50 protein-coding genes and 3 pseudogenes are annotated in these 57,309 nt (G+C 60.7%); 38 read left to right on the top strand and 15 right to left on the bottom strand.

Annotation, left to right across the window (positions count from 1 at the left end; all coding sequences use genetic code 11):
• The first annotated feature begins 19 nt into the window (after positions 1-19).
• From VKR55_RS28630 to VKR55_RS28615, 4 genes are all read left to right on the top strand, one after another.
• Positions 20-1,024, top strand: a complete 1,005-nt coding sequence (locus VKR55_RS28630) for a formate dehydrogenase subunit gamma (protein WP_324408749.1) — start codon at positions 20-22, stop codon at positions 1,022-1,024.
• Between the two features lie 373 nt (positions 1,025-1,397).
• A complete protein-coding gene (locus VKR55_RS28625; protein ID WP_324408748.1) occupies positions 1,398-2,372 on the top strand; it encodes an extracellular solute-binding protein in 975 nt (324 codons plus the stop codon).
• Between the two features lie 7 nt (positions 2,373-2,379).
• A complete protein-coding gene (locus VKR55_RS28620; protein WP_324408747.1) occupies positions 2,380-3,216 on the top strand; it encodes an ABC transporter permease in 837 nt (278 codons plus the stop codon).
• A complete protein-coding gene (locus VKR55_RS28615; RefSeq protein WP_324408746.1) occupies positions 3,213-4,319 on the top strand; it encodes an ABC transporter ATP-binding protein in 1,107 nt (368 codons plus the stop codon). The genes VKR55_RS28620 and VKR55_RS28615 overlap by 4 nt, the downstream gene beginning before the upstream one ends.
• Positions 4,320-4,426: 107 nt before the next feature.
• Here the strand turns inward: VKR55_RS28615 and VKR55_RS28610 are convergent, their stop codons facing one another.
• Both VKR55_RS28610 and VKR55_RS28605 read right to left on the bottom strand, forming a co-directional pair.
• Positions 4,427-5,461, bottom strand: a complete 1,035-nt coding sequence (locus tag VKR55_RS28610) for an aldo/keto reductase (protein WP_324408745.1) — start codon at positions 5,459-5,461, stop codon at positions 4,427-4,429.
• 83 nt (positions 5,462-5,544) lie between these two features.
• On the bottom strand, positions 5,545-6,219 hold the full coding sequence (locus VKR55_RS28605; protein ID WP_324408744.1) for a GntR family transcriptional regulator: 675 nt from the start codon (positions 6,217-6,219) through the stop codon (positions 5,545-5,547).
• A gap of 398 nt (positions 6,220-6,617) precedes the next feature.
• Between VKR55_RS28605 and VKR55_RS28600 the strand changes: the two genes are divergently transcribed.
• The 7 genes from VKR55_RS28600 to VKR55_RS28570 all read left to right on the top strand — a co-directional run bounded on the left by VKR55_RS28600 (position 6,618) and on the right by VKR55_RS28570 (position 13,659).
• Positions 6,618-7,970 (top strand): extracellular solute-binding protein, encoded by a 1,353-nt coding sequence (locus tag VKR55_RS28600; protein WP_324408742.1) that lies wholly within the window; start codon positions 6,618-6,620, stop codon positions 7,968-7,970.
• A gap of 7 nt (positions 7,971-7,977) precedes the next feature.
• Positions 7,978-8,934 (top strand): carbohydrate ABC transporter permease, encoded by a 957-nt coding sequence (locus VKR55_RS28595; RefSeq protein ID WP_324408741.1) that lies wholly within the window; start codon positions 7,978-7,980, stop codon positions 8,932-8,934.
• The gene (locus tag VKR55_RS28590; RefSeq protein ID WP_324408739.1) at positions 8,934-9,800 is read left to right on the top strand and encodes a carbohydrate ABC transporter permease; all 867 of its coding nucleotides are present in this window, start codon (positions 8,934-8,936) and stop codon (positions 9,798-9,800) included. The genes VKR55_RS28595 and VKR55_RS28590 overlap by 1 nt, the downstream gene beginning before the upstream one ends.
• Positions 9,801-9,846: 46 nt before the next feature.
• A complete protein-coding gene (locus tag VKR55_RS28585) occupies positions 9,847-10,797 on the top strand; it encodes an ABC transporter substrate-binding protein (RefSeq protein WP_324408737.1) in 951 nt (316 codons plus the stop codon).
• Positions 10,798-10,923: 126 nt separating this feature from the next.
• The gene (locus tag VKR55_RS28580; RefSeq protein ID WP_324408735.1) at positions 10,924-11,811 is read left to right on the top strand and encodes an NAD(P)-dependent oxidoreductase; all 888 of its coding nucleotides are present in this window, start codon (positions 10,924-10,926) and stop codon (positions 11,809-11,811) included.
• Positions 11,812-11,832: 21 nt separating this feature from the next.
• Positions 11,833-12,735, top strand: a complete 903-nt coding sequence (locus VKR55_RS28575; protein ID WP_324408733.1) for an NAD(P)-dependent oxidoreductase — start codon at positions 11,833-11,835, stop codon at positions 12,733-12,735.
• 27 nt (positions 12,736-12,762) lie between these two features.
• Positions 12,763-13,659, top strand: coding sequence for an amidohydrolase family protein (locus VKR55_RS28570; protein ID WP_324408731.1), 897 nt, complete (start codon positions 12,763-12,765; stop codon positions 13,657-13,659).
• Between the two features lie 119 nt (positions 13,660-13,778).
• Here VKR55_RS28570 and VKR55_RS28565 read toward each other — a convergent pair whose 3' ends face one another.
• Positions 13,779-14,102: a carboxymuconolactone decarboxylase family protein gene (locus VKR55_RS28565; protein WP_324408729.1), complete on the bottom strand. Its 324-nt coding sequence runs from the start codon at positions 14,100-14,102 to the stop codon at positions 13,779-13,781.
• A 183-nt stretch (positions 14,103-14,285) separates the two neighbouring features.
• Here VKR55_RS28565 and VKR55_RS28560 point away from each other — a divergent pair, with 183 nt between their 5' ends.
• A complete protein-coding gene (locus VKR55_RS28560; protein WP_324408727.1) occupies positions 14,286-15,257 on the top strand; it encodes a Gfo/Idh/MocA family protein in 972 nt (323 codons plus the stop codon).
• A gap of 297 nt (positions 15,258-15,554) precedes the next feature.
• Here VKR55_RS28560 and VKR55_RS28555 read toward each other — a convergent pair whose 3' ends face one another.
• The gene (locus VKR55_RS28555; RefSeq protein WP_324408725.1) at positions 15,555-19,562 is read right to left on the bottom strand and encodes a hypothetical protein; all 4,008 of its coding nucleotides are present in this window, start codon (positions 19,560-19,562) and stop codon (positions 15,555-15,557) included.
• On the opposite strand from VKR55_RS28555, the gene VKR55_RS28550 reads away from it, so the two are divergent.
• The 14 genes and pseudogenes from VKR55_RS28550 to VKR55_RS28485 form a co-directional block, all read left to right on the top strand.
• Positions 19,561-19,887 carry a hypothetical protein gene (locus tag VKR55_RS28550; protein ID WP_324408723.1) on the top strand — a complete coding sequence of 109 codons (327 nt, stop codon included), beginning with the start codon at positions 19,561-19,563 and terminating at the stop codon, positions 19,885-19,887. The genes VKR55_RS28555 and VKR55_RS28550 overlap by 2 nt on opposite strands.
• Before the next feature lie 952 nt (positions 19,888-20,839).
• A complete protein-coding gene (trbB, locus tag VKR55_RS28545; RefSeq protein WP_324408822.1) occupies positions 20,840-21,760 on the top strand; it encodes a P-type conjugative transfer ATPase TrbB in 921 nt (306 codons plus the stop codon).
• Positions 21,757-22,083 (top strand): TrbC/VirB2 family type IV secretion system protein, encoded by a 327-nt coding sequence (locus tag VKR55_RS28540; protein ID WP_324408721.1) that lies wholly within the window; start codon positions 21,757-21,759, stop codon positions 22,081-22,083. Before trbB ends, VKR55_RS28540 begins: the two co-directional genes overlap by 4 nt.
• Entirely contained in the window at positions 22,083-22,346 is a 264-nt protein-coding gene (locus VKR55_RS28535) for a VirB3 family type IV secretion system protein (protein WP_324408719.1), read from the top strand. Before VKR55_RS28540 ends, VKR55_RS28535 begins: the two co-directional genes overlap by 1 nt.
• Before the next feature lie 8 nt (positions 22,347-22,354).
• Complete coding sequence (gene trbE, locus VKR55_RS28530; RefSeq protein WP_324408717.1) at positions 22,355-24,796, top strand: conjugal transfer protein TrbE; 2,442 nt, start codon at positions 22,355-22,357, stop codon at positions 24,794-24,796.
• Complete coding sequence (gene trbJ / locus VKR55_RS28525; RefSeq protein ID WP_324408715.1) at positions 24,793-25,527, top strand: P-type conjugative transfer protein TrbJ; 735 nt, start codon at positions 24,793-24,795, stop codon at positions 25,525-25,527. The genes trbE and trbJ overlap by 4 nt, the downstream gene beginning before the upstream one ends.
• Positions 25,527-25,904: a putative entry exclusion protein TrbK-alt gene (trbK-alt, locus tag VKR55_RS28520; RefSeq protein WP_324408713.1), complete on the top strand. Its 378-nt coding sequence runs from the start codon at positions 25,527-25,529 to the stop codon at positions 25,902-25,904. The genes trbJ and trbK-alt overlap by 1 nt, the downstream gene beginning before the upstream one ends.
• 3 nt (positions 25,905-25,907) lie before the next feature.
• Positions 25,908-27,113 (top strand): P-type conjugative transfer protein TrbL, encoded by a 1,206-nt coding sequence (gene trbL / locus VKR55_RS28515; protein WP_324408711.1) that lies wholly within the window; start codon positions 25,908-25,910, stop codon positions 27,111-27,113.
• Positions 27,113-27,793, top strand: coding sequence for a conjugal transfer protein TrbF (trbF, locus tag VKR55_RS28510; RefSeq protein ID WP_324408709.1), 681 nt, complete (start codon positions 27,113-27,115; stop codon positions 27,791-27,793). Before trbL ends, trbF begins: the two co-directional genes overlap by 1 nt.
• Positions 27,794-27,844: 51 nt before the next feature.
• Positions 27,845-28,777: a P-type conjugative transfer protein TrbG gene (gene trbG / locus VKR55_RS28505; RefSeq protein ID WP_324408707.1), complete on the top strand. Its 933-nt coding sequence runs from the start codon at positions 27,845-27,847 to the stop codon at positions 28,775-28,777.
• Positions 28,774-29,970, top strand: coding sequence for a TraB/TrbI/VirB10 family type IV secretion system protein (locus tag VKR55_RS28500; protein WP_324408705.1), 1,197 nt, complete (start codon positions 28,774-28,776; stop codon positions 29,968-29,970). The genes trbG and VKR55_RS28500 overlap by 4 nt, the downstream gene beginning before the upstream one ends.
• Before the next feature lie 8 nt (positions 29,971-29,978).
• Positions 29,979-30,095: pseudogene (locus tag VKR55_RS28495) on the top strand (DUF2274 domain-containing protein); the annotation flags it as partial.
• Between the two features lie 35 nt (positions 30,096-30,130).
• Entirely contained in the window at positions 30,131-30,427 is a 297-nt protein-coding gene (locus VKR55_RS28490) for a DUF2274 domain-containing protein (protein WP_324408703.1), read from the top strand.
• Between the two features lie 320 nt (positions 30,428-30,747).
• Positions 30,748-30,885: pseudogene (locus VKR55_RS28485) on the top strand (DUF2274 domain-containing protein); the annotation flags it as partial.
• Here VKR55_RS28485 and VKR55_RS28480 read toward each other — a convergent pair.
• The 4 genes from VKR55_RS28480 to VKR55_RS28465 all read right to left on the bottom strand — a co-directional run bounded on the left by VKR55_RS28480 (position 30,861) and on the right by VKR55_RS28465 (position 34,472).
• Positions 30,861-31,817 (bottom strand): LysR family transcriptional regulator, encoded by a 957-nt coding sequence (locus tag VKR55_RS28480; RefSeq protein ID WP_324408701.1) that lies wholly within the window; start codon positions 31,815-31,817, stop codon positions 30,861-30,863. The pseudogene VKR55_RS28485 and the gene VKR55_RS28480 overlap by 25 nt on opposite strands.
• Positions 31,818-31,923: 106 nt before the next feature.
• Positions 31,924-32,409 carry an Lrp/AsnC family transcriptional regulator gene (locus tag VKR55_RS28475; protein WP_324408821.1) on the bottom strand — a complete coding sequence of 162 codons (486 nt, stop codon included), beginning with the start codon at positions 32,407-32,409 and terminating at the stop codon, positions 31,924-31,926.
• A 231-nt stretch (positions 32,410-32,640) separates the two neighbouring features.
• The gene (gene gabT / locus VKR55_RS28470) at positions 32,641-33,945 is read right to left on the bottom strand and encodes a 4-aminobutyrate--2-oxoglutarate transaminase (RefSeq protein WP_324408820.1); all 1,305 of its coding nucleotides are present in this window, start codon (positions 33,943-33,945) and stop codon (positions 32,641-32,643) included.
• Positions 33,946-34,127: 182 nt separating this feature from the next.
• Positions 34,128-34,472, bottom strand: coding sequence for a tRNA-binding protein (locus VKR55_RS28465; RefSeq protein WP_324408699.1), 345 nt, complete (start codon positions 34,470-34,472; stop codon positions 34,128-34,130).
• 177 nt (positions 34,473-34,649) lie between these two features.
• Between VKR55_RS28465 and VKR55_RS28460 the strand changes: the two genes are divergently transcribed.
• Positions 34,650-36,119 (top strand): NAD-dependent succinate-semialdehyde dehydrogenase, encoded by a 1,470-nt coding sequence (locus VKR55_RS28460; protein WP_324408697.1) that lies wholly within the window; start codon positions 34,650-34,652, stop codon positions 36,117-36,119.
• Between the two features lie 553 nt (positions 36,120-36,672).
• Here the strand turns inward: VKR55_RS28460 and VKR55_RS28455 are convergent.
• The gene (locus VKR55_RS28455; RefSeq protein WP_324408695.1) at positions 36,673-38,673 is read right to left on the bottom strand and encodes a methyl-accepting chemotaxis protein; all 2,001 of its coding nucleotides are present in this window, start codon (positions 38,671-38,673) and stop codon (positions 36,673-36,675) included.
• Between the two features lie 625 nt (positions 38,674-39,298).
• Between VKR55_RS28455 and VKR55_RS28450 the strand changes: the two genes are divergently transcribed.
• Entirely contained in the window at positions 39,299-39,805 is a 507-nt protein-coding gene (locus VKR55_RS28450) for a GAF domain-containing protein (RefSeq protein ID WP_324408694.1), read from the top strand.
• Here VKR55_RS28450 and VKR55_RS28445 read toward each other — a convergent pair.
• A complete protein-coding gene (locus tag VKR55_RS28445) occupies positions 39,784-40,389 on the bottom strand; it encodes a PAS and helix-turn-helix domain-containing protein (protein WP_324408692.1) in 606 nt (201 codons plus the stop codon). The genes VKR55_RS28450 and VKR55_RS28445 overlap by 22 nt on opposite strands.
• Before the next feature lie 169 nt (positions 40,390-40,558).
• Between VKR55_RS28445 and VKR55_RS28440 the strand changes: the two genes are divergently transcribed.
• The 7 genes from VKR55_RS28440 to VKR55_RS28410 are packed head-to-tail and all read left to right on the top strand — an operon-like array spanning position 40,559 to position 47,760.
• Entirely contained in the window at positions 40,559-41,335 is a 777-nt protein-coding gene (locus tag VKR55_RS28440) for an ABC transporter ATP-binding protein (protein WP_324408690.1), read from the top strand.
• Positions 41,332-42,066 (top strand): ABC transporter ATP-binding protein, encoded by a 735-nt coding sequence (locus tag VKR55_RS28435; protein WP_324408688.1) that lies wholly within the window; start codon positions 41,332-41,334, stop codon positions 42,064-42,066. Before VKR55_RS28440 ends, VKR55_RS28435 begins: the two co-directional genes overlap by 4 nt.
• 10 nt (positions 42,067-42,076) lie before the next feature.
• Entirely contained in the window at positions 42,077-43,315 is a 1,239-nt protein-coding gene (locus VKR55_RS28430) for an ABC transporter substrate-binding protein (RefSeq protein WP_324408686.1), read from the top strand.
• Positions 43,316-43,342: 27 nt separating this feature from the next.
• The gene (locus VKR55_RS28425; protein WP_324408685.1) at positions 43,343-44,230 is read left to right on the top strand and encodes a branched-chain amino acid ABC transporter permease; all 888 of its coding nucleotides are present in this window, start codon (positions 43,343-43,345) and stop codon (positions 44,228-44,230) included.
• Positions 44,227-45,183 (top strand): branched-chain amino acid ABC transporter permease, encoded by a 957-nt coding sequence (locus VKR55_RS28420; protein WP_324408684.1) that lies wholly within the window; start codon positions 44,227-44,229, stop codon positions 45,181-45,183. Before VKR55_RS28425 ends, VKR55_RS28420 begins: the two co-directional genes overlap by 4 nt.
• Positions 45,173-46,750 (top strand): amidohydrolase family protein, encoded by a 1,578-nt coding sequence (locus tag VKR55_RS28415; protein ID WP_414642477.1) that lies wholly within the window; start codon positions 45,173-45,175, stop codon positions 46,748-46,750. Before VKR55_RS28420 ends, VKR55_RS28415 begins: the two co-directional genes overlap by 11 nt.
• A complete protein-coding gene (locus tag VKR55_RS28410) occupies positions 46,747-47,760 on the top strand; it encodes a CobW family GTP-binding protein (RefSeq protein WP_324408682.1) in 1,014 nt (337 codons plus the stop codon). The genes VKR55_RS28415 and VKR55_RS28410 overlap by 4 nt, the downstream gene beginning before the upstream one ends.
• A 79-nt stretch (positions 47,761-47,839) precedes the next feature.
• Here VKR55_RS28410 and VKR55_RS28405 read toward each other — a convergent pair whose 3' ends face one another.
• Positions 47,840-49,279 (bottom strand): FAD-binding oxidoreductase, encoded by a 1,440-nt coding sequence (locus VKR55_RS28405; protein ID WP_324408680.1) that lies wholly within the window; start codon positions 49,277-49,279, stop codon positions 47,840-47,842.
• A 181-nt stretch (positions 49,280-49,460) separates the two neighbouring features.
• Between VKR55_RS28405 and VKR55_RS28400 the strand changes: the two genes are divergently transcribed.
• Positions 49,461-50,726, top strand: coding sequence for a Glu/Leu/Phe/Val family dehydrogenase (locus tag VKR55_RS28400; protein ID WP_324408818.1), 1,266 nt, complete (start codon positions 49,461-49,463; stop codon positions 50,724-50,726).
• 167 nt (positions 50,727-50,893) lie between these two features.
• Entirely contained in the window at positions 50,894-51,622 is a 729-nt protein-coding gene (locus VKR55_RS28395; protein ID WP_324408678.1) for a haloacid dehalogenase type II, read from the top strand.
• Between the two features lie 337 nt (positions 51,623-51,959).
• Here the strand turns inward: VKR55_RS28395 and VKR55_RS28390 are convergent, their stop codons facing one another.
• Complete coding sequence (locus VKR55_RS28390) at positions 51,960-53,054, bottom strand: tyrosine-type recombinase/integrase (protein ID WP_324408677.1); 1,095 nt, start codon at positions 53,052-53,054, stop codon at positions 51,960-51,962.
• 187 nt (positions 53,055-53,241) lie between these two features.
• Here VKR55_RS28390 and dusA point away from each other — a divergent pair, with 187 nt between their 5' ends.
• Positions 53,242-54,201: a tRNA dihydrouridine(20/20a) synthase DusA gene (gene dusA / locus VKR55_RS28385; RefSeq protein ID WP_324408675.1), complete on the top strand. Its 960-nt coding sequence runs from the start codon at positions 53,242-53,244 to the stop codon at positions 54,199-54,201.
• Here dusA and VKR55_RS28380 read toward each other — a convergent pair.
• The 3 genes and pseudogenes from VKR55_RS28380 to VKR55_RS28370 all read right to left on the bottom strand — a co-directional run bounded on the left by VKR55_RS28380 (position 54,163) and on the right by VKR55_RS28370 (position 56,820).
• Positions 54,163-54,720 carry a TIGR02281 family clan AA aspartic protease gene (locus tag VKR55_RS28380; RefSeq protein ID WP_324408674.1) on the bottom strand — a complete coding sequence of 186 codons (558 nt, stop codon included), beginning with the start codon at positions 54,718-54,720 and terminating at the stop codon, positions 54,163-54,165. The two genes, dusA and VKR55_RS28380, sit on opposite strands and share 39 nt — an antisense overlap.
• 259 nt (positions 54,721-54,979) lie before the next feature.
• Positions 54,980-55,171 (bottom strand): annotated as a pseudogene (locus VKR55_RS28375) (DUF1289 domain-containing protein); the annotation flags it as partial.
• A gap of 47 nt (positions 55,172-55,218) precedes the next feature.
• Positions 55,219-56,820, bottom strand: a complete 1,602-nt coding sequence (locus tag VKR55_RS28370) for a sensor histidine kinase (RefSeq protein ID WP_324408672.1) — start codon at positions 56,818-56,820, stop codon at positions 55,219-55,221.
• Positions 56,821-57,309 lie beyond the last annotated feature (489 nt).

Below are 57,309 nucleotides of genomic sequence, written 5' to 3'. Positions count from 1 at the left end.
TCAATATCGGGAGGAACTTATGGCGTGTTTTGCACGACTTATTCGCCTCGCCATTGGCGCAGCCGCGCTATTGCTGTTCGTCTCGGCGGCTTCACCGTCCATCGCCCAGCAGGTCAATCCGACCGCCAGCTCGGTCAAGGAACAACAGCTGCTGCGGCAACTGAACCGGATCCAGGGACGCGTCAGTATTCCCGACCAGCGCTCGGGCGTCCTCGAACAGCCGGCAGGGCGTGAATGGCGAGAGTTCCGGAACGTGACGCTGCGCTGGATTGGCGGCATCGCCATTCTTGGCATGCTCGCGGTGTTGATCATCTTCTATCTCAGCCGCGGCATGGTGCGACTGGAGAGCGGTCGTGCCGGCCGAACCGTCGTGCGCTTTACGTCATTCGAGCGCTTCGTTCATTGGATGACGGCAAGCTGCTTTGTCGTTCTGGCCATTTCGGGATTGAACATCACCTTCGGCCGTCCGTTGCTCTTGCCGTTGATCGGCCTGGAAGCATTCTCCGAGTGGTCGCAATGGGCGAAGTACGCGCATAATTATCTGAGTTTTCCGTTCACTATCGGAGTCGTGCTGATCTTCCTGATGTGGATTGCCGGGAACATCCCAGGCAGGGCTGATGTCGAATGGATCAAGCGGGGTGGCGGCATCGTCGGCCGTGATCATCCGCCGGCCTACCGCTTTAACGCGGGCCAGAAGGCCATCTATTGGATCGTGGTTATCGGCGGCGGCCTTGTCGCAGCCACCGGATACACGCTGATGTTCCCCTTCTACCTATCGAATATCGAAGGGATGCAGCTTGCGCAGATGGTTCACGCCACCGTAGCGGTCTTGTTCGTGGCCGCAATGCTGGCGCACATCTACATCGGCACGATCGGCATGGAAGGGGCATTTGAGGCCATGGGCACCGGCACCGTGGACGTCAACTGGGCGAAAGAGCACCATAGCCTTTGGCTTGAAGAACAGAATGCGCGCGTTGGTGTCAACGACGCGCGGCCTCAGCCGGCAGCCAGACCCGCGGAGTAGGCTGCGATCTCTTTATGGAAGGACTGCCATGAAAGCTTTCTTGTTATCCTGTGTGGCTGCCATCATCGTCGCAGTGATTGGCGCTGCCGTTCTTAACAGCGTGCAGAAACCCGTCGCACAAGCCTTTTCGACGACGGCTGTGCGGCTCTAAGCCTCCGACCCGCCGTCCCCTTGAGAATACGATTCCCGCAACATGCCGCTCGTCGGCGCAGGCTGTCCTGATCGAAAGTGCAGGACGAGAGCTGTCGCTCGGTCACATTATCCGATGCCAAATCGGCTGCATAAAGCTGCATATATCTGCGCATATTGTCAAAATTGCCTAGCAGTGGATTTCTGTGCATGAATACCAAGTTCGCCAAAGCGGAAATGTATAATGCAATCCACGGCAAGGTTTTCGCCCCTGGTCCTCGGCCTCCTTTGCGCGCTGCTGCCCGGGAGCTTTGCCGCACGGGCGGCCGAGTCGACCACGTTGACGGTTTTCGCCGCTGGCACGCTTGCAGTGCCGTTCAAGGAGATCGATGAACGTTTCCACGAGCAATATCCGAACGTAACCGTGCAGCCGCAGTTCGGCGGCAGCGTCAAGATGGCCAAGCAGATCACCGATCTGCACAGGGACGCCGACCTGCTGGCTGTCGCCGACTACAGTGTCATTCCAAAATACATGTTTGGCGGAAACGGAAAGCAGGCTTACGCCAAGTGGTATGTCGGCATATGTCGCAACGCGATCACATTCGTCTATACCGACAAGAGCAAGGGTGCCGGCGAGATCAATTCAAAGAACTGGTACAAGGTGCTCGCACGCAAGGGCGTCGAGATCGGGCGTTCCAATCCTGACACCGACCCTTCGGGTTATCAGACTGTCCAGATGCTCAACCTGGCGAACAAATACTACGACGATCCGAACATCGAGACGAGCGTGCTGGCCAACGCACCGCTTGCCAACATGCGCGATACGGAGACTTCACTGATCTCGGCGCTTCAGCTTGGTCAGATCGATTACCTCGCGATCTACCGCTCGGACGCCTTGCAGCACCATCTCAAGTTCGTCGACCTTCCGAACAAGATCAACCTCAGCGATGCAACCGAGTCCTCGTACTATGCGCAAGGCACCGTGCAAACGAAGAATGGCACGTTGACGGGCAAGCCGATCGTCTACGCCATTACCATTGTCGAGGGCAGTAAGAACGCGGCCATCGCGGAAAAATACGTGGCCTTCCTGCTCGGCCCGGAAGGCCAGGCCATCATGAAGAAAAACGGCTTCGGCGAATTCAAGCCGGCCTATGCGGTCAATCCTGACGCGATGCCACAGGGCTTGAAATCGCAGGTGAAGCCGTGGCCTGGCTCCTGAGACGGCGATGGCTATCGAGACGCAAGGCGGCTGGAGGTGGCGCACTGCACCGAGCCATCCGCACAGCGTGTTTCTGCTGTGCTGGTTTCTCGGCGGCGTGCTGCTTGCCTTCATTGCCATCCCGCTGATTGCGCTGGCCGGGTATTCGGCCGCGAATCTGGCTGAAGTCGCGCGCATGGCGGACGTTCGCGCTGCCATCCTGCTGAGCCTCGAGGCGGCGTTTCTTTCCGCCACCTTCGCCGCGCTGATCGGCGTGCCGCTTGCCTATGTGCTGGCGCGCTCTTCATTCCCCGGCAAAGGCGCAGTTGCCGCCCTGATAGACCTGCCGCTGGCGGTCCCGCACACCGTCGCCGGCATCGGCTTGCTGATGGTGTTCGGCCGCCACGGTCCGCTGGGCGAGCCCTTGCATGCGCTGGTGGGGATCAAATTTTGGGGCACGATCGCCGGCATTGTCGTGGCCATGATGTTCGTATCGGCGCCCTACACGGTCAATGCCGCCCGAATGGGGTTCGAGGCCGTCGATCCGCGGCTGGAAAAAATCGCGCGCACGCTTGGGCTGGGGCCATGGCGGACTTTTATGCGCATCAGCCTGCCCTTGGCGTGGCGCGGCATTATGACCGGGATCACGCTCACCTATGCCCGCTCGATCAGCGAATTCGGCGCCGTGGTCATCCTGGTCTACTACCCGATGACGGCACCGGTGAAGATCTACGAGCTGTTCCTGCGCATCGGACTGGACCAGGCCGCCGGTGCCGCGGTGCTTCTGCTGATCGTCTCGCTCTCTCTGTTCGTGCTGTTGCGCTATCTTGCGCACCAGCGCGAGACGATCAGAGAGAATCGATGACGTCGCCGGAGACGACGGCCCGGGCCATCACCGTCGAAGGGCTGTCGCTTTCGATCCGTGATTTTCACTTAAGTGGAATCGATTTCGCCCTTTCCGGCGGCGAGATCCTCGTCATCCTGGGACCCAACGGTTCCGGGAAATCGCTGACGCTGGAAACCATCGCCGGCTTCCATCGGCCAGCAGCCGGGCGTGTGCTGATCGGTGGGCGCGATGTGACGCAGCTTGCGCCGGAGAGGCGCAATGTCGCCTTTATGGTGCAGAATTTCGGTCTGTTCCCCCATCTTACCGTGCGGCAGAACGTGGCCGTCGGGCTGCGCAAGCGGCGTGCGAGCCCGGAGCGCCATGCGGCCGCGCTGCCTCACGGCGACGTCGCCGGGCTGCTCGACTACTTCGACATTACCCAACTCGCACAACGCGCCCCGCACAGTTTGAGCGCGGGCGAAAAGCAACGCGTAGCACTTGCGCGTGCTCTGGCAGCCGAACCCGACTTATTCCTGTTCGACGAGCCATTTTCAGCGCTCGATGCGCACACTCGCGACCAACTGCGCGAGGAACTCGCGTCGTTTTTGAGACGCCTATCAATTCCGGCGATCTTCGTCACGCACGACCATACCGACGCAATGGTGCTGGCCGACAGGATCATCGTCCTTCGTGGGGGCATAACCGTGCAGGCTGGCTCGGTGCAAGAGGTCTTTTACAAACCGGCCAATGTTTTCGTCGCTCGCTTCATCGGCGTCGAGAACATCCTTGCCGGCCGCATCGCCGGCAGCTGCGAGGCATTATCAACTGTTGCGATCGGCGAACGGATGCTCCGTGCCGCCGGACCTCAAGTTGCCTCGGGAGCCTATGTGCAGGTGGGCGTCCGGGCAGAAGCAGTCTCGATTCACTCAGTCGGCAGCGCATCGGCGCCCGGCGTCAACCGCTTTGTTGCGCGCGTCACAGAGGTGCGCATCCTGGGACCACTGGCGACTGTTCAGATCGATTGCGGATTTCCGCTCAAGGCCTACGTGCTGGCCCAGCAAGCGCGCGACCTGGAGCTGATACCTGGGCGTACTGTCGAGGCCGAGATTGCGCCGGCATCGGTCCGCTTGATGTTTGACTAGCCTACCGGGGCTCAAGCATCAGTGCGTCCAGGCAGCAGAGGCCCCGTCGCCGCTGCCCAACTGTCCATCTCGCCGCCACGTCGGGCTTCACCCGGCGAAGGCTGACGTTATCGCGACGTCGCCGGAAGGCGATCGCCGTGCTGGCGCGCCAGCATCCATTGCGGATATTCCAGTGGTCGCGCGCTGGCCTCGTCGAGCACCGCCAGCTCCTCGGCCGAAAGCTGCGTCTCGACCGCGGCAAGATTATCATCGAGCTGCTCGATCGACTTGGCGCCGATGATGACGCTGGTCACGGGTTTCTGGTGCAACAGCCAGGCGAGCGCGATGCGGGCCACCGACACACCGCGTGCCTTGGCGATCGGCTGGATCGCCTCGATGACGTCGTAGGCGTGCTCCTTGTCGACCGGCGGGAAATCGAACGACAGGCGCCGCGCATCGTTGGAGGCTGCAGCACCTTCGCGGGTGAATTTTCCCGACAGGAAGCCGCCCGCAAGCGGCGACCAGATCATCAATCCCATCTGCTGGTCGGTCGCCATCGGAATGATCTCGCGCTCGAGATCGCGACCGGCGATGGTGTAGTAGCACTGCGCCGTCTCGAAACGGGCATAATTATATTGGCGGGCCAGCCCCTGTGCCTTCATGATCTGCCACGCCGACATGTTCGACGCGCCGATGTAGCGGACGAGGCCTCGCGTGACGAGATTGTCGAGTGCCTTCATGGTCTCTTCGATCGGGGTCACGAGGTCTGCGCCATGGACCTGGTAGAGGTCGATGTAGTCGAGCCCGAGGCGCTTCAGGCTCGCTTCGACCGCATCCATGATGTGGCCGCGCGAGAGGCCGACGTCGTTGGGGCCGGGGCCGGTGCGCCCGCGCACCTTGGTTGCTATGATGACGTCCTCGCGCTTGACCTTCAGGTCGCGCAGCGCCTGGCCGAGGATTTTCTCGGAATGGCCCTCGGCGTAGACGTCGGCGGTATCGATGAAGTTCACGCCGGCCGCAAGCGCCCGTTCGACAAGCTGATTGGCGCTGGCCTGATCGACTTCGCCCCAGACCTTCCACCAGCCCTGGCCGCCGAAGGTGGCGGTGCCGAGGCAGAGTTCAGTGACATAGAGGCCGGTGCGGCCGAGCGCGCGATGCTTCATTGTTTTCACTCCCTGGGAAGTCTGTCAGCCCGTTCTGTGGCGGGCATTGAAGGACGTAGCGTTGTGACGTGGCTTGGCGGATGTCACCATCGGTTCTTGAGCAGCTCATCGACCATGCGGGCGGTCAGCTCGAAATGCTCACGCAAGAGTTTCGTCGCAGTGGGGGCGTCGCGGCGGATTGTGGCTTCGAAGATCAGCCGGTGCTCGGTCTTGATGTCGCGCGGCGGCGCCGAGATCGACAGGCGGCGATAGCGGTTGGCGCGCCCCGAAAGCTGGCTGCAGAAGCCGAGCAGGACTTTTGATTGGCACGCCGCGATCAGCGCCTCGTGGAAAGCCTCGTGGCGCTGCTCCCATCGCTCATCGACCGCTGTCGGCAGGTCGGGGCGCTCGCGATCCATCCGCGAGAGCAGATGATGGGCAGAGACGAGCTGCGCTTCCCAATGCTCGTCGCCGAGCTCGATCGATAGCCGCAACGCCTCGGATTCGAGCTGCTGGCGGTTCTTCACGACGTCCCAGAGGTCCGCTGACGAGACCGGCGCCACCCGATAGCCGCGGTGCCCCTCGAGCTCGGTGAAGCCTTCGGCCGTGAGGCGCGCCAGTGCCTCGCGAACCGGCGTGACGCTGGTGTCCGCTAACGCCTGCAATTCGCTGAAACGCAGCTTTTGTCCGGGCTTGAGCTGGCCGGAATGCATCGCGGCACGAATGCGCGAATACACCTCGTCCGCCAATGTGCGGGAAACATCACCAATCGCGATCATTGGGGTATCTTCACAACTTTTTGCCTCGAAGGCAAGATTTTCGAAAATACTTGACGCGCGATCTTCCAACCCACTAGGCTTTGGGAAAATAGGGAAATTGGAGGACGCGTTTGGGGAAGGTCGCGCGCAACCAGGTCCGGTGGGAAGTCGCAGTGCCGGCATGTGCCCCCGGTCGCGCCAGTTCCGGCGCACCGCAAGACCCTTGCCCCCAACCCGTCCGCACAACTTTTCAGAATGCCTCAGCGAGGGACGGTCACGTCCGTCTCTATCGCCAGCGACGCGATCCTTCGCACATGCGAGACACGTCGCATTCCTTTCGGAGGCGCCGCACCATCAATTAATTCGAGCAATGAGCAGACGGCCTGACAGAGCATCAGGCGTCAATTTGGGAGAGAGCGATGACCAAAGCGAGGAATTGGAATCCGACGCGACGTGATGTCGTTCGCGGGATCGGTGCTACTGGCCTTGGCGCGGCTGCCACCGCGTCGTTTGCTCCACGCGCATTCGCGCAGACCAAAAAGCCGGTGAACCTCTCGTTCTGGACCTTCGACAATCCGCAGCAGCGCCCTTGGGTGAACAAGCGGATCAAGCTGTTCATGCAGCAGAACCCGAACGTCAAGGTTGACTTCCAGTGGTTCCCGTTCGGCGACCTTGGCAAGAAGCTCAGTGTCGGCTTTGCGACAGGCACAGCGCCGGACGGTTTTGTGAGCCAGGACTGGTTCATGCCAGTGTGGCTTGACAAGGGGCTGCTTGCGCCGCTGGACGTGAAAAAGCTCGGCTATACCTCCTACGACACCTTTGTCGCCGACTACGCCAAGGCCTTCGTCGACGGCGCGACCAAGGACGGCAAGGTCTATGGCTACCCGATGTGGTTCTACGGCTACTGCAATTACTTGAACACCAAGCAGTTCAAGGAGGTCGGTCTCGACCCCGCCAAGGACTGGCCGCAGAACTGGGAGCAGCTCGGCGAGGTCGCCAAACGGCTCACCGTCAAGGACGGCGACAAGTTCACGCGCCAGGGCTTCAAATTCGCGATGCACGCTGCGCAATGGACCATGATCCAGTTCAACCCGATCCTGATCGGCGCCGGCGGCAAGTGGTTCGACGATGCCGGAAAGTGCATCGTCAACAACGAAGCCGGCGTTCGCGCCATGACGATCCGCGCCTCGATCGCGCAGAAATACGGCGCCGAGGATCCCGCGGATTCGATCGCGACGAATCCGATTCCGGGCCTCGACTTCCTGAAAGAGCGTTGCTCCATGTTCTTCTGCCATCCGCTGCCGATCTCGCTTGTGAAGGCGGAGAACCCGGCGATGGCCGAGCAGAATTACTTCCGCCCCGTCCAATATCCGGGCTTCGTGACCGGCAAGGGCATCTCCACGACATACGGCTTCAATCTCGTCATCAATGCCAAAGTGTCCGACGAGAAGAAGGAAACGCTGCACGACCTCTACAAGTTCATGATGAGCGATCTGGTCGACGCCTGGCGCGACGCGGCGCCCTTCACCTTCGCCAAGAAGACCGGTTGGGCGGATAATCCCGAGGTGCAGAAATTTCCTTACGTCAACGAGATCATCAAAGCCAAGGACGAAGGCGTGTTCCTGCCGCGCTCCCTGGTGTTCAACGAGCTCGCAGACGCCATGCATCGCGGCGTGCAGAAGATCATGCTGACCAAGGCCGACATCAAGACCACCCTGGACGAGGTTGCGGCGGAAGCCGATCGCGCCGCCGCGGCCTACAAGAAGGCGTGATCCTCAAATGGCTGAGCTCGCCTCGATCGGCTCATACGAGCGCGGCAAGGGAACGGGTGCGGCCCCATCCGCGCGCCCGTTCTGGCGGATCGGCTATCACACGCGCGTCAACCTGTGGGGCTTTGCGTTCGTGCTGCCGACGCTGATCTTCTTTGCCGTCTTCAAATATGGTCCGATGCTGTGGGCGATCGCGCTCAGCTTCACCTCGTACGACATGGTGTCCGCGCCGCAATTCGTGGGGCTCGAGAATTACCGGACGCTGCTCGGCGACCCGATCTTCCGCGACACACTCGTCAACACATTCGTCTATATCGCGGGCTCCACGATCCTGCTGACGGCATCGGGGCTGGGGCTCGCACTCGCGATCAACACTGGAATCCCCGGCGCGCGCCATTGCATGATGGTGATGTTCCTGACCAATCTGATGCCGATCATCGCGGTCTGCCTGGTCTGGCGCCTGCTGCTCCATCCCTTTGGCGTGGTCAACCAGATCCTGCAACACTTTGGCTTCGGCCGCATCGACTGGCTGACCGATTCGGCGACCGCCATGCCCGCGATCATCATGGTCACGGTCTGGCGTTTCGCGCCCTATTTCATGGTGGTGTTTCTGGCGGCGCTGCTGGCGCTGCCGGACGACTATTACGAGGCGGCCGAGCTCGATGGCGCCGGTCCCTTCCGGCGGTTCTTCCATATCACGCTGCCGCTGTTGATGCCGACGATCTTCTTTGTCGTCGTGGTGTCGGCGCTACTGTGTGCGCGCATCTTCCTGATGCCGTTTCTGATCACCGGCGGCGGACCCGGCAATGCGACGCGGGTGCTGTCGATGCTGATCTACGAGACCGGATTTTCCTATCTGAAGATGGGGGAGGCGGCGGCGATCTCGGTCGTGCTGTTTGCGATCATGCTGGTCTTCACAAGCTTGCAGATGGGGCTGTTCTCCCGAAGCGAACGGATTTACGTCTGATGGCATCCCTCGACATCAGCACGCCGCGGCGAGTTGCCGTCCATCGCTATTGGCCGGGGTTACGCAAGGCAATTGGCCTCGCGCTGCTCGCCGCATTGGCATTCGGCTTCATCATCCCGATCCTGTGGATGACCGTGATGTCGTTCCAGGCCGGCGAGAAGATGTTCCAGCTCAGGACCGAGTGGATTCCCTCGGTCTGGCATTTCGAGAATTATCCGAACGCGCTGTCACGCGCAGCGTTCGCCCAATATTTCCTCAACAGCGGCATCGTTTCGCTGTCGGTAATGGTGGGCAATGTCGTGTTCTGTACGCTGGCGGGATATGGCCTCGCCAAATTCCGCTTTCCCGGTTCCGGCCTCGTGCTGCTCCTGATCCTGTCGACCCTCATGCTGCCGCTCGAGGTGACGCTGGTGCCGACGTTCCTGGTGATCCACAAATTCGGGTGGATCAACACCTATCAGGGCATCGTGTCGCCGCTCTTGATCGATGCCTTCGGCGTGTTCCTGATGCGACAATCGATGATCGCCATTCCGAAGGACTATATCGAAGCGGCGCGGATTGACGGCGCCGGCGAGCTGCGCATCCTGTTGCAGATCATCGTGCCGCAGTGTTGGCCGGCTTTATCGGTGCTTGCGATCTTCGCCTTCCGCGACAGTTGGGATCAATATCTCTGGCCGCTCACCGTCGTCTCGAACGATGCCTTGCGGACCTTTCCGCTCGGGCTCGTGCAATTCGGCGAGGACTACGGCAATCCGCCGACCGAGCAGATGGCGATCGCGGTGCTGGCCACGATTCCGGTGTTCCTGCTGTTTGCAATCCTGCAGAGGTGGATCAATCGCGGCTTCGGCCTGAGCGGCCTGAAATGACGACGCGTCACATCACGCTCTCAAGCTAACGTCGAGGAAGATGAAAGTGGACAAGATCAAGATTGCCATGGCGCATCGCGGAGCCGGCGTGGCGCCGGTCTTCGCCGCGTTGGAGGGCGGTTATTTGCGCGAGAACGGCCTCGAGCCTGAGCTCGTCTTCTATCACGGCCATCCCAATTCGCTGAAGGCGGTGATCGCGGGCGAGGCGCAATTCACCAACGCCGTCGGCGCGGAATTGTTGCTCGCCAATCATCGCCATGGCGGCGATGCCGTGGTGCTCGCCTCCGCCATCTCGCGCAGCGCCCAGCAGGTTGCTGCACTGCCGGGCATCAAGACGCGCGAGGACCTTCGCGGCAAGCGCTGGGGTGTCACGTTCCGCAATGACGCCGACGAATGCGCGATGATCATGGCGTTCGATCGCTGGGGATGGAGCATCGAGAAGGATGTCGAAATCGTTGTCGTCGGCAATGCCGGCGCGCGGCTCGATCTTCTGCTCGACCCAGGCAAGGTGGACGTGGCGATCATGCATGCGCCCGAAACCTTCCAGGCGCCGAAGCGCGGCTACCATATCGCCGAGGATTTCGGACGGCTCGACGTGTCGTTCCAGAATAGCTGTGCGGCTTCGACCCGCAGCTTCGTGAAGAGCCATCCGGATATCGGCCTGCGTTACGTCAAATCCTTTTGCCAGGGCGTGCATCGCTTCCGCAGCGATGCTGATTTCGGCATCCATGTGCTGCGCAAATACTCCGGCGAGACCGACATCGACGTGTTGCGTCCGACCTGGGTGCTGTTCGCGCGCTACATGGGCGACATGATGTTTCCGAGCCTGGAAGGCGTGCGTAACGCATCCGCGATCCTGCATCGCGTCGGCGCGCTGCCAAGGCAGGTGGCGCCGGAGGAAGCGGTCGACCTCGAACCGGTGGCAACGCTTGAAGCTCAAGGCTTCTTCGAGATGTTGATGGAGGCCCGCCATGTCGCGGGCCAGAGCGCGGCCTGACCCCGGCTGGCCGCCAACATCGCGCATATGCATCTGACCGATCCCGACAGCGGTGCGGTCGTCTGATTTCGGGCAAAAGCGAGATAACAAGCGGCACCCCAGCGGCCGCGCGAATGGGAGCGAGACATGAAGGTAGGCGTCGCCGGATTGGGCCGCATGGGAGCGGCGATCGCGAAACGGCTGATCGAGGTCGGCCATCAGGTCACGGTCTGGAACCGGAATGCAGACAAAGCCGAGCCGCTGGTGAAAGCGGGGGCGATCCGGGCGGCGAGCCCGACCGAGCTTGCCTCCCGCGTTGATGTGGTCATCACGATTCTCACCGACGCAAGGGCCATGGCCGACGTCTATGAAGGCGCCTCCGGCCTGCTCGCGGGCAATACTCCCGGCAAGCTCTTCATCGAGATGAGCACCGTGCAGCCCGAGACCGAGGTTGCATTGGCAAAGGCAATCGCGGCCAAGGGCGCGATCATGGTGGAATGTCCGGTCGGCGGCACGGTTGGTCCGGCGCTGCAGGGCAAGCTCTTGGGGCTAGCGGGCGGCACAAAAGAAGACTTCGCGCACGCCAAGCCGATCCTGGAGCAGCTTTGCCGCCGCGTCGACCTTGTCGGTCCGATCGGGGCCGGCGCCAGCATGAAGCTTGCGATCAATCTACCGCTCGGCGTGTTCTGGCAGGCGCTGGGCGAAGCCTATTCGCTCTGCCGCCATCTCAATCTCGATCCGGTCTGGCTGATGGAATTGTTCGCGGACACCTCTGGCGGCCCCAACGTGTTGAAGGCGCGCGGCGGCGCGGTTGCGCGTGCGTTGCAATCCAGGGATCCGGGATCGGCGACGTTCGACTGCGACTCCATCCGCAAGGATTTTCGTACCATGCTGGCGGAGGCTGAGAGGCTCGGCTTCAACCTGCCGCTGGCCGAAAAGACCCTCGCGATCTACGATCAGGCGAGCCAGGAAGGCTGGGGGCGCAAGGATTGCACCGAGCTTCCCGCCTTCTGGTCGAGCCATCAAGCCAAGTGATTTCGCGGAGCAGCTTTTCTCGTGCCAAACCAGGTTGACAAGAACGTCGGAATGATCGGTCTCGGGATCATGGGGTCGGCGATGAGCAAGAATCTCATCGCGGCCGGCTTCACCGTGATCGGCTACGACATATCGTCGCGCGCCATTGACGCCTTCAAGGCGCTGGGCGGCGCCGCGGTGACTTCGGTCGCCGAAGTCGGGAAGGCCGCGAATATCCTGATTACATCGCTGCCATCGGCCAAAGCCCTGTCGGATGTCGTCGGCGAATTGCGCACGCTTCCGCAGGGGAATCGCGTGGTCGCGGAAACCAGCACCTTTACGCTGGAAGACAAGCTTGCAGCACAAGCAAAACTGGCCGAAGTCGGGATCGCGATGCTCGATTGCCCGCTCTCCGGCTCCGGTAGCCAGGCGCAAAATCGCGATGTGCTGGTCTATGGCAGCGGCCAGAAGGCCGACTACGACCGTTGCCTGCCGGTGTTCGAAGGCTTTTCCCGGGCGCCGCATTATCTCGGCGCCTTCGGCAACGGCTCCAAGATGAAGTATGTCGCCAACCTCATGGTCGCTGTGCACACGGCGGTGGCAGGCGAGGCCTTCACGCTCGCGCGCAAGGCCGGCCTCGACCCGGCGCAGGTATTTGCCGTCGTCAGCGACGGGGCTGCCGGCTCGCGCGTGCTCGACGTCCGTGGCGAGATGTTGATCTCCGATACATACTTGCCGATCCGTACCATGCCGCTCGAGCTCTGGCGCAAGGACATGCAGGTGATCGCGGATTTTGCCAATTCGCTGGCTTGCCCGACGCCGATGTTTTCTGCCGCCGTGCCGCTGTTCAATGCCGCCGTCGCCTCGGGCTTCGGCGATCAGGACACCGCGGCGGTCGCGACCGTGATCGAAGCGATGGCCGGGCTTCCCGTCGGCAAGAAATAACGAAACGAAAGAAGCCTGCGAAGGGACATGAGTTTGAAAGACATCCCGACCATCGACGCTCATCATCACATCTGGCGCCTGAAGGACCTGACCTGGCTATCGGGTCCGCAGGTGCCGCGCATCTTCGGCCCCTACGAAGCGATCCGCCGCGACTATTCGATCGAGGAATTTCGCGCGGACCTCGACGGCTGCAACGTCGTCAAATCGGTCTATGTGCAGACCAACTGGCCCGCCGGCCAAAGCTACAACGAGGCAAAATGGGTGCAATCCGTGATCGACGCGACCGGCTGGCCCCATGCCAACGTCGCTCACGCCGATCTCGCCGATCCCGATTGCGGTGAGCTGATCGCACGGCTGGCCAAGCTGCCAGCTAGCCGCGGCATCCGCCAACAGCTCCATTGGCATGAGAACCCGCAATACCGCTTCGCGCCGCGCCCTGACGTGATGAACGACGCCGCGTGGCGTCGTGGCTTTGCGCTTCTCGCGCAGTACGATCTGCTGTTCGAACTTCAGGTCTTCACCGACCAGATGCAGAACGGAGCGGCGCTGGCGCGGGCGTTTCCGGACACGACCTTCGTCCTTGAGCATGCCGGTATGCTGGAAGACATGTCGAAAGATGGATGGAAGAGATGGCGGGCGGGGATGTCCGCCCTTGCCGAGCAGCCGAACGTAAACGTCAAGCTGTCCGGATTGGGGACGTTCGTGCATGCATGCCGTGCCGACGTGATGGCGACGATCATCCGCGAGACCGTTGCCATATTCGGAGCGGACCGCTGCCTCTACGGCAGCAATTTCCCGATCGAGAAACTCTGGACAGACTATGCAGGGCTCTACAAGACGTTTCGCGATGCGATCGCGTATCTCGACGAGAAGCAGCAGTGCGCCATTCTTCACGACACGGCCGCCCGCCTTTATCGGATCTGAGAGGCCGGAGAGGGAGTAACGGGCATTTTGCGGAGGCTACGATGTGGGTGTTACGTCATGATCGCGAGGGCGAGAGGCCGACCGCTCCGGTGGACGCTGTCCGCAACGACCCTCTTCCGTCAAGTGTTGTGCGGACCGCTCGGTGGCGAGGTATCCGAAAAGATTTCCGCCGCGATCCGGGTCGTTTCGATCGCGGCAGGGATGCCGCAATACATCGCCACCAGCAGCAGCACGTCCTGCACTTGCTCGGAGGTGCAGCCGTTCGCCCGCGCGCCTTGCGCATGCACGCGGAATTCGGCGGTCTTGCCACTGGCCGCAGTGATAGCGAGCATCACCAGGCTGCGCATCGGGTCGGACAGATCCTTTCGTTCCCAGATATCGCCGTAGACATAGGCATTGATGATGTTCTGTAACGGTGCACCGAAATCGCCGGCCGCGGCCATCCGATTCTCAACCTGCGTCGCTCCGAGCATTCGTTTGCGTCGATCGAGACCGCGCGCATAAAGATCGTTGACATCAACCATGGAATATCCTGCCTTGAAGATCGCGTTATCTTATACGGCCAAAATGGCGGTGTCTCAATCTTCGGCTGACCCACCCCCGATCAATCTGAGGCGGATGATCTCATGATCCAATGTGCGATCGCAGGCCTTGGACGCTGGGGGCGAAGCCTTGTCGAAGCAGCGCGACGCGGTGGCCGGCTGAAGATCACGGACGCTGTCGAGCCGGATGCCGAACGCGCGCGGGACTTCTGTGCGGCGCACGACCTCGCGCTCGCCGAGAGCCTTGAAGCGGTGCTCGCCAATCCCTCGATCGAGGCTGTGCTGCTGGCAACGCCACATTCGCAGCACATCGCGCAGGTGATTGCGGCGGCGTCGGCCAGCAAACAGGTTTTTTGCGAAAAGCCTCTGGCGCTCTGCCGCGAACACGCTGTGCGCATGTTCGATGCCTGCCGCTCCGCAGGTGTCGTGCTGGCAGTGGGGCACAACCGTCGCTTCTGGCCGTCACTGCAGGCTCTGCGAGAGGTTGTTGGGAGTGGGGAACTCGGCACCATCCTCCACGTCGAGGGACATAACAGCAACGAGAACTCGCAGGGCATCACCGCGGGCTGGCGATTGTCTCCGGAGGAGTCGCCGGGTGGTGGCCTGACCGGGGCCGGGCTGCACGTCCTGGACGCTTTCGTCAGTTTGGTCGGACCGGCACGCCAGGTCTACGCGCGCCTCAGTCCGCGCGAGGCCGGCCCGCCGCCGCTCGACAGCGCGATGCTGGCCATCGACTTCGCAAACGGCGTTACAGGGACGCTTGCGACGATCCGCGCCACGCCATTCTATTGGCGCGTTCACGTGTTCGGTACCAATGGCTCAGCAGAGGTGCTGGACGAAGCCACGCTCGTGAGACGTCGTTCGGGCATCAGGCCGGAAATGATCATCTATCCGATCGTGGATGTGCTCGCGAACGAGCTCGCCGCGTTTGCCGACGCCGTCGAAGGCAAACAGCCGTTTCCGATACCGCCAGAGGAGGTGTTGGCGACGCTTGCCGCGTTTGATGGGGCACTGCGATCGATGCGAGCGGGACAGCCAGTGATCCTCGATCCATAGGTTGCGCCTTCGAGCGTCGCAAACGGCCGCTTCTGGCGTAAACCGGACATTCGACGGGACCCGAGTGTACCGAAAACGTGAAACCAGGTGCGGTGGTGATGGAGACCGCCTAGAAAGGGAAACGATCTGACGCGCCGGGTCCGCTGAACCATACGCGACACCGGCGCATCTTTATCCAGAGATCGATGTGTTCTGATGTCGTTATAGTAGCGCGCAGGATCGCAGGAGTCGGCGCAGGTGGGCCTCGCCAAACACGACGATACGATCCAGGCACTCGCGACGGATCGATTCGCATTGTTACTGGGGAATCAGTGTCTGCTGCTCGGCGTTGAAATACGACACGATATTCTTGGCGAATACGAGATTGATCTCCTCGTTCCCTTCGAACGGCGCATTTGGATACTGCGCCTTGAGGAACGAGACCAGGACTTCGGGATCGCCTATCGGGAACGTATCGAGCAAACTCATCGCCTTGTAGACAAGCACATCGCCAAAGGTTTCCGCACTGGAGTTGAGGTTTGGCCACTGCATGACACCTTGCAAAAGGATATATCCTTGCACCTGACTTGAGCCGTCGCGCCCGTGCTGCGATGGTGCGAGCGTGAAGCCGGTATAGGGTGTCGCTCCGCTCGATGACAAGAACGGCCCGGAGCCGGCGACGGTCGGCTCGGACGTCATGTTGGCGCTCATGCCGGAAACGAGATAGTAGCGCCATTCGTCGCCAGGGCGGCCAAACAGATCGTAATCCCCAACGAGGTCGAACGTGCTCTGGTCGTAGGTCGAGGGCGGCATGATATAGTACATGATGGTCCCGTCGGGGCTGGCGACGTAGTCGGCCTGCAGCGAGTGAAAGCTTTTCCCATCGTAGTATTGAACCGGATTCCCGTTCACATCCTGGTAGACGACGATTCCGAAATTGGTGGGAACATTGACCGTCAAACCGTTCGGATCAGTATAGACGCTGTACAAGATGCCGCCGGCCACCGGATCCGAAATATCAACGAGCTTGGTGGATCCCGGGAGCACCGTCGGCGACATCGGCACGGTGTTCAGTCCAAGGACGGACGTTGTGAGTTGCGTCAGAAGCTTGACATTGGCCGTATCACCCCAACTTACAACGCTTGCCGCTCCCTTGACGAGGTCGAACGGTATGACGTTGTTGGGCAATACGGGAGCGCCGGCATTCGGTCCCGTCGTCGGCACGCTACCCGCGCTCAATCCCGATGCGGTCGGCGAGGCGAGGACAACGTTCGCCTCAATGTCGTTGCTCGGATTATGCGTCGGGCGTGGCAGCGGCACGGTCAGGCCCTGGAACAGGAAATCCGAGGCTGCATTCAGCACCGGCACCGCCATCACCGGCGTGATTTGCGGTACAACAATCGCGGCGGTCGAGATCGGTGGCAGAAAGCGCTGCGAGTAGGTGACGCGGTACATGAGCCGCCATGGCATCGAAGGGTTGCCTTGGGCCGAACGCATCGCGACGGCGTCGAGATCCGGGCTATTCTGCAGCCATGTCTGATCGATCACCGTGTCCCAGAAATCGTCGTGATTTTTCTGGGACGGCTGCAGAAAGAACGAATAAGTACGGAACAGGCTCGTCTTGCCCGGACGCTCATAGGGCTCGAGATTGCCAGTGAGGCCGTCGGCGTTTCCCGAGGTGTAGGCCGGTTGCGGCTGCGTAAAGGTCTGGCTGGTATCGATATTGTCTGACAGCGGCAAGCCGGCGCCGGATGTTACGGATGAAACGATCTTGTACACGAGACCGTCGGAGCCAATGACCAGATTGAGCCCGCTCTGGTTGTTGGGATTGAACATCGAGTTGAAATTCATGACGAAGTGGGCGTCGTTATTGGCTGCGTAACGCATCTGCGTATCGGTTTCGATTCCGTCGAACGAGGCCGTGATATCGAATGCTGTCGTGGCGGTGCTGCCAAAGCTGTATTTGAGCGTGTCCTTGCTCGTATCTGCGCTGTTGTGCTTGGCATCAACAATGGTCAGGCCGCCGGCACGGATCTTTACGTTGAAGTGCAGGTTCTGCACGTGCTTGTTGACAGTCGTGAGCGTGTAAACTTCGTCATACGACGTGGCATAGGTGTGCTTTATCTCTTGCGTTCCGCCGCGCGATGACCAGACATATTCGTTATAGAAGTCGAGCCCCGGCGTGAGGGCCGGATCAGACGGATCGTCCTGAGTGCCATACGCCGCCCGGTATGCCGCGAGTGCATTGTATGTCTGCTGGTCGATCTGCTTTTTCAGCTTGTAGGCCTCGACGACTCGCATGTAGCTGGCGTTGTGACCCACCTCTCCGGGCGCGAAGTTTCCATCATAGAGCGGGCTCATCTGGCCGGTCGAAGTCGCGTAGGTCTGAGCGCCGTTGGGCAGGGTCGCCGGGTTGTACGCATACCCGATCATGCCATCGAGACAGCCAGGTCGGATGTATTTGCTGCTTAACCGGAACGAGACGATGTTGACGTCGCGCGGGATCTGCGGGTCCGGAACGCGGGCGAAGCCGTAAACGGTGTTAGTCTGGACTAGGGTTTGCTGGTAGACATCAAGGGTCTCCGATGTGACGAACGCCTCGCCATAGGGCGATGGCACATACATGCGCTGACCGAACTTCTCGTCCGTCGGAGCTTTTGGCAGTGCGCTCGGCGGGTTCGAGGCAGTAAATCCGCCAAGATTCGGGTTCGGCAAAATGGCAGCCTTCGAGGCCGGGTTGCCCGGAGTGCTGCTCGGCGTTGTGAGCGTGTTCAGGCTCGCCATGAACTGGTCGCCGGTATAAGGCGACAGCGTTCCCTGCAACTTGAAAGTATATTTCTTGGTTTCCTCGAGCTTGTCGGTCGCACTTTGTGCAGTGCCATTGGTCGTGGAATTGTCATTGTCTTCCTCTCTCCCGATGCCGGCGTCGATCGCGACGACCGCGCCTTTCGCCAGGGCCAGGCCGAACCCCATCGGCGAGAGGTGAGCGTTCAAACCAAGCTGGATGCCGCCGCCTATGTCAAACTTCGTGGCGGATCCGCTCAACGAGTCGTCGCTCTTCTGGTATTTGAAGTTCACCACGGTTGGCAGCGTGAAGGTTACGGAAGTGGCCCCGACATAGACCGTCGTCGGCTCGAGGAAGGTCGTTGCTGGCTTGTTGGTCATGTTGGCCATCGGGCAAGGCGGCGCGCCCTCGATGTAGCCGATGACTTGAACGTTACCCTGCTCCTGCGACACCCAACTGAGGACGAGGTCGCCGACTTTCTTGCCGGTGTAGAGGGTAAGGACGTTATTCTGGACGTATACGTAGGCCTCGTTGATCTCGCCGGCGAGCGAGCCCGTGACGGTGTTGAGGGTGATCGAATATGTTGTCAAATCGGGCACCGTGTCGCACACGGTCAGCGCCACTCCCGGAGGTGTGTAGAGGTTCGGCGTGATCAATGGCCCGCAGCGCCCCACCGCAGGACAGCCCTGCAGGTCAAGCGACGCCGGCGAAAATGACAAATTCATCGATGCCACCGCATTGCTGACGGCGATGTTGTCGATGTACTTGTTCATCGGCAGGATCGGCGCGTTGATCGCCTGCACTTCGAAAGATCCGCTCAGATAAACGGTCAAGAAGGGTTCGTTTGTCGGAATCAGCCTGCCGAACATATCGTCGACGATCTGATACGGCTGCCGCGTCATGGTCCACATGCTGATTTCTTGCAGCCGGTAAATCCCCGCATTAATGTTCAGAAGTGGCGATCCGGGGAAGTAATCCGGCATCGACGCGGGAACCGGATCCGACGGCGTGCCGGCCCGAGTCAGAGTCATTGGGTAGCCGTTGAGGTAAAGGCTCGTTCCTTCGAACTCGCGGCCGGCAAGCGGCACCAGGCTCGCGGAGGGCGCGCTGGTGGAGACGGCGGCAGCGTTCGGATCGGTAGGGTTGTTCACGACGCCGTCGGGATCGTATTGCGCCAACCAGTAACCGACAACTCCGGCTTGCGCCAAGTCCTGCGGAGTGGCGTTCGCAATGTCGACGGTGCCGCTAAGGGTCTTGATGCCGGTCGGATCGATTGCGCTGTTGAAGAGGTAGACGTCGCGGATGTTGCCACCGCTCACTGCTCCCAGCGGCTTCCGGAAACCACTCTCGTCATAGGCATCTCCGATCAGCAGATGCGCAGGCCCGGTGGGTTTGACGAGCAGACCTGAATCGGTTTGCCCGGTTTTGACCTGCGGTGTGCCCAGCTGCCAGGGAAGGGGCGTGCCGTCTGGCCCGATCTCGCGAACCGAAATCGTCACCGAATAGCTGGTATTCGTCGGCGTTTGCTGGAGCTTCGTCATGAAATCTTTCGATTTCGCCGCACTGAACCTCGTACATTTCGGCTGGGCATTCGTCGTTCAATACGGAATTGGGCTGATCGTTGGGCACTGGTCGACCCAGGGCGGACACTATCCCGCAGTTGCCTATCAGACCGCGTTTGCTCTCAGCATTGTGCTTCAGGCTATCGCCCTGATCTGGTTCGTGGTGCCTTGGCTCCGTGGCCTTAGTGAGCAACTCTCCGCCGCATTTACGCATCCGGACGCCGCTCCGGGTGACCAGCCGGAATTGGTGCTCGCGCCAGCCGAAGGATCTGTCCTCGAAGGCTCCCAAGGGCTGGATTGGTGAGATCGGGGTCGTAACTAGACGAAGGTCCCGATGTCAAACGAAGCCAACGACCAGCCGTAATTCGGATCCGCTATGATTTGCTAAGCCGGCCTTTGCCGCCGCAGGCCTTGCAGGGTGCGGGATAAATCCGCCGTCCAGGGGATATCTCCTTCACGGGAGGATGTCCCGTTCCGCCACAGGCGTCGCATTCCACCTCGGTCGCCGCGGCGTCAGGCTTTGACTTCTTCATGCCTCGCCGACCTTGGCCGACAAGGGCCACCCACTCGCAAGAGGCGTGGGCTGCCCGACACCGCGCGAAGCTCGCGAAGGACCGGGGCCGCCCGCCCTGGCATCGTACCTCTCGGCGAGATCGAGAAGACGCTTTTTGGTGAACGGATCGGCATTCTCGGCCAAACCGCGGGCAAGCACCGCCCGCTGCCTGAAAAACTCACCATCCATATGATACCCCCACGCAACAATGTCAGCACGCCACGCGGTGCGGTTCGTCAAGTCACTCGAATCGCGGTCGGTCGCTCTCCAAGTGTATTTGGTTCGGACCCTGGTCGACAGCCGGCTTGAGCAGACCGCGCACACTATTGCGACTGCGAGCGGTGCGCATGAGGTTCAATGAGTGTGGCGACCTGCTTGACTTTTCACTGGTGTCGGCTCGGATTGAATCACCGACGCGACGTTACAGGCTGATCAACGTCTCGACTTTACGCACCGATAGACCATCCGCCAGTTCAGCATTGCCCCGCGCGTCCACGATATGGAACGATAGGATAAAGAACATCAGCTAATGTTTCTTTTTCTACGCCAGGCTACGGGCCCGACAGTCCTCTTGTTGCATTGAGCCGTTTACTGCCTTTTCTATTCATCCCCATCTGAGGCCCCTCGGGGACGGCCTCATTCGTTGGGGACCAGGGTGGCAAACCTTTCCATTCAGTCAGAGGCGACCTCGCGCGGTGCGCGCATGCTGCGCACGGCTCTCGGCCCAGCGATAGCGCGTCTTCTCGACGATCCAGCAATAGTTGAGGTGATGCTCAATCCCGATGGTCGGCTCTGGGCCGATCGGTTGTCCAGTGGCCTCATGGACACCGGCGAAACGGTGTCCGCGTCCGACGGCGAACGTATCGTTCGATTGGTCGCCCACCATGTCGGTGCAGAAGTTCACGCCGGCGCCCCGCGCGTATCGGCAGAGTTACCCGAAACAGGAGAGCGCTTCGAGGGGCTGCTGCCGCCGGTAGTGGCTGCGCCAACCTTCGCGATCCGCAAGCCAGCGGTCGCTGTGTTCACGCTCAGCGATTATGTGGCGGCGGGGATCATGAGCTCGCACCGGGCCAACGCTTTACGAAGCGCGGTTGCAGCCCGCCGGAACATCCTCGTCGCGGGTGGCACATCCAGCGGCAAGACAACGCTGACTAATGCGCTTCTTGCGGAAGTTGCAAAGACCACGGATCGGGTCGTTCTCATCGAAGACACACGAGAGCTTCAGTGCAAAGCGCCAAATCTTGTGGCGTTGCGGACCAAGGATGGCGTGGTCTCGCTGTCGGATTTGGTGCGCTCATCTCTTCGTCTACGGCCGGATCGCATTCCGATCGGAGAAGTGCGCGGGGCGGAAGCGCTCGATCTACTGAAGGCGTGGGGCACGGGTCATCCCGGCGGCATTGGAACGATCCACGCTGGCAGCGCGCTCGGTGCATTGCGCCGGCTCGAACAGCTCATCCAGGAAGCGGTCGTCACCGTGCCGCGGGCCCTGATCGCCGAAACCATCAACGTCATCGCTGTGCTTTCCGGCCGCGGCAAAGAACGCCGGCTTGCCGAACTCGCCGGAGTGGAAGGGTTTGGGGCTTCGGGTGACTACGTTCTTTCAGCAATAGGGGACGAAACATGAAGTCTACGCATCTCGGCAAGCGAGGCGCTGTGGCGGCAGCCACGTTCGCAATCAGCTGTCTTACCGCCACTTCAGCATCGGCTGCCGGCTCCAACATGCCGTGGGAACAGCCGCTCAATCAGATCCTGCAATCGGTCGAAGGTCCGGTCGCAAAGATTATCGCGGTCATCATCATCATCGTGACAGGCCTCTCGCTAGCCTTCGGTGACACGTCGGGTGGTTTCCGCCGACTGATCCAGATCGTGTTCGGTTTGTCGATCGCGTTCGCAGCGTCGAGCTTCTTTCTGTCGTTCTTTTCATTCGGCGGGGGAGTGGTGATCTGATGGATGCAGAAATCTCAGGCTTCGTCACGCCCGTGCATCGCGCGCTGACCGAACCGATCCTGATGGGCGGTGCGCCACGCTCCATCGCGATTCTCAACGGCACGCTCGCGGCTGCACTCGGCATCGGTCTGCGCCTTTGGATCGCGGGCCTCTTGCTTTGGTTCGTCGGCCACATGGCCGCCGTCTGGGCCGCCAAGCGCGATCCTGACTTCATCGAGGTCGTGCGTCGACATCTCCGCATCCCTGGTCATCTCAACTCGTGAGTTCTGTCATGATGAACCTCGCCGAATATCGACGGTCGAATACGCGTCTCGCGGACTTTCTGCCGTGGGCAGCCCTCGTTGACGAGGGCGTGATCCTGAACAAGGATGGCTCGTTTCAGCGCACCGCAAGATTCCGGGGTCCAGACCTCGACAGCGCCGTACCAGCCGAACTCATCGCCATTGCCGGTCGTTTGAACAATGTGCTTCGGCGTCTCGAATCTGGTTGGGCTATTTTTGTCGAGGCTCAACGTCATTCCGCGGGCAGCTATCCTCCGAATACGTTTCCGGATGTGGCCTCCGCTCTGGTCGATGCCGAACGGAAAGCTCAGTTCGAAGAGGCGGGTGCCCACTATGAATCGAGCTACTTTCTGACATTTCTCTATCTGCCGCCGGTGGAGGGAACGGCGAAAGCAGAGCGGCTGCTTTATGAAGGCAGCAACCGCTCAGTCGATGGTGATGCACGTGAGATTCTTCGCGGGTTTGTTGATCGCACCAGTCGCGTTCTGCAACTTGTCGAAGGCGTTATGCCGGAGTGCGCCTGGCTCGACGATGAAGAAACCCTGACTTACCTGCATTCGACGGTCTCGACCAAGCGGCAACGGGTCAGGGTCCCCGAAATTCCGATGTATCTCGATGCGCTGCTGGCCGACCAAACGCTTACTGGTGGCCTCGAGCCGTTGCTTGGCTCAGCTCAACTCCGAGTCTTGACCGTCGTGGGTTTTCCGACGGCGACGACGCCCGGAATTCTCGACGACCTGAACCGTCTCGCGTTCGCCTATCGCTGGTCGACCCGCGCGATCATGCTCGACAAGACGGATGCCACAAAACTCCTGACCCGGATCAGGCGGCAATGGTTTGCCAAACGCAAGTCAGTGGGCGCGATCTTGAAGGAGGTTATGACGAACGAGGCCTCGGCGCTGCTTGATACCGATGCCCACAACAAGGCCATGGATGCCGACGCCGCCCTCCAGGAACTCGGGTCTGATCAGATCGGCGAGGCGTTCGTCACGGCGACGATCACGGTCTGGGACAGCGATGCGGCTACCGCAAACGAAAAGCTTCGCCTCGTCGAAAAGGTCATCCAGGGCCGCGATTTCACCTGCATGGTCGAGACGGTGAATGCCATCGAGGCTTGGCTTGGCAGCCTCCCGGGGCATGTCTACGCCAATGTGCGGCAACCTCCGATCTCGACCTTGAACCTGGCACACATGATTCCGTTGTCCGCGGTATGGGCAGGAGAGGCGAGGGACCACCATTTCAAGGCTCCGCCTTTGTTCCTGGCCAAGACGGAGGGATCGACCCCGTTTCGCTTCTCGCTCCATGTTGGAGATGTCGGACATACGCTGGTCGTAGGACCGACCGGCGCTGGCAAATCGGTGCTGTTGGCGCTGATGGCGCTCCAATTCCGCCGATATCCCCAGTCCCAGATCTTCGCGTTCGATTTCGGCGGGTCAATCCGGGCGGCCGCGATTGCCATGGGCGGGGACTGGCATGACCTCGGCGGTGCGCTTGCCGGGGAGACGCCCGAGTTCGTCTCTCTTCAGCCACTTGCCGGAATCGACGATGTTGCCGAGCGCGGCTGGGCAGCCGACTGGATCAGCTCGATCCTGACCCGAGAGCGGATCGAGGTCACGCCGGAAGCTAAGGAGCACATCTGGTCAGCGTTAAGTTCGCTCGCCTCCGCTCCCCTTGAGGAACGGACTCTGACCGGCCTTTCTGTTCTGCTTCAATCCAACGTGTTGAAGCGGGCGCTTCAGCCCTATTGTATCGGCGGCCCCTATGATCGTTTGCTCGACGCCGAAAGCGAAAGCTTGGGCGAGACCTCGGTGCAGGTCTTCGAGACAGACGGCTTGATTGGTACCGCTGTCGCACCGGCCGTTCTTGCTTACCTGTTTCACCGGATCGAGGGTCGTTTTGACGGCCGGCCAACCCTGCTCATCATCGATGAGGGATGGCTTGCGCTTGACGACGCCGACTTCGCCGGGCGACTGCGCGAGTGGCTGAAGACGCTGCGCAAGAAGAATGCATCCGTGATCTTCGCTACTCAATCGCTGGCCGACATCGACGGCTCAGCCATTGCGCCGGCCATCATCGAGAGCTGTCCGACCCGGATTCTCTTGCCCAACGACCGCGCTATAGAGCCGCAAATCACGACAGTCTATCGGCGGTTTGGGCTGAACGACCGCCAGATCGAAATCCTCGCTCGCGCGACACCGAAGCGTGACTACTACTGCCAATCCCGCCGCGGCAATCGGCTGTTCGAGCTCGGTCTCGGCGAGGTTGCGCTCGCCTTCACCGCGGCTTCCTCCAAAGCCGACCAGGCGCTGATTGGGCAGGTTTTGGTCGAAGGCGGTCGCGACAACTTCGTGAGCGGCTGGCTGAAAGCCCGCGACGCCGCGTGGGCGACCGATCTCATTCCGCATCTTGGTGAATTGGAGGACTCGAAATGAACCGCCTCCGCCGTCTCGCCGTCGCGGGCGTGATCATGTTTGCCGCCTTTGTTGGTCCCGCGCAGCTCTCGGCGCAGTTGGTCGTATTCGATCCGAACAACTACGCGCAAAACGTCCTGACGGCAGCACGCGCGCTGCAGCAGATCAACAACCAGATCGTATCTCTGCAGAACCAGGCGCAGATGTTGATCAATCAGGCAAAGAATCTGGCGACGTTGCCGTTCTCGTCGTTGCTCCAACTGGAACAGTCGATCCTGCGAACGCAGCAGCTTCTCGCCCAAGCCCAACGCATCGCCTATGACATCGGGCAGATCGATCGCGCGTTCTCGACGACCTATGCGCCGGCCTCATCAAACCTGTCAGACCAGGCGTTGGTCGCAAACGCGCAGACGCGCTGGCAGAACGCGATGGCCGGCCTGCAGGACGCCATGCGGACGCATGCCACCGTCGTCGGCAACCTCAACACTAACCATACACAGATGTCGGCCCTCGTCACCTCGAGCCAAGGGGCAACCGGCGCGTTGCAGGCGAGCCAGGCCGGCAATCAGCTCCTGGCCTTGCAAGCCCAGCAGCTCGCGGATCTCACAGCGGTCATCTCGGCGCATGGACGCGCACAAAACTTGGAGTCCGCCCGGCGTGCCGCCGCCCAGGACCAAGGCAGGGAGCAACTGCGCCGCTTCCTGATCCCAGGCCAAGGCTATCAACCCACAACCGTGCAGATGTTTCACTGATGATCACGAAAAAACTCGAACGGCTCCCATATGCGGCGACCGTGGTGCTCGTCGTCCTGGTACTTGCTGCCTGTGCCATTCGGCTTCGTGGCGACGAGCCTCAAACGAATTCTCCCGCATTGGCCGATGGGGTCTCTGATCCCTTGGAAACAAAGCTCGCGGAATGCCGCTCCGTTACCTACGAGCAGAAAGATGCTCTGTCCGAATGCCGTAAGGCATGGGCCGAGAAGCGCCGGCAATTCCTCGGCCAGACGCCACCATCATCATCTTCCGACAACGGGACTTCTCAAGACGGTCGCTCGTTGTTCGTGTCGCCCAAGGACGAGAACCGCCTGTCACCTGGTTACCCCTCAATTCAGCAGTCCGGGAAGGAGTGACCGATGGCCGGCACGGGTATTATCGATCAGTTCCTCGGAACATTCACCCAGTACATCGATTCCGGGTTTGGGCTAGTTGGAGGCGAGGTCGGCTATCTCGCCACAACACTGGCGGCGATCGACGTTACGCTGGCCGGCCTGTTCTGGGCATGGGGAGCCGACGAAGACATCTTAATTCGCCTCGTCAAAAAGACCTTGTTCGTCGGAGTCTTCGCTTTCCTGATCGGCAACTGGAATAGCCTCGCCCGCATCATCTTCGAGAGCTTTGCCGGTCTGGGCCTAAAGGCCTCTGGCACCGGACTTTCGTCGGCTGATTTCCTCAGGCCCGGAAAGATCGCCCAGGTCGGGCTCGATGCTGGACGACCGATCCTCGATTCGATCTCGGGGCTTATGGGCTATGTCAGCTTCTTCGAGAATTTTATCCAGATCGCGATTCTGTTGTTCGCCTGGATCGTTGTGCTGCTCGCATTCTTTATTCTGGCCATCCAGCTCTTTATTACCCTCATCGAGTTCAAGCTGACGACGCTTGCCGGTTTTGTGCTGATTCCGTTTGGCCTGTTCGGCAAGACCGCATTCGCCGCCGAGCGCGTGCTCGGCAACGTAATCTCATCCGGCGTAAAAGTCCTGGTGCTGGCCGTCATCGTCGGCATCGGCTCGACGTTGTTTGCGCAGTTCACGGCTGGCTTCGGCGGCAACCAGCCGACCATTGATAATGCCATGGCACTCGTGCTTGGGGCGCTCTCCCTCCTTGGCCTCGGCATCTTCGGGCCCGGTATTGCCAATGGGATCGTGTCGGGTGGACCGCAACTCGGCGCGGGTGCCGCCGTCAGCACCGGCTTGGCGGCGGGTGGCGCCATCGTGGCTGGCGCGGGTCTCGCAACTGGCGGTGTCGGTCTGGGAGGCGGCGCCCTCGCGGGCGGCGCCCGCGGCGCGGCCGCAATAGCAGGTGGAACCGCAAGCGCTTATCGAGCCGGAGGATTGAGTGGCGTCGCCAAAGCAGGCGGCTCGGCGGTCGTCAGCCCGCTGCGCCGCCTGGCTGCCGGGCTCGGCGGCGGTTCGTCAACAACGCACGCACCACCGGCCTGGGCGCGCCGCATGAAGCGCGCGCAGACCGTAAACCAGGGTGTGTCTGCTGCCACTCACGCGGTTCGCAGCGGTGACAGCGCTGGTGGCGGTGCCTCCGTGGATCTGTCCGAGGGAGGGCATTGATGTTCAAGCGACCATCCGTGCACTATGGTCGTACGCCGGATCCGGTGACGCCCTACCAGAAGGCGGCTCAAATCTGGGACGAGCGTATCGGCTCGGCCCGGGTCCAAGCCAGGAATTGGCGGTTGATGGCGTTCGGATGCCTTTTGTTGTCCGGAGGGCTCGCCGCAAGCCTCGTTTGGCAGTCCACTCAGGGTACCATCACGCCGTGGGTGGTGGAAGTGGATCATCTCGGTCAGGCCCAGGCAGTCGCGCCGGCGAGTGCTTTCTATCAGCCGACCGATCCGCAGATTGCGTTTCATCTCGCGAGATTTATCGAGGACGTGCGGGGACTACCGGCCGACGCCATTGTGCTGCGCCAGAACTGGCTGCGCGCCTATGACTTTACGACCGATCGTGGTGCCGCGGCGCTGAACGATTACGCCCGACACAACGATCCATTCGCCAAGCTCGGCAACACGCAAATCTCTATCGACGTATCGAGCGTCATCCGTGCGTCGCCGGAGAGCTTTCGAGTGGCGTGGACCGAGCGACGCTACGACGGCGGCCAGCTCGCCGCGACCGAGCGCTGGACCGCGATCCTTTCTGTCGTGATCGAAACCCCGCGTGATGCCGACCGCCTGCGCAAGAACCCGCTCGGCGTCTATGTCCATTCCATCAACTGGTCGAAGGAGCTCGGCTAAGTGATAAATCCCCTACCGAGATTCGCGAGTTCAAAATGGAACGGGACGCCTGTGCGTCTCGCCTTACTTTTTGCGCTCTCGCTCTCTGGCTGCACGACCTTCAAGCCACCGCAGATCAGTTATGATGACGATGTGCCGCCGTCTCCTGATCTACCGATGTTAGCGGACGACCATGCACGTCCGCTGCATGTCCCGCCATCCTGGACGCCGGCCAGCGGCGGCAAGAAAGGTGAAGTAGAGGCTAAGGACCCGACCGATCGCATCGAGATTGCTAACGATGTAGCGCGGGTCCAGCCTCGGCGCGCAGGGTATTTCAACGCCGTCCAGGTCTTTCCCTACAGTCCAGGCGCGCTCTATCAGATCTACGCGTCCCCAGGGCAGATCACGGATATCGCGCTCGAGCCGGGCGAGCAGCTAACAGGCTCGGGGCCGCTCGCCGCCGGCGACACCGTGCGCTGGATCGTCGGTGACACCGAAAGCGGCAACGGCGACACCAGGCGCGTCCACATCATGGTGAAGCCGACACGACCCGCAATCGAGACGAATCTTGTCGTCAACACCGATCGACGGACCTACCTGATCGAGCTGCGCTCCCGTGAAAAGCCGTACATGCCGTCGGTTGCCTGGTTCTATCCGAAAGACCGGTCCAGCCGCTCCAGGACTTTGCCGCCAACTCCCATCATCCCGGAAGTGAGCCAGCGACGCTACCGTTACGTGATCGAGGGTGACAGCCCGCCATGGCGACCGGTCAATGCCTATGATGACGGCCGCAAGGTCTATATCGAGTTCTCTCCCGGCATCGCACAAGGAGAAATGCCGCCGCTGTTCGTCATCGGCCAGGACGGCAAGCCCGAACTCGTCAACTATCGCGTCTACAAAAATGTACTGATCGTCGATCGTTTGTTTGCCGCGGCCGAGTTGCGCCTTGGTGGAGAGAAGCAGCTGAAAGTCCGAATAGCGAGAGCCGACGGGAGACGATCGTGACGGGCGATAGACCAAACGAGAGCCCCGGTACCGTCTCGGGCCCGGCGCCATCATCTGAGGATAGCGCGCAGGCTTTGCGTCTACGCGCAGACCACCCGAGGATCACAAGGCTTTCCCGCAAAGTCCTTGCCGGTGGCACCGCATTGGCTTTGCTGCTTATCTCGGGTGCGGTGCTGTGGGCGTTGAGAAGCAACCACCCGCGCAATTCCACGCCGGACGAACTCTACAGCACAGATCATCATAACGTCGCAGATGGCCTGACAACATTGCCGCAGGATTACACCGGGATTCCCCGCGACGTCGCGCGGCTTGGGCCACCGTTGCCGGGCAACCTGGGGCGTCCGCTCGTTACGGGGGAAGGTCAACCGGCGGCGATCGGCCTTGACGCCGAACAACAACGTGCTGACCAGGAAACCGAGGCGGCTCGGACGAGCAAAGTATTTGCGTCAACCACTGCGCCAATTGCACCACCGCATGCCGCATCCCAGGAAACGGCGAGCAAGACTGCGCCGACTTCTGATGAAACCTTCTCTCAGAACGGGCAGGATAGCAAACTCCTCTTCGTCAATGCACCGGTCGACCGGCGGACTACAACGCCCGATCGGCTCTCACGCCCGGCCTCACCCTTTGTCGTGCAGGCGGGCACGATCATTCCAGCAGCTCTCATTACGGGTGTCCGCTCAGATCTTCCTGGGCAGATCACGGCGCAAGTCACAGAAAACATTTTCGATAGTCCGACGGGGCGAGCCAAGCTTATCCCGCAGGGAGCGCGGCTCATCGGAGTCTATGACAGCCAGGTTGCATTCGGCCAATCGCGGGTGCTTTTGGTGTGGACACGGCTGATCATGCCGAATGGCCGCTCGATTGTTCTAGAAAGGCAACAGGGCGCGGACGCCGGTGGCTATTCCGGTCTCGAGGACGAGGTCGACAATCATTGGGTCGAGTTGGTCAAGGCAGCACTACTATCGACGATCCTAGGCGTGGGAGCGGAGCTTGGGTCGGGCGCAGATAGCGGCAGCAACACGGACATTATTCAGGCGTTACGCTTGAGTGCGGCGAATTCGCTGAATCAGACCGGGCAACAGGTCGTGCGTCGTAATCTCAACATACAACCGACGCTCACAATCCGACCAGGATTCCCGGTTCGGGTTATAGTCAACCGGGATCTCGTGCTTGAACCTTACAGAGGATGACAGGAAGGATGGCCAAACTCAAACTTGGTGCAATTCCCGACGAAAAACCTTTCAAGATTGCACTCGAATTGCCAGCCGCCGTGCATCGCGACCTCGTCGCCTACGCCGATTATCTGAAGAGTCAACATGTCTCTGTCGCATTTAGAGAAGGAGGCGACGAATGGCGGATCTGAAACTTGGCCGCTTGCCGAAGGTCGGTCTCGTCCGCATGACGATCGGCATTCCTGAGCCTCTGAAGGAAGAACTCGACCGTTATGCCGCCGAGCATAGCCGGCTATATGAGCCTGTCGACGCCGCGACGTTAATCCCTCACATGCTGGAATCCTTCATCCGGTCGGACCGCGGCTACCGGAGCCGGCGCGCGCAATCCGAGCGGGGAAAGATTCGTCAACGTCGCGGCGTAGCGGCAAGCGCAACGAGCGTTGCAACGCGTCCCAATTCCGACGGTTCGGCCTGAAGCCGGGCAATCTGTAGCTCTTGCTCGCGGACGAGGAGGCTGAGAATCTGGACATGTTGCGCCATGTTCCGGTTGGTGACCGCAAGGCACGAAGCTACTCGGTCTCGCGGCCGCGCAGCGCGGCAATCGTGGTGTGGCTATGGGGTGCAGGACTTTCGCCTGCACCCCATAGCCAGTTTATGGTGTCGCCGCCGCGTCAAGCGTTGTCCTCGCTTCGCTGCGGGAACGCTTGACTCGGACGTTTGACGAGCTTCATCGGCAACCCTAATGATCGATCCGCATGACATGTCTGAGACACGTGCGTTGAGTCTGGATAACGCCTTCTCGCTCGGGAAAGCGGCCAACCCGTCAGTGATCCGGCCAAACTGATTGCGCCGATGCTGGCGAGGTTCATGGCCACTGACCGCGGTTTTGCAAAATCCAGAGGATCGTTTCACACGGCCGAGGGGAAAGGATAGCGTTCCGCTAGCAGCTTTAGAAAATTTTCGACGGCGGGGTTCTCGTTGTCAGGCCGCCAAACCGCCGAAAAGCCGATTCGGCTCAGCCCCGTGCCGTCGTGCAACTCCCGATAAAGCAGACCTGAAAAGCTAGCGCCAATATCGGATTCCAGTACAAGGCCAATGCCGAACCCCATACTTATGAGGCTCTTGATGACGCCACGACTGACATCGTGGCGTTCGATTCGTGGCCGGTTAGTAGGAGAAATCAGCTTTGCGTTCAGGAGGTCCTCGAGCTCGCGCCCGGGATCGTAATGACTGAGCAAAACAATCTGATCCCGCAGATCCGTCCAGTAGAGAGCTTGGCGCATAGCCAGGGGATGGTCACTGGGTAGAACGACCAGAATTCGTTCGCTCCAGAGCGGCGCGGACTTGCTATCGAAAGGCGGCATGTCGCCTGTCGTAATATTCACGTCGATCACACCGTTGCGTAGTGCAGTTGTGAGCTGAGCTCTCGATCGCTCGACGGTCGCAAGTTCAACTTGCGGAAACTGTTTCTTAAAATCGAGCAATGTCGCGCGCAGATTTCCCGCCGTCAGTGATGTGCAAAATCCGACGACCATGCGACCTGTTTCGCCACGTCCAGTTGCTCTTGTTGACGTGACGAGTGCATGCATTTGCTCCAGTATCGAGCGCGCTAGGCGCAGGAAATTACGGCCTGCTGACGTTGCGCGCACACCGCCACTGGATCGCTCGAAAATAATGACGCCAAACGAATTCTCCAACTGTTGGATGGAACGACTCAGTGTCGATTGCTTTATCGATAAAGCTTGAGCGGCTTGTCGAAAACTCCCGTAATCCTCTGCAGCGACCGCGTGTTGAAGTTGACCGAAGATAAAGGCAAGTCGTCGTCGACTCCCAACAGATAAGTCGGCAAGATTCGTATTGTCCATTTGAAGAACACCGATACTGTGAGCTAAAGGGCCGGGAGCAAAACTGTTCGGTCGAGGAATCCAATCTACGTCCGTGATCGGTGTTTCGACGGCCGATCGCGCTCATTCACTGCGGAGGATCGAGCAGGACCCCGAGCGGTAGGACGTTTTTCACGATCGGCGATTTCAGCACGATGTAGCTGAAGTACTTCTCGATCCCGATATTGCGCTCAAGCAAGTTTTCCATCCGCTCCTGGTAATGGTTGATGTTGCGGCTCACGAAACGCAGCAGATAGTCGTATCCACCGCTAACGAGATGACACTCCATCAACTCATCGACCTTGCGCAGGTTAGCCTCGAACCTCACGAAGTCCTCTCTACGGTGATCGACGAGCGTCACTTCGGTGAAAACCGTTATGCTCTCGGTCAGCTTGGCGAGGTTAATTTGGGCACCGTAGCCCGTGATATAACCCGTCGCTTCAAGACGTTTTACGCGCTGCAAACATGGGCTCGCCGAAAGACCGACAGCATCTGCCAGATTGGCGTTCGTCATCCTCCCGTCTTTTTGCAGCTGGGCGAGGATGTTCAGGTCAATCCGATCAAGTTTCGGCATGCCGTTCAATCAATCAGCTCCTTCTTCCGGGTGATCTCCTCAGAGGGATCGACCAGTATTGGTTCGGAAGTCCACGCCGCTTCGCCGTCTGCCGCGATGACGGGCGCACGCTCGTCGACCGGGGCCGTGTCGGCACCGGGTCGTCCTGATAGGGCATCATTATACGGTCCGAGGCTGGTCTACGCGAGCGCCGAACACTTAAGTGTCCGACGCTCGCGTGGCCAGTAAGGGTCAGGCGACGGCCTGCACGCCTTCGACCGACAGTGCCGTGTCCATTATCGCAAGTGCCTTATCAAGGTTCTCCTCCGAGACGACGAGCGGCGCAAGGAAGCGAATGACGTTTCGATGTACGCCGCACTTGATGACCAGGAGTCCGCGCTGACGCGCATTGTCGATCACGCGCTGTGCGCGGTCGGGGTCTGGCTTTTTCGTCTTGCGGTCGGTGACCAGCTCGATTGCCTGCATGAAGCCCAGTCCGCGCACGTTTCCAATAATCGAGTGCTTTACTGCCAGCTCGCGTAGGCCCGCTTCCAGCTTCTGACCGAGACGTTCGGCACGATCGAGCAGCCCGTCCTGCTCGAAGGTGTCCAAAACCGCAAGCGCCGCGGCACATCCAAGGGCGTTGCCGCCGTAGGTGCCGCCCAGGCCGCCGGGCAGAGGTGCGTCCATGATCTCGGCTCGCCCGACCACTCCAGACAGCGGGAATCCGCCAGCGAGGCTCTTGGCCACCGTTATGAGATCAGGCTTGATTCCGGAGTGCTCGAAACCGAAGAGCTTGCCTGTCCTTCCGAAACCCGTCTGGATCTCGTCGGCGATGAGCACGATGCCGTGGCGCTTGGTGATCTCCCGCAGCGCCGTGAGGAACGGTACCGGGGCCGGCAGGAAGCCGCCGTCGCCTTGCACCGGTTCGATGATGATCGCGGCCACCCGGTCCGGTGCGATTTCGGTTGCGAAGACCTCGTCCAGCGCTTCGAGCGCTCGCTCGCTCGTCATGTCGCGATAGGCGTCCGGAAATGGGGTGTGGAATATCTCGGAAACGAACGGTCCAAAGTTCTGCTTGTAGGGTTGGCTCATGCCGGTGAGGCTGACACCCAGCATCGTCCGGCCGTGGAAGCCGCCCCTGAATGCGATCACAGCAGACCGGTTAGTGTAGGCGCGGGCGATCTTGACCGCGTTTTCGACCGCTTCGGCTCCGGACGTCAGGAAAATGCTCTTGTAGGCTTCGCCCTTGCCGACCAGGCCGTTCAGCTTTTTGGCGAGCTCCAGATACGGCCGGTAGGCCGCGACCTGAAAGGCCATGTGGGTGACGTCCTTAAGCTGCTTCTCCACCGCTGCGACGACGCGCGGATGGTTGTGTCCGACGTTGAGCACGCCGATGCCTGCGACGAAGTCGAGATACTGCTTGCCTTCTACGTCCCAGACCAATGCGCCCTCCGCGCGGGCGATGGTGATCGGATGGGCGGTGACGACGCCGCGCGCGATGTTGGCGTTGCGCAGTGCGGCGAGCTCGGTGGCGGTGCTGTGAGCGGCTGACATGGCTGATCCCTTGCTGATGTATCGGCCTCGCCACCGGCGCCGGCCTTGTTGGGATCTTATCCGGGCCCCTTCGATCAATTTGCCGAAGACGGCGGGTAAACAGCATGCTCTATCGTCGTCGAAGCGCCAAACCGCAGGCCTTGCTGTCGCGACGCATCTGGAGGCGGCGCGTAATTGCCCCGCTAGATGATCGGCTCTCCGGCAGCGACCTCGCCGCGGGGACGGAGAAGGATCACTTTGCCGTCGGCATTCTTTGCGCCGAGAATCAGCAGTTCGGAGGTGAATCCCGCGACGTTCTTTGGGCCGAGATTGCAGACACAGACGACGAGCGAGCCGACTAGCGCCTCCGGTTCGTAGTTCGTGATTTGGGCGCTTGACCACATGATACGATCGGCCCCGACGTCGACGGCGACTTTGTAGGAAGGGTTGCGCGCCCGTGGGAAAGGTTGGACTTCGACGACCTTGCCTATCCGGATATCGAGGCGGGCGAAGTCGTCGTAGGTTGCCAGAGACTTTAACTGAGTCATGTCGAGGACCTCGGTCGAAAGTGGGCGTGTTCTTCCGCGTCATTAGACCAGTTGGGCGCAGCAGGATATTCTGTAAGATTGGCCGAGACGGCATTTTCATCGCCTCGGGCGGTATTTATTCGGCAGAGCCTGTTGGGCGAAGATGCGATGCTGCAGACCTCATTTTCGGAGGCCTCCATGTCGCTAGGCGAGCGTTTGAAAGATCCGCATCTCTTCCGTCAGCAGGCGTTCGTCGCGGGTGCGTGGGTCGATGCCGACGGCGGTGCCACCGTCCCCGTCACCGATCCGGCGACCGGCGCCGAGATCGGGACCGTACCGGCGCTTGGCACAGAAGAGACCAGGCGAGCCGTCAAGGCAGCGGAGGAGGCATGGCCGGCCTGGCGCTCGCTTCCGAGCAGCGAGCGAGGTCGGCTGCTAGAGGAGTGGTGCCGCTTGATGCTCCAAAACATCGACGACCTTTCCCTGATCATGACTATGGAGCAGGGCAAGCCGCTCGCGGAATCGGCCGGGGAGATCCGCTACGGCGCGGGCTTCATCAAGTGGTTCGCCGAAGAGGCTCGCCGACTGTATGGCGACACCATCCCGGCGCCCACCGCGGATCGCCGCATCCTCCTTCTCAAGGAGCCCGTCGGCGTTTCCGCCGCGATAACGCCGTGGAATTTCCCGAACGCGATGATCACCCGCAAGGCCGGCCCCGCGCTGGCGGCCGGTTGTCCGATCGTCGCGAAGCCTTCGGAATTGACACCGTTCTCCGCTCTGGCGCTTGCCGTGCTGGCCGAGCGGGCCGGCCTTCCGAAGGGAGTCTTGTCGGTCGTGACTGGAATGCCCCAGGCGATCGGTGCCGAACTCGCATCGAACCCTTCGGTCCGCAAGCTCTCCTTCACCGGATCGACGCGTGTCGGACAGCTTCTGATGCAGCAATCGGCCAGCACGATCAAGCGCATCAGCTTCGAACTGGGCGGCAACGCTCCCTTTATCGTGTTCGACGACGCGGATGTCGATTTCGCCGTAGCGGGATTGATGGCCAGCAAATTCCGCAATGGCGGACAGACATGTGTCTGTGCGAACCGGGTGCTCGTGCAGAACGGAATCTATGACAGATTCGCCGACCGCCTCATGGCGGAGACTTCGAAGCTCGTCGTCGGTAGCGGATTGCGCAAGGGCGTCACGATTGGCCCGCTGATCAACCGGGCCGCCGTCGAAAAGGTGCGTCGTCACATCGACGACGCGCTTTCGAACGGCGCCGCGATCATGCTCGGCGGAAAGACCAATTCGAAGGATCAGTTCGTCGAGCCCACTGTACTCTCGAACGCGACGGTGAACATGCAATTGGCGAACGAGGAAACGTTCGGGCCGGTAGCTCCGCTGTTTCGGTTCAAGCACGAGGAAGAAGCGATCCGGATCGCCAATGCAACTCCCTACGGACTGGCATCCTATTTCTATACATCCGACCTCAACCGCTCATGGCGCGTCGCAGAGAGGCTGGAGTTCGGCATGGTCGGCCTCAACACCGGCTCGGTCTCGCTCGAGGTGGCGCCTTTCGGAGGCATCAAGCAATCGGGTATCGGTCGAGAGGGGTCCAAGTTCGGGATTGAGGAATATCTGGAGATCAAGGCTTTTCATGTCGGCGGGCTAACGGCCCCATAAGGATGACAGCACCACTCGAGCACCAAGCCAGCATCTCGCATACCGGTCGCGCCAATCCCGCTCATTGAACCGGACAGGCAGATTTCCCGCATCCGGCTCCGCAAGCTACATAATCTTCCGACCAATCCAAACGTAGACTTCAGCCGCCATGGGCCGAAGGAGGCGAGGACTGAATTTTTGCAGGTAGGGTTCACTGCGGAGGTTGCTGCCGAGCACGTTGAGCGTGGGAGTTTTATGCTGAAGACTCCGCCGTTTACATTCTGAATACTGCTTAAAGTGCCAGTCGCGAAGAACTCGTTGGATGATGGTCGAGCCCACAATCTGGCCGCACCAAGCACTAGATACGGCATTTCTAGAGGCGATCGCTATTCTGATTAAGGACGGCCCCTTTCTATTTGAACGTTCCTGGTATCAAGCAGTCCGGGATTGGGCGCGCGGAATCCAAGTTCGGTCGATTCTCGCACCGGATGCGGTCAGTTGCGATCGGTTCTGCTCGCTGAATCATCCTTAGGGCCGCTGCTCCAGATTGCGTCGGCAGGTCGGAATTGATCCGTCAGGCTGCCCTCACGGAATCGAGAAATTTGCCTAGCTCGACCTTCAGGCGGTGGCTGTCGGACGATAGCGAGCGGGCTGCCGAAAGAACCTGCGATGATGCTGATCCGGTCTGGGTCGCACCGCGTTGTACGTCCGTGACGTTATGCGATACCTGTTGTGTGCCTTGAGCCGCTTGTTGCACGCTGTGGGAAATCGTCTGGGTCGCAGCACCCTGTTCTTCCACTGCTACTGCGATGATCGAGGATATCTCGGACAGTCGTCCAATCGTTACCGAAATGTCTCCGATCGCGGTGACCGAGTCTTGCGTCGCCAATTGAATGCCGGAGATCTGTTGCGCGATCTCGCCTGTTGCCTTTGCGGTTTGCTCGGCCAGAGCTTTTACTTCGGAGGCGACGACCGCAAATCCGCGACCAGCGTCGCCGGCGCGTGCCGCCTCGATCGTCGCATTCAGCGCCAGCAGGTTTGTTTGTCCGGCGATGGTGTTGATCAAGTCCACCACGTCTCCAATACGGGCCGCGGCCTTTGACAGGTCGGCGATCCTCGCGGTCGTATTGTGTGATTGGTCGACAGCATCACTAGCAATTCGAACGGACTCCTGAACCTGACGGCTGATCTCGCTTATCGAAGACGACAACTCCTCGGCGGCCGACGCGACCGATCGGACGTTACTTGACGCTTCATCGGAAATGGCTGCGACCTCCGTCGTCAATGCTTTCGCGTGCTCAGCGTTGGCCGTCAACGTACCGGCCGACACCTCAAGCTCAGTGGAAGCGGACGAAACAGTCTCCACGATTTCCCCAACCGCAGCTTCGAAACTAGTTGCCAGCTTTTGCATTTCGGACTTGCGCTGGCTCGCAAGAAATTCGTCTTGCTTGATCTTTGCGTCGGCCTCTTCGCGAGCCTTCTGGGCAGCCTTGACCTTGAATATCTCGACGGCCTGAGCCATATCGCCGACTTCGTCCGTCCGGTCGAGCCCAGGCAATACGACACCGAAATTTCCGGCAGCGAGCTCCTTCATGCCAGATGTCAATCCTTCGAGGGGACGCGCGATGCTACGGGCGATCAGAAATGCGATCAAAAGGCCCGCGAGAACCGCCGCACCGGCCACAATCTCTTGCGTGGTGACGGTGATGGCAATCCTCTCGCCCGTTTCCGCGGTTGTCGTATTGAATGCTTGATCGATAGTGTTTCCGAGCTTCTCCATCTTCTCGATGGCACCGCCGACCGCCGGAGTAATGCCCTTGTAGTAGAGCTGGTCGGCAAGTACGAGGTTGGGGCCAGTTTTGGCAAACGCTTCACCATATTTGGCGACGTCATTCTTTACGGTTGCGAGCATTGCTGCGAGGTTGGTAGGTAGTTCGTCCTTTTCCATCTGGCTTATTTGCTGCTGCGCCCTGCCCATATTTGCCTTAAAGGTCTCAAAACCGGCGCCCTGGCGTGTTGCCAACATCCGCCAATTTGCGATCCGTGCGAGAAGAAGTTCGGATTCTAGCCCACTCGCTGTTTCAGCGAAGGCCGTTCCGGATGCCGCATCCACGAATTTCCTCACATCGGCTGCAATCTTGTCGTCGTCGCTGAAAAGCGAATTGCGTCCGGTGTGCATCAGTTTGATTGCTCCGCCGATCTCGGCACGACGGGCTTTCAAGCCTATGACGTCCTTGATGACACTGTTATACTGAGCCTTCTCGTCGGGACCGGCAGCCTTCTCTGCGTCCTCAAGGAGGTCGACAATTCTGACTAGACGATTGTCTGCATCGGCGAGCGAGGCCTCGTCTTTATCGAACAAGTACGAGAGAATGCCGCGTCGAATTGCCTGCAGGTCTGTGGTGATCTCTCCCGCGCGGACAGTGTTCTTGCTTTGCAGCGTCATCGCCCCGACTTGATCGCGAATAGCCACGAGCTGCCAAATCGCGAAACCAGCGAGGCAGGCGCAGAATAGCACGAGCGCGCCGAACCCCCCATAGAGTCGCCCGCCTATGCGAAGCTTAAGCAACGACATGAGTACCCCCAAATTGAGCGATGAAAACAGTAGTTCGATCGAGCAACGCGCAGTCGGGCGGAGATACCACGCCCCTTTGGTAGGAAGGGCGGATGCGCTGGGTGTCCGAAAGAACTGCAATTTTCGAACGATAGTTGGCTATGGCGAATGAAGTTTACGTAAATGCGTTCGCGCCTACGAACACTTAAGTGTACTTAAGTGTCATTGCGCGCACGGACGAACTACTCTCGTGCGCTAACTGGAAACGCCGCTTTGTACGTGTGGTTGCGTTCCCGTCTCTCCTCAGGCGGCTTGGTTCGAACACCTAAGTGAGAGCTGCGCATAGCAAACTGGTCCGTGTTTCCGTAACAAGGGCTTGTAGCCGCCAAGGGTCGATGTTCGCCAAACGAAACGCGGTAGGCGACGCGTGGGCATCCGCGAACATATGAGAGAATACAACCGAATGTACAACGATCCCCGTCGGTCGGCGATATGCGGCACTTGCCACCGGCTGACCTGAAGTTGATGCCCGTGGGGGATCCCGGGACGCCAGTGATAGGATGTGAAACTTGGAGTAGGATCGTTGCCGCATTGCTCCAGTCCTTCGTACGCCGCCGACCTGCAATCGAAAACGTTGGGAGGATTGATGTCAAAGCGGTCGCTCGAGCTATTTTCGCTGGGGGCGGACTTGTTGGGGCCCGATGTCGGTATGCAGGAGTTGTACGCCTTCATTGAGGCCGCTCTCGATGAACTGGTGGGCTTCAAGTTGTTGACCATTCTGAAGCTCGAAGGTCAACGTCTGCATCGAATGTACTCTAGTGACCTTCGAAGTTATCCGGTGCGAGGTGTGAAAGACATTGCCGGGGATGCTTGGCTGCAGGCGATGCTGGATGCGGGGCAACCCATCGTCTCCGGTGACCCGATCCTGGTCCGTCAGAGGTTTCGCGACCACGACGCAATATTCTCGCTTGGTTGCGGGGCAGTGATGAATGTACCGATCAGGAGCGGTACTGGGACGCTGGGTAGCGTGAACCTGCTGCACGAGGCAGGTTGGTTCAACCGTGAACACGTTGTATTAGCGCGCCCCTTCGTTGCGCTCTTGGCGGTTGCCTGGTCTGCTTTGTCGCCCGGCTATCCCGTCAAGAGCCTCTGAACCAGGTCGGGTGTGTTCGTTACACTGTACTTGCGAAGAAGGCGCGTCTTATAGATGTCTACGGTTCTCGGGCTTATGCCGAGGGCTAGTGCGGCCTCCTTACCGGTCTTTCCCTCTATTAGAAGAGCCGCGATATCGCGTTCCCTTGGCGTCAGCGATCCACGGATCGTGAGGTTCTTCGGCTGTCGGTTCGAGAGTTCGGTGAAAACCCACAGCGTGTTCCGGTGCGGGTCCTTGGGCGTGTAGGTGAAGCCCCGCACGTGGACCCAGAACAGTTCGCCGTCGAGGCGGCGCATGACGCGGTCGTCCGCGAACACCCGATCCTTCGAAAGCAGCGGGCCGACGCGCAGACCCGCGCTCTCGAAATGCGTGTGCGTCGGATACAGACGCTCGAAGGTCGTTCCGGTGAACTCACCAGGCTTGCCCCGGAAGATTTCGGCGAACGCCTTGTTACACGCCGTTATCACGCGGTTGCTCGCGATGGCCTGTCCCACCGGCGCGTCCTGGAACGCGCGGCGGTAGTCGATCTCTACAGAAACTGCGTTTCTCATCATCCTCCCCCGGGCCTTCGATTCGTCGGACACTTAAGTGTCCAACACCTATGGCATTAAGTGCATACTGCATACTAACCTATGTCGATAGGTGACGGGTGGAAACACTTAAATAATTATCCGGGAAAACCCGGTGGGTGCGGCGCAAAGATGCGCCGGACACTTCCATCCGTCCGGTGGGACGTCATGACGAGGTGGGCCGATGCCGACGACAGGATCGTTGCTTGAGGTAAGCGATATCAGGGCGAGCTTCGGCGGCGTTCGCGCCCTCGACGGCGCTACCTTCTCCGTCGAAGCCGGCACCATTACCGGTCTGATCGGCCCCAACGGCGCCGGCAAGACGACCGTTTTCAATTGCATCTCGGGTCTCGTCGATGGCTTCGAAGGCGCCGTGCTTTTCGACGGCAACGACATCGCGCGCAAACGTCCCGAAGTCGTGTCTCGATCCGGTCTTGTCCGGTCGTTCCAACTGGCGCGGGGCTGTCCGCGGATGACGGTCTTCGAGCATCTGATGCTGTACGGCCCGAGGCAGGTGGGCGAGGGAATGGTGCGCGTGCTGACGCAACCTGGCCTCGTCCGCCGTCAGGAGCAGGCGCTGCGCGAACGGGCTTACGAGATCGCCAAGCGGCTGCGTCTCGACCACGTTCTCGACAATCTCGTCACGGACCTGTCCGGAGGCCAAAAGAAGCTGCTGGAGATCGGCCGAGTACTTCTGTCGGATCCTAAGATGGTTCTGCTCGATGAGCCGATGGCTGGGGTCAATCCCACGCTGGTCGGGGAGATCGCGGACCAACTCGCCATCATCAGCGAATCTGGCGTGACCATTCTACTCATCGAGCACGAGATGGAGCTCATCGAGCGGCTCTGTGATGACGTCGTGGTCATGGCGGAAGGCAAATTTCTCATGAGGGGAAGTTTCGACGAGGTCACGGCCGACCGCCGTGTCCAGGAGTGCTATCTGGGAGTGCATCTCTCATGACGACGCTCAATGCAAACGACGTGTGCGGCGGATACGCGACCGCCGAGTTGATCGTGAAGGGTGTCGATCTGACCGTCGGGCCGAAGGAGCTCGCGGTCATCATTGGCCCCAACGGTGCCGGCAAGTCGACTTTCCTGAAGTTACTGGCCGGTCTTCTTCCGAAACGCACCGGCCAGGTCTCGATCGACGGTGCCGCACTTCCGCCCGGCAACGCTCACATGGCTTGCGATCACGGCGTCAGTTTCGTTCCGCAGGAGCGCAACGTATTCGGCAGTCTTTCGGTTCAGGAGAACCTAGAGATGGGTGGCTACCTGCTGCGATCAGGCTTGAAGGACCGGATCGAAGAGCAGCTCTCCCGCTTTCCCATTCTTCGCGGAAAGCTTCGTGAGAAGGCCGGCAATCTCTCTGGTGGTCAACGTCAAGTTCTTGCGGTCGCGATCGCCCTTATGACCAATCCGAACGTTCTGTTGCTGGACGAGCCTACCGCGGGGCTGTCACCCGCTGCCGCTAAAGACATCTTCGTCCTGATCCGCGAACTCGCGTCGAGCGGACTCGCGATCCTCATGGTGGAGCAGAACGCGCTTCTGGCCCTTGAGTACGGTACGCGCGGCGTCGTTCTCGTCGCCGGAAGGAAGGTTCGGGACGACACGGCCAGCACCGTCCTCGAAGACGACGAAATCAGGCACCTTTTTTTGGGTCGCGGCGCACCGGCGGCCGCGCACCAGGGTTGAACTTCAACATTTGACACACGGTGAGGAGTTGAACATGTCGTATATGGATAGAAGGAAGTTACTGCGCGCGGGTCTCGGAGTGGGCGGGCTCATACTCTCGTCGAGCCTTTCTCGCTCCTGGGCGCAGCAGGGCGATCCGATCCGGATCGGGCTCATCATTCCTCTGACCGGCGCAACCAGCCAGTTCGGCGCGACGATGGCGCAGGCGGCCAAGATCGCCGAGACCGAGATCAATTCGGCGGGCGGCGTACGCGGCCGGCCGATTCAGATCGTCATCGAGGACGATCAGAGCAATCCGGAGGCCGCTGTTCGGGCCGCCCACAAGCTGATCGACATCGATAAGGTAGTCGCGATCGGCGGTTCCTACGCATCGGCAGTGACCTCGGCCATCGCACCGCTCTGTTGGGAGGGCAAGACCGTCCTGCTCACCTCATCGGGGGCCGACAGTATCACCAAGCTCCCCCATCAAGGCTACATTTTCAGGACCTCACCAACCGTCACCTTGCAAGGCAACCGCGTCGGCAACTTCGCGGTCGAATTGGGCGCCAAGAAGATGTTCTTCCTCGGGCCGCAAACTCCATTCGCGCAATCATACATCGAGATCATTTCCGGTATCTTCAAGGCGTCCGGCGGGACGGGCGCCGGGCTGGTCTACGAGGACAAGAAGTCCAGCTACCGTTCCGAAGTCGATCAGGCGCTGAAGGATTCTCCGGACGTCATCGTGCTCGGCGGTTATGTGCCGGACACGTCCGTGGTGCTCAAGGATCTCTACCGGGCGGGCTTCACCGGCAAGAAGATCGGCTTTTCGTTCGGCGTCAACGATGCGCTCGCGAAGGCCGTTCCCGCGGAGGTTTCAGAAGGCACCTACTCGCTCGTTCCCTCGGCTTCGGAAAATTCCGACGCCTACAGGCGGCTCATCGCGAAGATGAACAGACCCTCTCTCGATAGCTACTCCTGTCAGGTCTACGATCACGTCGTGTTGGCATCTTTGGCGCTCGCCCACGCCTCGTCGGGGCAGGCGGACGGCACCGCGGTCCGCGACAATCTCCGTGCCATCTCGCAAGACAGCGAAGGTGAACGCACTGACGATGCCGTCGAAGCGCTGAGGTTGATCACAAGCGGCGCCCGGGTGAACTACGACGGGGCGAGCGGTCCCCTGGAATTCGCCGACAACGGTGATGTGAAGGGTGTTTTCTTTCGTTACGAGCAGGTCGAGGACGGCAAGCTCGTTGTCCGCAAGGTCGGTTGAGCCTCGAGAAACGCAAGAGCAGCCGTAATGCTGAACGACCTGTTGCAGTATCTTGTGAACGGACTAATCGTCGGCGCGCTAATTGCGCTGCCCGCGCTCGGGCTGACCTTGATCTTCAGCGTGCTGGGTTTTGTCAACTTTAGCATCGCTGCTCAATTGACGGCCGGCGCGTATGCCGGTTGGCTGGCGAACACGACCCTTCATCTGCCGCTAGTTCCGGTCCTCATCGTCGCCTTCGCCGTCGCTGGCGCACTCGGTGTCGTCACGGATAGGGTCGCGCTCGCGCCGATACGCCGCAAGCCGACGGCGCAAACGCCGTTGATGGTCGCGGTCGTTTCGATCGCTCTGAATATGGCTTTGGAGAACGCGTATCGGTTCTCGTTCGGAAGCGGTCTGAACAGCTTCGACATGCCGATTGCCCGCGACATGAAGATCGCAAGCATTCGCATCGGTCTTCAGCAACTGCACAATCTCGAGATCGCGATCGGTCTTGCTGTCCTTCTTGCGCTGTTCTTCTCGCTGACCCGGCTCGGAAAGGCCATGAGGGCGGTCGCCGACAACGTCGATCTCGCTCGGCTCAAGGGGATCGAGCCCGTTCGTCTTGCCAATCTCGCCACTTTCATTGGGATGGGGCTGGCCGGTGTCGGCGGCGCGCTTCTCGCGATCGATACCAGTGTCGATCCATCGACGGGATCCAGGCTAATTCTGCCGATCTTCGCCGGCAGCGTCGTCGGAGGCCTCACGAGCCTGCCGGGTGCGGTTGCCGGCGCTCTGCTGATGGGTGTGATCGGAGAGCTGGGCCTTCTGGTGCTTCCGCCGGTCTACCAGTCCCTGACCGCCTTCGTCGCGATCCTGATCACCTTGCTCGCACGGCCCAGCGGCCTCTTTGCGGGCTCGACGGGGGTGAGGAAATGATTTCGTACCTCGTATTCGCCGGCACGATCGCCGGATTCTACGCGCTGCTGTCGCTTGGCCTCGTTATGGCATGGGGGCAAGGTGGGATGGTGAACCTTGGTCTCGTCGGCCTTGTGGGCCTCGGCGCCTATACCTCGGCGCTGCTATCGGGAGCAGGAGCGCCGATCTGGCTCGACTGGATCGCGGCCGCGGCCCTGTCCGGGGCAGTCGGCGTGGCCCTCTGTTTTGTCGTCCGCAACCTGCGCGGCGATTACCTTGCGATCGTAACTCTCGGATTCGCGGAGATACTGCGTCAGGCGGAAACGAACGAAAAGTGGCTGACCAAGGGTAGCGACGGCATCTCCGGGATCGTCGCTCCGCTCAAAAGCTATCTTGGGAATTCGTTTCCCCTATTCTATCTCATTCTCACCTGGGCGGTCGTCGGCCTCGCGGCTTTCTTTCTCAACTGGCTCCTTAAAAGCCCGTTCGGTCGGGCGTTGCGCGCCGTGCGGGACGACGAACAGGTCGCTGCCGTGGCGGGAAAGTCGGTGCTCCGCCTCAAGCTTCAGGCGTTCGGAACGGGTGCCGCACTCTCCGGACTGGCCGGAGCGCTTTACGCGCACTTCTCGAGTTTCATCGCTCCGGACGTCTTCATCGTCCAGTTGACGATCTACATCTTCCTTGCAGTCACGATCGGCGGGTACACACGCCTCACCGGTGCTGTCGTCGGATCCATAGCACTCGTGGCATTGCTGGAATCAACCCGCTTCCTCGCTGCGGAGATCCCTGGGCTCGACGCCGTGCAGATCGCATCGGCGCGCGAGTTCGCCATCGCCGTCACTTTGATTCTCGTCATGCAACTGCGGCCTAGTGGCGCCTTCGGCATGACCAACGAGCGCTCCGGTCTTCACGGGTCGCGCCCGGTTCAAGCTCCTTGCTACGGAAAAAAGACGGTACTGGACGATGCAATCTGAGTTCGAGAACGCGGGCGAGGAGTTTGCCAAGATGTTCGCCGCCGGTGGTCTGCCTCAGGTCGAGGCGGCGTCGTCGCGGAGTCGCGGGAGCGGCCCGTTCAAACGGCTTGTACTGCGCGGGGCCTCCATCATCGACGGAACGGGAGCCCCTCCGTGGGGGCCGGCCGACCTGGTCGTCGAGGGCGGCCGAATAACGGCACTCAAGAAGGTCGGCACGCCCAGGCTGCCGATAAACCCCGACCGCCGTCCCAGTCCCGGTGATTTCGAGATCGATTGCACCGGCAAATTCCTGACGCCCGGGCTCGTGGACTGCCACGCCCACATCGGCGCACCGTTCCATGCCGAGAACGGGCCCATGCCGAACGCAGACTACGTCTACAAGCTTTGGCTGGCGCATGGCGTCACGACGGTTCGAGAGACTGGTTGCTTCAACGGGTTGCAATGGACGCTGCAGCAGAAGCAGGCCGCCGCCGAGCACCGGATCGACGCACCCCGCATTCTGGCCTACGCCCCGTTCCCCGGCACGAACGACTACGTGAAGGCGATCCACACTCCGGAGGACGCTCGCAGGTGGCTGCAAGCAGTGAAAGAGCGTGGAGCGGACGGCATCAAATTCTTCGGTGCTCCGCCCGCGATGATGAAGGCCGCGTTGGAGCAATGCCGAAGCCTCGCCCTGCACACATGCTGTCATCATGCACAATTAGCGGTCGGCCGAATGAACTCGTTGAGAACCGCCCAATGGGGACTGACGAGCACGGAACATTCCTATGGAATTCCCGAGGCGCTGCTGGACGGTCAGACGCTGCAGGCGTTTCCCCCGGAATACGACTACAATGACGAGTATCTGCGCTTCTCGACGGCGGGACAGACATTCCTTCAGGCCGCCAAGCCTGGCTCGGAGAAGTGGAACGAGGTGCTGCATGCCTTCCTTGCGGCCGGACACACCTTCGTCCCAACCTTCAATGTCTACGACGGTAATCGCGATCTGATGCGCACGCGCCGCGCGGACTGGCACGATAGGTTCACTGATCCGACCCTGTGGGCGTACTTCCAGCCGCAGCGCGGAGGGCACGGTGCCTACTGGTACCGTTGGTCCACGACCAACGAGGTCGAGTGGCGCGAGACGTTCAGGCTCTGGATGAGGTTCGTCAACGACTACAAGAACCTCGGCGGGCGCGTCTGCGTCGGATCAGATTCCGGCTTCATGTTCCAGACTTACGGGTTCGGTCTGGTGCGCGAACTCGAGCTTCTGCAGGAGGCGGGTTTTACCTCTCTGGAGGTGTTGCGGGCTGCAACCACATGGGGCGCCGAGCTCCTTGGCATCGAAGAGGACGTCGGAACGCTCGAGGTCGGGAAGCTGGCAGACATACTCGTCCACGACGAGAATCCGCTCAACGACTTCAAGCTTCTCTACGGTACCGGCGCCATGCGGCTCGACGACCCGACGGCCTCGGTGACGTGGAAGCGCAGCATCTCGACCGTCATCAAGGAGGGCGCGGTGCTCGATCCGGCTGAACTGCTCCGCGACGTCGAAGAAATGGTGGATGCACGGAGGAGGGTGGCTTGACGGCAGTCGGAGTTCGAGAAACCGTGCCAGAGTTCGTCCTGTTGACCGGAAGCCTCGGCAGCGGCAAGACGACGTTGCTTTGCGACTATCTTTCTCTGCCCGAGTCGGCCGATACCGGCGTGATCGTGAACGAGGCCGGCGAGATCAACATCGACGGTGCGATAGTGTCTGCCGGACGACGTGATCTGCCGATGACGCTGCTGGGTAACGGTTGTCTCTGTTGCTCGCTCGGCGACGACCTGCATGTCGCGATCGAAGAGTTGCTCGCGGTACGCCGCCGATCCGGCGCGGGCGGGTTCCGCCGCATCATCCTGGAGACGAGCGGGCTAGCGATGCCGGGCCCGATCCTGCGCTCGCTGATGCGTTACGACAGAGCCGAATACCGGCTGCGCATCGTCTCGACACTGGATGCCCTGGACCCGATGACCGATGACGCGATGTTTCCGGTCCGATCCGCGCAGTTGATCGCAGCCAGATCCATAGTCGTCACCAAGCTCGATCGGGCGAGGGGTAATGAAATCGGAGCTGCCGAACTCGTCGCGAAGCAATTCAATCCGACGGCAACCCTCATAGCCATGCTCGACAGGCAGGCTCGCGCCCGGGCCGTCTTCGCTCCGGGGCAGATCGACACGTCGGCGGCTCCAAGTCAATTCCAGGCGATCGCGGCCACCAACCATTTGCGGCTGGGAGTGTTTCTCGCAGAGTGGTCAGCTGCCGTTTCCTGGGCCGACCTGAGGGATTGGCTCGAGGATCTCGCTGGTTTCTGTGGCGACAGATTGCTGCGTGTCAAAGGTCTCGTTTCGGTCGTTGGGGTGCCCCAATCCGTTCTCATCGACGGTGTGGGAACCACTTTCGCCGAGCCCCGCCGCATGGAGTCGGATCCGTCGAGCAGACGAGGCCTTGTTATCATCGGGCGGGATGTCGACTTGACCGAGCTGACGGCATTTTCGGACGGCTACTCGGCGCACGCTAGGCCCGTCATGAAGAAATCATCGATGCGCGCGGCCTGACCTGGAGACAGGCGCAAAAGGATGACAAGAGGTGTCGCTCGAATCCGGTACATGTCGGGTCGCAAATCTACTCAACGGGTCAGCGGATGGATTCAGGTTCGAACGGGCGGACAACCGCCCCTGCGTTCATGATGTCCGCCGGATCGAAGGCAGTCTTGATGCGGCGCATCGCGGCAATGCGGCCGGCGTCTCCGTATTTCTCCAGGAGATGCCTCTTGAACCGGCCGACGCCATGTTCCGCGCTGAACGTACCCCCGAGCGCTGCAGCCGTGTCGTAGAGCCAGAGCGACAGGCTGCCTTCGATAAGCCTCATGAACTCGATCCGATCGGTGCCGTGAGGAACCAGAACGTTGTAGTGCAGGTTGCCGTCGCCCACGTGACCGTAGACGGAAAGCTCAAGGTCGGCGCGATAGTTCCGCACCTGCTCCCCGGCCACGTCCAGAAAGCGCTGGATGGAGGACAGGGGCACGGATATGTCGTGCTTGACCGATCCGCCCCACCGCTTTTCGCCCTCCGGTATCGTCTCGCGCAATTCCCACATCGAAGCGCGCTGATTGCCGCTCTGTGCGACATAGGCATCCTCGACCCAGTCGGATTCGACCGCTTCGGAAAGAACGGCTTCCATAAGGCCGTCGAGATCGAGATGGCGCGAGGAGGAGGCAAACTCCAGGAGGACGGCCCCTCCCGGACCGGCGCCGACGGAAGGTGGGTTGGACATGACCGCAGTAGCGAGCGCGATGGCGCGGGCCGTCATGAATTCGAAGGTCGTGAGCAACTCGCCCGACTCACGGCGTACGAGGGCAAGAAGCTCGGCGAGAGACCCTCCTTGCGCGAGCTTCAGCCAGGCGGTCGAGCGTCGCGTCGGGAAGGGAGCGAGACGCAGCACCGCGCCGGTGACGATGCCGAGCGTCCCCTCGCTTCCCACGAAGCACTGCTTGACGTCGTAGCCGGTATTGTTCTTCCGAAGCTTCCGCATGTCGGAGACGATGGTGCCGTCCGGCAGAACGGCCTCGATGCCGAGGAGGAGGTCCCGCGTCATTCCGTACCGGACGACCGACAGTCCGCCGGCGTTGGTGCCGATGTTGCCGCCGATCCGGCAGCTTCCTTCCGCCCCAAGACTGAGCGGCAGCAACAGTCCGGCGCTCGCAGCCGCGTCCTGCACGTTCTTCAGGATGGCGCCCGCGTCCGCCGAGATGCTCATGGAGAGCGGGTCGACTTCTCTGATCAAGTCCATACGCTCCAGGCTTACGATGACCTGGCGGCCGGTAGTATCCGGCGTCGCGCCGCCGCAATAACTGGTGTTGCCGCCCTGAGGAACAAGTCCGACGCCCAGACGAACGGCCAATTTGACGATGTCAGCAACCTGCTCTGTTGTCGCGGGTTTCAGGACAGCGTACGTCGACCCGGTCGCAAGCTGACGTTGATCCGTCGTGTAAGTTGTGAGCCGCTGCGGATCGTCGACGATGCCTGCACTGCCGAGAATGTGGCGAAAGGCCCGAACGTATTCCGGCACGGACATGAGCGTTCTCCCGATCGTTGCCAGACTATCTTTGCGTATCCGCGCGGCATCGCGTGCGGTTCGGCAGCCGTTTCGAAGAACCCTATGCCGAAATTCCGGAATGTTCGGCAGTTCGCGCCGCTGCAGCTTTGTATTGATCGTCTTCATCGCGGTGCCCTTCCGGCCCCGGAGGAGATCATCGATGACTCACCAAACGATTTACCGCGGATCGGTCTTCGAGATGGCGCGCCGTCAGTTCGAAGGCGTCGCCGATCTGCTGGAGCTTTCCTTCGACGAGCGCGACCGCTTGCTCTATCCGAAGCGGGCAATGGCTGTTACGTGCCCGATTCATCGCGACGACGGCAGTGTGGCTGTGTTCGAGGGCTACCGGGTGCAGCATCACCTGACGCTCGGCCCGACAAAGGGAGGCACGCGCTTCGCACCAAACGTCGACCTGGGCGAGGTCGCCGCGCTCGCGATTTGGATGAGCTGGAAGTGCGCGTTGTCAGGGCTTCCTTACGGCGGAGCGAAGGGCGGAATCGCAGTGGATCCTCGTGCGCTCTCCCGAAAGGAGCTCGAGACGCTGTCGCGGCGCTACATGCAGGAGATGATACCCTTCGTGGGTCCTTACACGGACGTCATGGCGCCCGACCTCGGGACGGACGAACAGGTAATGGCTTGGTTCATGGACACCTATTCCATGTACCAGGGGCGCACAGTCACCGAAATCGTGACCGGCAAGCCGCTCGCTGCCGGCGGGACATTCGGTCGACGCGACGCGACCGGCAACGGCGTCGCACATCTTGCTGCGCGAGCGATGCAGAAGATCGGCATCGATCCGAAGTCGGCGACGGCGGTCGTACAGGGCTTTGGGAACGTCGGCTCGGTCAGCGCCGCCGCGCTCGCGAAGCAGGGCCTGCGGATCGTCGGAATCAGCGACCACTCCGTGGCTCTCCACGACCCGAAAGGCTTCGATCTCGAAGCGGTCTTCCGGCACCTGAAGCAGGCCGGAATACTCAAGGGATTCGCGCAGGAAGCGGAGATCGATCCGCAGGCACTCCTTGTCTCAGAGTGCGACGTACTCGTGCCGGCGGCCGTCGAGCGAGTCATCGACCGCAACAATGCCGAGGCGCTCAAGTGTAGGATTATAGCGGAGGGCGCCAATGGTCCGACTACGCCGGACGCCGACACCATCATCGATGCGCGTGGCGACATCTTCCTGATTCCCGACATCCTGTGCAATGCAGGCGGCGTGATCGTCAGTTATTTCGAGTGGGTGCAGGACCTTCAGAGGTTATTCTGGGACGAAGCCGAGATCCTGAAGCGACTCTACGAGATTCTGGACCGCAGTTTCGAACAAGTAATATTGCGCGCGGAGCGGATGGGAATCTCGAACAGGAATGCCGCCCTCTCGATCGGAGTCCAACGGGTTCGCGATGCCAAGAGAACCAGGGGATTGTTTCCTTAAGGCCGAGGGGGGACGAAGCCCGGTTTCGCCCGTCAACCCGCATTCGCAGCAGATTGTGCCGCCGAGGGGCACGAATCCGGCGAACTCTGCGCGCCGTGCCGTCCAATCGCCGGCGACCTTGCTATCGGACGTGCATAGGCTGACCCAATAAACGAGGAGAATTCGACATGTTGCTTACGGATTTCGACGCACTCACCTTCGACTGCTACGGCACCCTGATCGATTGGGAAAGCGGGATGGTCGAGGCCCTGAAGGGCCTCTCCGATCGGGCGCAGCGGCCGCTCACCCGCGACCAGATTCTCGAGGCGCACGCGCGTCACGAGTCCAGCCAGCAGCTCTATACTCCTGCGAAGCGATATCGGGACTTGTTGCCGATCGTCTACAAGCGCCTTGCCGAGGAGTGGAGTGTCCATGTAACTCACGAGGATTGCATCGAATATGGGCGTTCTGTCGGAAATTGGCCTGCTTTCGAAGACTCTCCCGGCGCGCTGCAATATCTGAAAAAGTATTTCAAGCTTGTAATCCTTTCCAACGTGGACAACGAGACTTTCCAGGCAAGCAATCGCAGGCTGCAGGTCGAGTTCGACGCGATCTACACGGCGGAAGACATCGGCTCGTACAAGCCTTCAGCCCGCAATTTCGACTACATGATCGAGAATCTAGTAGCAATCGGTGTAAAGAAGGCAAAGATCTTGCACACCGCTGAGAGCATGTTCCACGATCACAAGCCGGCAAACGATCACGGGTTGAAATCTTGTTGGATTTATCGCCGACACGCCCAACAGGGTTTTGGGGCTACCATGAATCCGGGTCAGTTGCCGCATGTCGATTTTCAGTTCAATAGCATGCATGAATTGGTGAAGGCGCATCAGGAGCACTTGCGGGTGAAGTCATAGGCCTAGCCTGCCCGCTCAATTGACTGCTGCGCTTCACCTCGAAAGCTGCCCGCGTTACAAACAACCTTTTGGGCGCCGCCGAACATTAATATCTGTCGTTCCAGTTGATCTCTTCAGCATTAATTTCTGCGTGCTGAAACTACCATTCATCTTCCGGCTTCTCCCGGCCGGGGCTTGAGGCCAGGATTCGAGCCTCAGTACTCTGAGGCTCGGTGCTCGACGCCGAGCCTCTTTTTTTGGTCTAGCGGTCTGACCGTGGTCTTCTCATGCTGAAGCTCTTGGTTTAATCGAGTGGGAATTGTGCTGGGTTTTCACGCGCCGAAACTCGCCTTAAGTTTCAGTCTTTTGCGCTTGTCACGGACTGAAGCCATTTCCAACCGGCATATTTGTCGCCAGTCTGACGTAGGTGACTATATCGTTTGAGGCTACTCCAGCTCCTATGACCCGAAACGCCTGCGGCTTGCGGTATTGTTTTGCCCATTTCAAACAGGCGCGAAATCCCGTCGTGCCTAAGATCGTGGAAGTGCAGATCATCAATGCCTAGCAATTTGCACGCGCGGGTAAACGCAGCGCCAATTGAGTCTACCGAGTAGGGGAATATTTCTTTTGCTACACGTGGCATGCTTTCGATAACTAAAGTCGCTTCAGGCGGCAGGTCACAAAATACGTCGTTCCCCTGCTTGTCGCCCGGATGCTTCATGTCGCGAATGAGAACTCGAGCGTCTGGATGAGTGGGCGGCGCCGCTGCCTCAAAATCTGTCCATGTGATCCGCGTGATCTCTTCCTGCCGTCGCGTACTGAAAATAGCGAACACGATGATCTGCTGCATCGGGGCGGACCGCGGCCGGTGAGTTTTGATCTTGCCGAAATGGTGCATGAGAAGGTCGAGTTCGGCTAAGGTTGGTCGACGATCGCGCTCCTTGCTTTTCGAAGTAAGACCGAGGTTTCTGGTTACTACCAGTGCATCGTCCATCGCTTGTGAGTCTAACGGATAGCCCCAGGCCGGCCTTGCAATGGTGAAGATTGAGCCGAGGTGGCTGAAGTAATTTCCAACCGTTTGTGGCTGAACCGGCAACTTCTTGGCGAAGGAGACCAGGTGCTCACTGGTTACCTCGCTGCACTTGAGATCCGCTATGTCGTAATCCTTGATGGTAGCGAGTACCTGAGCTTTGGTTCGGCCGATTTCCTTGATCGATTCCTCAATGTAGCGGTCGATCACTGCGCACAGCTTCGGGTCTGGCATATTCTGTCGTTCGAGCGCGCCCGGCTTCGCAAGTTCAGTCTCTCGCTTCTCCATCCACGCGGAAGCAGCTTGCCTGCGATCGAAGGTCCTCGTCTCGCGGTGGACGATTTCCCCGCCACGCTTGATGGTGACTTGCGCGTGATAGCCGGTGGAACCGTCTTTGCGCTTGCGAGCAATGATTGTACCCATTCCGCAAACCTGTCTGTTGTGGTACAGCATGGACCCTGTCAGTACAGCATTGCTGTACTGGGGGTCAAAAAACAAGCGAAAATCGGCCGAAATGAGAGCTCATCGGTACAGCAGGAAACCGTCGAAAGTGACTGAGAATACACATAAACTTAATAAAATCAGTAACTTTGTGTTTTCTGTAGCCCCGATGATGGATTGGACCGACCGGCATTGCCGTGTCTTCCATCGTCTGCTCTCGCGCCGCGCGCGGCTTTATACGGAGATGCTGACGAGCGCCGCCATCATCCATGGCGATCGCGTGCGGTTGCTTGGCTTTGACGAAAGCGAGCATCCGGTGGCGCTGCAGCTCGGCGGCTCGGATCCCGCCGATCTCGCGACTTCGGCCAGGATCGGCGAGGACTTCGGCTATGACGAGATCAACCTCAACGTCGGCTGTCCCTCCGACCGCGTGAAGGACGGCCGCTTCGGCGCCTGCCTGATGGCGGAGCCGAAGCTGGTCGCGACCTGCATCGATGCCATGAAGCGCGCGGCGCGGATTCCGGTCACGGTGAAATGCCGGATCGGCATCGACGACCAGGATCCGGAAATCTCCCTCGATCGGCTTGCGCGCGGCGTGATCGCCGCCGGCGCGGACGTCCTGATCGTTCACGCGCGAAAAGCCTGGCTCGACGGGTTGTCGCCCAAGGAAAACCGCGACCTCCCGCCGCTCGATTACGACCGGGTCTATCGCCTCAAGGCTGCGCTGCCGCATGTGCCCGTCATCATCAATGGCGGGATCGCGAGCCTCGAGGAGGCAAGCGCCCATCTTGCCCATGTCGATGGCGCGATGCTGGGACGCGCGGCCTATCAGGATCCCTGGCGGCTGTTGAACGTCGATCCGCTCTTGTTCGGCGAGGATGCGCCGCATGCGTCCATGAAGGACGCCTTCGAGGCGATGCTGCCCTATATCGAGCGCGAGCTTTCGCGCGGCACCAGGTTGCATGCGATCACGCGGCATTTCGTCGGCGCCTTCCACGCGGTGCCGGGCGCGCGCGCCTTCCGCCGTCATCTCGCCGAGCATGGGGTGAAGCCGGGCGCTGGGGTGAGCGTGCTGCAGGACGCGATCGCACTAGTCGAAGAGCGCAGCGCGCCTGCCATCGCGGCGTGAGACGCGCTCGGGGAAACCGTGCAGCACGAGGTGGTCGCCGCGGACCTCCCAGCTCTCGAGTCGGTCGAGGAAGCTCATGCCGAGCAGGTTGGTCTTCATCTGCCCGCGCGGCACCACCAGCGCCGGCACCGAGCGCTCGACGAGCCTGCCGATCCCGAGCCGGTCGAGCGTCAGCCGCGCCGCCTTGGTATGACCGCCGGCGGTTGCGACGTCGGTGTCGTATTCGAGCAGCTCCAGCGGCAGGCCGATCGCTTTCGCGGTCTCGTAGGTCAGGACCACCGAGGTCGCGCCGGTGTCAACCACCATTGGCGTCCTCACGCCGTTGATTCTGGCATGGATTGCGAACTCGCCGCCTTGCCCGCGCGGAATCTGCACCGCGGAGGCGGTGGGGGAGGCATGGGCGCGCACGATCTCGGCAATGGTGTCGCTGGCGCGCGCAACCTCTTCGGGATCGCGATAGGTTGCGACGGCGCCTGCGGTCATCGCGAGCAGGAACAGCACGAACAGCAGGCGCGTCATCGGCGGCCTCCCGCGCCAAAGCATGACGAGATCGATTTGAATTGGAACTGCATCGGAGATTCACCTCTCCCGAAGGGAGGGGCATAGGCCGCCTTCGGCGGCCGTTCACAAGAACGCCGAAGCGAAGCTTCGGCTATGTCGTATCGCAAGATGCGATCCGGGTGAGGGGTTACTGTCCCTCGAGTGAGCTGCGGCCCCTCATCCGGATTGCACCGGACGATGCTTCGCATCGCCAGGAGCAATCCGACCTCTCCCCACTGGGGAGAGGTGAATGGGGCGGCAGGCCCGCTTGCTCCATCCGCTGCGGCAATAGCGCCATCACGGCGCGGCGCTCCGCGCTCTCCATGTGGGGCCAGCGCGCGATCTCCGGAAGCGTGCGCCCGCAGCCGAAGCAGAGATTGGTCCTGGGATCGATCATACAGACTGCGATGCACGGCGTTTCCTGGCTCATTCCGTTATAGTGAAAGATAGTCGCGCGCTGATGCAAGCGCGAATGCTTCAAAGTCCCGTGCCTGCACTCATGATCGGCTTGTTGCGTGCCCGGTGCTTCTCATCGGTCACGGGTATGCTTTCAGTTTCCGGCGATAGCGGCGGCGCGTCCTCCTGCACTGGCGCCAGCGCACTCATCACGCGCTCCGGCGGGAAGGTGACGATCACCTCGGTGCCGATGCGAAGCTTCGATTTCAGGGTGAACGTCCCGCCGTGCATGTCGATCAGGCTTTTTGCGATCGGCAAGCCCAGGCCTGCGCCCTGTTCGGCCGACTTGATCGAGTTGGAGCCCTGGCCGAAGGAGGCAAGCACGATCGGAATCTCGTCCTCGGCGATGCCGGAGCCGGTGTCCTTCACGCTCAGATATTGTCCTCCCGAAGCGGTCCAGCCGACTTTCAGCCAGATCTCGCCGCCTTGCGGGGTGAACTTGATCGAGTTGGAAAGCAGGTTCAGAACGATCTGCCGCGTGGCGCGCTCGTCGCCCCAGATTCGCGGCATGCCCTGCTCGAACACCTCGTGGATCGTGATGCCGCGGCTTGAGGCGCGCAGCTTCAGGAGATGATGGCAGTCGGCCACGACGTTGACCAGCGAGACCGCTTCCTCGTTGAGCTCATAGCGGCCGGCCTCGATCCGCGACAGATCGAGGATCTCGTTGATGAGGTTGAGCAGATGGACGCCCGAATTGTGGATGTCGGCGGAATATTCCTTGTACACGGCGACCGCATGACCGCCAAAGATCTCGCTCTTCATGACTTCCGAGAAGCCGAGGATGGCGTTGAGCGGTGTGCGCAGCTCGTGGCTCATCTGGGCGAGGAAGCGCGACTTGGCGACGTTGGCCGATTCCGCGCGATGGCGCGCTTCGTCCGAGATCGCCTTCGCCTGCTCGAGCTCGCCGATCAGCGCGTCCTTCTCGGCACGCGCCTCGAGTGTCGCCAGTGTCGTCGAATGCAGGCGGTGGGCAAGCAGAGCGAAATAGCCTTCGGCCGCGATCGCAAACGCCGCCAGCACGTAATTGTCGAACTTGCCGCTAAGGACGAAACTGAGCGCGATCGCGACCGTGATCGGCATGGTGGCGGCGAGCGCCGCAATCGGCAGGTTCGCCGCCAGCATGCTCGACACCGCGACGACGAGCAGCATCAGGAACATCATCAGCGTGTCGGACACTGCGCCGACTTGCGGGTGGATGAGGATCGCCATCCAGCCCAGCCCATAGAGCAGGTCGAGCAGGACAAAGCGCGTGCGCCATTTCCGGGTTGCGGCGAGCGAGGGCGGCTCGGCGAGGAAGCGCACGCAGGCGCGCATGATCGCAACATGGATGCAGATCACGCCGACGGTCCAGGCGGCAGCCGAGACCGGCTGCATCCACACGCCGAATAAAAACCCGGTCGCAACCACGAGCAGCATCACGACATAGGATGCCGACATCCGCGTCTGCGCGTATTGGCGGAGCAGCTCCTGGTCGAAGGCCGGTCGTGTTCCGCTCGATGATGTTAACCGATCGCGCGCCTCGCGAACCCGCTGCGCGGCGGCGCGCCGACTGGACACCGGCGCGGCGGCAGGCGGTTCAGCCGGAAGCTGGACAACTTCGGGCTTATCGGCGGTATTACTCATCAAACAACACAAATCCCGCCCGCGGGCACGGGCACTTCTGGATGGTCTATTAAGTGCCGCCAAATCCTTAAGAGCTGCCTTAAACAACCAAACATTTCCGTTAATGGGAGGTTAAATTAACTTTTGGCGGGGGCCGCTGCGACCGCAAGGTGGGTAGAGCGACGTGTCGGCTGAAGCTCGAAGAGCGAAGGCTGAAGCGAAACCCATCCTACGATTTGAGGTCGTCATTGCGAGCGAAGCGAAGCAATCCAGCTTCGCTCCGCTCGCAATAACGGTGGAGCACACACCCCCGCGTTCCCGTGGCGCGTCGGCACCCGAGTGATGCGTCAATCGTCGCCCTCGAGGAGAGGAGGGCGCAGGGAATGCCGGGTGCAGGCCGCACCCGCGAGCCTTGCGTGCAAAGGAAAAGTGCACTTTACGCACGCAGGCAACAACAGGGCAGCCAGAACAACCGGCATTCCCTGCGCAATGGTTTACGGCTTATACGTG

Source organism: Bradyrhizobium sp. (assembly GCF_035309285.1).
Classification (GTDB): domain Bacteria; phylum Pseudomonadota; class Alphaproteobacteria; order Rhizobiales; family Xanthobacteraceae; genus Bradyrhizobium.
This window is presented reverse-complemented; position numbering and strand designations above follow the sequence as displayed.

Excerpts from the sequence above, each read along its gene's own strand:
- VKR55_RS28630 (WP_324408749.1), top strand. The coding sequence starts at position 20 with ATGGCGTGTTTTGCACGACTTATTCGCCTCGCCATTGGCGCAGCCGCG.
- VKR55_RS28625 (WP_324408748.1), top strand. The coding sequence starts at position 1,398 with ATGCAATCCACGGCAAGGTTTTCGCCCCTGGTCCTCGGCCTCCTTTGC.
- VKR55_RS28620 (WP_324408747.1), top strand. The coding sequence starts at position 2,380 with ATGGCTATCGAGACGCAAGGCGGCTGGAGGTGGCGCACTGCACCGAGC.
- VKR55_RS28615 (WP_324408746.1), top strand. The coding sequence starts at position 3,213 with ATGACGTCGCCGGAGACGACGGCCCGGGCCATCACCGTCGAAGGGCTG.
- VKR55_RS28610 (WP_324408745.1), bottom strand. The coding sequence starts at position 5,461 with ATGAAGCATCGCGCGCTCGGCCGCACCGGCCTCTATGTCACTGAACTC.
- VKR55_RS28605 (WP_324408744.1), bottom strand. The coding sequence starts at position 6,219 with ATGATCGCGATTGGTGATGTTTCCCGCACATTGGCGGACGAGGTGTAT.
- VKR55_RS28600 (WP_324408742.1), top strand. The coding sequence starts at position 6,618 with ATGACCAAAGCGAGGAATTGGAATCCGACGCGACGTGATGTCGTTCGC.
- VKR55_RS28595 (WP_324408741.1), top strand. The coding sequence starts at position 7,978 with ATGGCTGAGCTCGCCTCGATCGGCTCATACGAGCGCGGCAAGGGAACG.
- VKR55_RS28590 (WP_324408739.1), top strand. The coding sequence starts at position 8,934 with ATGGCATCCCTCGACATCAGCACGCCGCGGCGAGTTGCCGTCCATCGC.
- VKR55_RS28580 (WP_324408735.1), top strand. The coding sequence starts at position 10,924 with ATGAAGGTAGGCGTCGCCGGATTGGGCCGCATGGGAGCGGCGATCGCG.
- VKR55_RS28570 (WP_324408731.1), top strand. The coding sequence starts at position 12,763 with ATGAGTTTGAAAGACATCCCGACCATCGACGCTCATCATCACATCTGG.
- VKR55_RS28565 (WP_324408729.1), bottom strand. The coding sequence starts at position 14,102 with ATGGCCGCGGCCGGCGATTTCGGTGCACCGTTACAGAACATCATCAAT.
- VKR55_RS28560 (WP_324408727.1), top strand. The coding sequence starts at position 14,286 with ATGATCCAATGTGCGATCGCAGGCCTTGGACGCTGGGGGCGAAGCCTT.
- VKR55_RS28550 (WP_324408723.1), top strand. The coding sequence starts at position 19,561 with ATGAAATCTTTCGATTTCGCCGCACTGAACCTCGTACATTTCGGCTGG.
- VKR55_RS28555 (WP_324408725.1), bottom strand. The coding sequence starts at position 19,562 with ATGACGAAGCTCCAGCAAACGCCGACGAATACCAGCTATTCGGTGACG.
- trbB (WP_324408822.1), top strand. The coding sequence starts at position 20,840 with ATGCTGCGCACGGCTCTCGGCCCAGCGATAGCGCGTCTTCTCGACGAT.
- VKR55_RS28540 (WP_324408721.1), top strand. The coding sequence starts at position 21,757 with ATGAAGTCTACGCATCTCGGCAAGCGAGGCGCTGTGGCGGCAGCCACG.
- VKR55_RS28535 (WP_324408719.1), top strand. The coding sequence starts at position 22,083 with ATGGATGCAGAAATCTCAGGCTTCGTCACGCCCGTGCATCGCGCGCTG.
- trbE (WP_324408717.1), top strand. The coding sequence starts at position 22,355 with ATGATGAACCTCGCCGAATATCGACGGTCGAATACGCGTCTCGCGGAC.
- trbJ (WP_324408715.1), top strand. The coding sequence starts at position 24,793 with ATGAACCGCCTCCGCCGTCTCGCCGTCGCGGGCGTGATCATGTTTGCC.
- trbK-alt (WP_324408713.1), top strand. The coding sequence starts at position 25,527 with ATGATCACGAAAAAACTCGAACGGCTCCCATATGCGGCGACCGTGGTG.
- trbL (WP_324408711.1), top strand. The coding sequence starts at position 25,908 with ATGGCCGGCACGGGTATTATCGATCAGTTCCTCGGAACATTCACCCAG.
- trbF (WP_324408709.1), top strand. The coding sequence starts at position 27,113 with ATGTTCAAGCGACCATCCGTGCACTATGGTCGTACGCCGGATCCGGTG.
- VKR55_RS28490 (WP_324408703.1), top strand. The coding sequence starts at position 30,131 with ATGGCGGATCTGAAACTTGGCCGCTTGCCGAAGGTCGGTCTCGTCCGC.
- VKR55_RS28480 (WP_324408701.1), bottom strand. The coding sequence starts at position 31,817 with ATGGACAATACGAATCTTGCCGACTTATCTGTTGGGAGTCGACGACGA.
- VKR55_RS28475 (WP_324408821.1), bottom strand. The coding sequence starts at position 32,409 with ATGCCGAAACTTGATCGGATTGACCTGAACATCCTCGCCCAGCTGCAA.
- gabT (WP_324408820.1), bottom strand. The coding sequence starts at position 33,945 with ATGTCAGCCGCTCACAGCACCGCCACCGAGCTCGCCGCACTGCGCAAC.
- VKR55_RS28465 (WP_324408699.1), bottom strand. The coding sequence starts at position 34,472 with ATGACTCAGTTAAAGTCTCTGGCAACCTACGACGACTTCGCCCGCCTC.
- VKR55_RS28460 (WP_324408697.1), top strand. The coding sequence starts at position 34,650 with ATGTCGCTAGGCGAGCGTTTGAAAGATCCGCATCTCTTCCGTCAGCAG.
- VKR55_RS28455 (WP_324408695.1), bottom strand. The coding sequence starts at position 38,673 with ATGTCGTTGCTTAAGCTTCGCATAGGCGGGCGACTCTATGGGGGGTTC.
- VKR55_RS28450 (WP_324408694.1), top strand. The coding sequence starts at position 39,299 with ATGTCAAAGCGGTCGCTCGAGCTATTTTCGCTGGGGGCGGACTTGTTG.
- VKR55_RS28440 (WP_324408690.1), top strand. The coding sequence starts at position 40,559 with ATGCCGACGACAGGATCGTTGCTTGAGGTAAGCGATATCAGGGCGAGC.
- VKR55_RS28435 (WP_324408688.1), top strand. The coding sequence starts at position 41,332 with ATGACGACGCTCAATGCAAACGACGTGTGCGGCGGATACGCGACCGCC.
- VKR55_RS28425 (WP_324408685.1), top strand. The coding sequence starts at position 43,343 with ATGCTGAACGACCTGTTGCAGTATCTTGTGAACGGACTAATCGTCGGC.
- VKR55_RS28420 (WP_324408684.1), top strand. The coding sequence starts at position 44,227 with ATGATTTCGTACCTCGTATTCGCCGGCACGATCGCCGGATTCTACGCG.
- VKR55_RS28415 (WP_414642477.1), top strand. The coding sequence starts at position 45,173 with ATGCAATCTGAGTTCGAGAACGCGGGCGAGGAGTTTGCCAAGATGTTC.
- VKR55_RS28405 (WP_324408680.1), bottom strand. The coding sequence starts at position 49,279 with ATGTCCGTGCCGGAATACGTTCGGGCCTTTCGCCACATTCTCGGCAGT.
- VKR55_RS28400 (WP_324408818.1), top strand. The coding sequence starts at position 49,461 with ATGACTCACCAAACGATTTACCGCGGATCGGTCTTCGAGATGGCGCGC.
- VKR55_RS28395 (WP_324408678.1), top strand. The coding sequence starts at position 50,894 with ATGTTGCTTACGGATTTCGACGCACTCACCTTCGACTGCTACGGCACC.
- VKR55_RS28390 (WP_324408677.1), bottom strand. The coding sequence starts at position 53,054 with ATGGGTACAATCATTGCTCGCAAGCGCAAAGACGGTTCCACCGGCTAT.
- dusA (WP_324408675.1), top strand. The coding sequence starts at position 53,242 with ATGATGGATTGGACCGACCGGCATTGCCGTGTCTTCCATCGTCTGCTC.
- VKR55_RS28380 (WP_324408674.1), bottom strand. The coding sequence starts at position 54,720 with ATGACGCGCCTGCTGTTCGTGCTGTTCCTGCTCGCGATGACCGCAGGC.
- VKR55_RS28370 (WP_324408672.1), bottom strand. The coding sequence starts at position 56,820 with ATGAGTAATACCGCCGATAAGCCCGAAGTTGTCCAGCTTCCGGCTGAA.